67 protein-coding genes (2 of these 67 running past the window's edge) are annotated in these 52,661 nt (G+C 65.0%); 28 read left to right on the top strand and 39 right to left on the bottom strand.

The features are described from left to right. Window positions 1-98: the 5' portion of a Rid family detoxifying hydrolase gene (locus tag KUL97_RS09040; RefSeq protein WP_217796672.1), read on the bottom strand. It extends 307 nt beyond the left edge of the window; 98 of the gene's 405 nt are visible here — the first part of the coding sequence; the start codon lies at window positions 96-98; its stop codon lies beyond the left edge, outside the window. 167 nt (window positions 99-265) lie between these two features. On the opposite strand from KUL97_RS09040, the gene KUL97_RS09035 reads away from it, so the two are divergent. The 3 genes from KUL97_RS09035 to KUL97_RS09025 are packed head-to-tail and all read left to right on the top strand — an operon-like array spanning window position 266 to window position 3,085. Then, window positions 266-1,072 carry an SDR family NAD(P)-dependent oxidoreductase gene (locus KUL97_RS09035; RefSeq protein ID WP_217796671.1) on the top strand — a complete coding sequence of 269 codons (807 nt, stop codon included), beginning with the start codon at window positions 266-268 and terminating at the stop codon, window positions 1,070-1,072. Between the two features lie 7 nt (window positions 1,073-1,079). Beyond that, window positions 1,080-1,793, top strand: a complete 714-nt coding sequence (locus KUL97_RS09030) for a hypothetical protein (protein ID WP_217796670.1) — start codon at window positions 1,080-1,082, stop codon at window positions 1,791-1,793. Further along, on the top strand, window positions 1,790-3,085 hold the full coding sequence (locus KUL97_RS09025) for a chloride channel protein (protein ID WP_217796669.1): 1,296 nt from the start codon (window positions 1,790-1,792) through the stop codon (window positions 3,083-3,085). The genes KUL97_RS09030 and KUL97_RS09025 overlap by 4 nt, the downstream gene beginning before the upstream one ends. A gap of 10 nt (window positions 3,086-3,095) precedes the next feature. On the opposite strand, the gene KUL97_RS09020 is transcribed toward KUL97_RS09025, so the two are convergent. Together KUL97_RS09020 and KUL97_RS09015 are read right to left on the bottom strand one after the other, a co-directional pair. Continuing rightward, entirely contained in the window at window positions 3,096-4,418 is a 1,323-nt protein-coding gene (locus tag KUL97_RS09020) for an NAD(P)/FAD-dependent oxidoreductase (protein ID WP_217796668.1), read from the bottom strand. Window positions 4,419-4,463: 45 nt separating this feature from the next. After that, entirely contained in the window at window positions 4,464-4,841 is a 378-nt protein-coding gene (locus KUL97_RS09015; RefSeq protein WP_217796667.1) for a hypothetical protein, read from the bottom strand. A 352-nt stretch (window positions 4,842-5,193) separates the two neighbouring features. Here KUL97_RS09015 and KUL97_RS09010 point away from each other — a divergent pair, with 352 nt between their 5' ends. Beyond that, complete coding sequence (locus tag KUL97_RS09010; protein ID WP_217796666.1) at window positions 5,194-5,871, top strand: esterase; 678 nt, start codon at window positions 5,194-5,196, stop codon at window positions 5,869-5,871. Window positions 5,872-5,895: 24 nt separating this feature from the next. Here KUL97_RS09010 and KUL97_RS09005 read toward each other — a convergent pair whose 3' ends face one another. Continuing rightward, the gene (locus tag KUL97_RS09005) at window positions 5,896-7,455 is read right to left on the bottom strand and encodes an iron ABC transporter permease (protein ID WP_217796665.1); all 1,560 of its coding nucleotides are present in this window, start codon (window positions 7,453-7,455) and stop codon (window positions 5,896-5,898) included. Between the two features lie 125 nt (window positions 7,456-7,580). On the opposite strand from KUL97_RS09005, the gene KUL97_RS09000 reads away from it, so the two are divergent. Both KUL97_RS09000 and KUL97_RS08995 read left to right on the top strand, forming a co-directional pair. Continuing rightward, window positions 7,581-8,657 carry an extracellular solute-binding protein gene (locus KUL97_RS09000; protein WP_217796664.1) on the top strand — a complete coding sequence of 359 codons (1,077 nt, stop codon included), beginning with the start codon at window positions 7,581-7,583 and terminating at the stop codon, window positions 8,655-8,657. A 188-nt stretch (window positions 8,658-8,845) separates the two neighbouring features. Next, window positions 8,846-9,442, top strand: coding sequence for a Crp/Fnr family transcriptional regulator (locus tag KUL97_RS08995; RefSeq protein WP_217796662.1), 597 nt, complete (start codon window positions 8,846-8,848; stop codon window positions 9,440-9,442). Here KUL97_RS08995 and KUL97_RS08990 read toward each other — a convergent pair. The 6 genes from KUL97_RS08990 to KUL97_RS08965 all read right to left on the bottom strand — a co-directional run bounded on the left by KUL97_RS08990 (window position 9,439) and on the right by KUL97_RS08965 (window position 13,378). Further along, window positions 9,439-9,681, bottom strand: a complete 243-nt coding sequence (locus KUL97_RS08990) for a hypothetical protein (protein ID WP_217796661.1) — start codon at window positions 9,679-9,681, stop codon at window positions 9,439-9,441. The genes KUL97_RS08995 and KUL97_RS08990 overlap by 4 nt on opposite strands. A gap of 38 nt (window positions 9,682-9,719) precedes the next feature. Continuing rightward, window positions 9,720-10,166 carry a hypothetical protein gene (locus tag KUL97_RS08985; protein ID WP_217796659.1) on the bottom strand — a complete coding sequence of 149 codons (447 nt, stop codon included), beginning with the start codon at window positions 10,164-10,166 and terminating at the stop codon, window positions 9,720-9,722. Window positions 10,167-10,189: 23 nt separating this feature from the next. After that, the gene (locus tag KUL97_RS08980) at window positions 10,190-11,023 is read right to left on the bottom strand and encodes a sulfite exporter TauE/SafE family protein (protein ID WP_217796657.1); all 834 of its coding nucleotides are present in this window, start codon (window positions 11,021-11,023) and stop codon (window positions 10,190-10,192) included. Then, complete coding sequence (locus tag KUL97_RS08975; RefSeq protein WP_217796656.1) at window positions 11,023-11,538, bottom strand: rhodanese-like domain-containing protein; 516 nt, start codon at window positions 11,536-11,538, stop codon at window positions 11,023-11,025. The genes KUL97_RS08980 and KUL97_RS08975 overlap by 1 nt, the downstream gene beginning before the upstream one ends. A gap of 45 nt (window positions 11,539-11,583) precedes the next feature. Further along, window positions 11,584-12,711, bottom strand: coding sequence for a rhodanese-like domain-containing protein (locus KUL97_RS08970; RefSeq protein WP_217796654.1), 1,128 nt, complete (start codon window positions 12,709-12,711; stop codon window positions 11,584-11,586). Window positions 12,712-12,778: 67 nt separating this feature from the next. After that, window positions 12,779-13,378 (bottom strand): bifunctional 2-polyprenyl-6-hydroxyphenol methylase/3-demethylubiquinol 3-O-methyltransferase UbiG, encoded by a 600-nt coding sequence (locus KUL97_RS08965; protein WP_217796652.1) that lies wholly within the window; start codon window positions 13,376-13,378, stop codon window positions 12,779-12,781. Window positions 13,379-13,442: 64 nt separating this feature from the next. Here KUL97_RS08965 and KUL97_RS08960 point away from each other — a divergent pair, with 64 nt between their 5' ends. Then, the gene (locus tag KUL97_RS08960) at window positions 13,443-13,763 is read left to right on the top strand and encodes a helix-turn-helix transcriptional regulator (RefSeq protein WP_217796651.1); all 321 of its coding nucleotides are present in this window, start codon (window positions 13,443-13,445) and stop codon (window positions 13,761-13,763) included. Window positions 13,764-13,781: 18 nt separating this feature from the next. Here KUL97_RS08960 and KUL97_RS08955 read toward each other — a convergent pair whose 3' ends face one another. Both KUL97_RS08955 and pdxH read right to left on the bottom strand, forming a co-directional pair. Further along, complete coding sequence (locus KUL97_RS08955; RefSeq protein WP_217796649.1) at window positions 13,782-13,991, bottom strand: hypothetical protein; 210 nt, start codon at window positions 13,989-13,991, stop codon at window positions 13,782-13,784. 279 nt (window positions 13,992-14,270) lie between these two features. Beyond that, entirely contained in the window at window positions 14,271-14,954 is a 684-nt protein-coding gene (pdxH, locus tag KUL97_RS08950; protein WP_217796647.1) for a pyridoxamine 5'-phosphate oxidase, read from the bottom strand. 45 nt (window positions 14,955-14,999) lie between these two features. On the opposite strand from pdxH, the gene KUL97_RS08945 reads away from it, so the two are divergent. Continuing rightward, a complete protein-coding gene (locus tag KUL97_RS08945) occupies window positions 15,000-15,161 on the top strand; it encodes a hypothetical protein (protein WP_217796645.1) in 162 nt (53 codons plus the stop codon). Window positions 15,162-15,237: 76 nt separating this feature from the next. Then, complete coding sequence (locus KUL97_RS08940) at window positions 15,238-15,492, top strand: HigA family addiction module antitoxin (RefSeq protein ID WP_217796643.1); 255 nt, start codon at window positions 15,238-15,240, stop codon at window positions 15,490-15,492. Here the strand turns inward: KUL97_RS08940 and petC are convergent. Further along, window positions 15,489-16,046 (bottom strand): cytochrome b6-f complex iron-sulfur subunit, encoded by a 558-nt coding sequence (petC, locus tag KUL97_RS08935; protein WP_217796641.1) that lies wholly within the window; start codon window positions 16,044-16,046, stop codon window positions 15,489-15,491. The genes KUL97_RS08940 and petC overlap by 4 nt on opposite strands. Before the next feature lie 568 nt (window positions 16,047-16,614). Between petC and KUL97_RS08930 the strand changes: the two genes are divergently transcribed. After that, window positions 16,615-17,421, top strand: coding sequence for an alpha/beta fold hydrolase (locus KUL97_RS08930; protein WP_217796639.1), 807 nt, complete (start codon window positions 16,615-16,617; stop codon window positions 17,419-17,421). Window positions 17,422-17,520: 99 nt separating this feature from the next. Here the strand turns inward: KUL97_RS08930 and KUL97_RS08925 are convergent, their stop codons facing one another. The 3 genes from KUL97_RS08925 to psbA all read right to left on the bottom strand — a co-directional run bounded on the left by KUL97_RS08925 (window position 17,521) and on the right by psbA (window position 19,783). After that, window positions 17,521-18,171, bottom strand: coding sequence for a DUF3365 domain-containing protein (locus KUL97_RS08925; protein ID WP_217796638.1), 651 nt, complete (start codon window positions 18,169-18,171; stop codon window positions 17,521-17,523). A gap of 1 nt (window position 18,172) precedes the next feature. Beyond that, window positions 18,173-18,604, bottom strand: a complete 432-nt coding sequence (locus KUL97_RS08920; protein ID WP_254896374.1) for a DUF4079 domain-containing protein — start codon at window positions 18,602-18,604, stop codon at window positions 18,173-18,175. A gap of 99 nt (window positions 18,605-18,703) precedes the next feature. After that, complete coding sequence (psbA, locus tag KUL97_RS08915; RefSeq protein ID WP_217796635.1) at window positions 18,704-19,783, bottom strand: photosystem II q(b) protein; 1,080 nt, start codon at window positions 19,781-19,783, stop codon at window positions 18,704-18,706. 136 nt (window positions 19,784-19,919) lie between these two features. On the opposite strand from psbA, the gene KUL97_RS08910 reads away from it, so the two are divergent. Continuing rightward, window positions 19,920-20,360 (top strand): DUF3122 domain-containing protein, encoded by a 441-nt coding sequence (locus KUL97_RS08910; protein ID WP_254896373.1) that lies wholly within the window; start codon window positions 19,920-19,922, stop codon window positions 20,358-20,360. Here the strand turns inward: KUL97_RS08910 and hemN are convergent. Together hemN and KUL97_RS08900 are read right to left on the bottom strand one after the other, a co-directional pair. Beyond that, on the bottom strand, window positions 20,346-21,707 hold the full coding sequence (hemN, locus tag KUL97_RS08905; RefSeq protein ID WP_217796633.1) for an oxygen-independent coproporphyrinogen III oxidase: 1,362 nt from the start codon (window positions 21,705-21,707) through the stop codon (window positions 20,346-20,348). The two genes, KUL97_RS08910 and hemN, sit on opposite strands and share 15 nt — an antisense overlap. Window positions 21,708-21,749: 42 nt before the next feature. Further along, window positions 21,750-22,442 carry a biliverdin-producing heme oxygenase gene (locus KUL97_RS08900; protein ID WP_217796632.1) on the bottom strand — a complete coding sequence of 231 codons (693 nt, stop codon included), beginning with the start codon at window positions 22,440-22,442 and terminating at the stop codon, window positions 21,750-21,752. A 97-nt stretch (window positions 22,443-22,539) separates the two neighbouring features. Between KUL97_RS08900 and KUL97_RS08895 the strand changes: the two genes are divergently transcribed. Continuing rightward, a complete protein-coding gene (locus tag KUL97_RS08895; RefSeq protein ID WP_217796631.1) occupies window positions 22,540-22,908 on the top strand; it encodes a hypothetical protein in 369 nt (122 codons plus the stop codon). 7 nt (window positions 22,909-22,915) lie between these two features. On the opposite strand, the gene KUL97_RS08890 is transcribed toward KUL97_RS08895, so the two are convergent. Genes KUL97_RS08890 through KUL97_RS08870 form a run of 5 tightly spaced genes read right to left on the bottom strand, consistent with a single transcriptional unit; the run spans window position 22,916 to window position 26,667 of the window. After that, window positions 22,916-23,617 carry a long-chain fatty aldehyde decarbonylase gene (locus KUL97_RS08890; protein WP_254896372.1) on the bottom strand — a complete coding sequence of 234 codons (702 nt, stop codon included), beginning with the start codon at window positions 23,615-23,617 and terminating at the stop codon, window positions 22,916-22,918. A 3-nt stretch (window positions 23,618-23,620) separates the two neighbouring features. Continuing rightward, window positions 23,621-24,307: a glycosyltransferase gene (locus KUL97_RS08885; protein ID WP_217796629.1), complete on the bottom strand. Its 687-nt coding sequence runs from the start codon at window positions 24,305-24,307 to the stop codon at window positions 23,621-23,623. Further along, window positions 24,294-25,184, bottom strand: a complete 891-nt coding sequence (locus KUL97_RS08880) for a fatty acid desaturase (protein ID WP_217796628.1) — start codon at window positions 25,182-25,184, stop codon at window positions 24,294-24,296. Before KUL97_RS08880 ends, KUL97_RS08885 begins: the two co-directional genes overlap by 14 nt. Then, complete coding sequence (gene acsF, locus KUL97_RS08875; protein ID WP_217796627.1) at window positions 25,181-26,215, bottom strand: magnesium-protoporphyrin IX monomethyl ester (oxidative) cyclase; 1,035 nt, start codon at window positions 26,213-26,215, stop codon at window positions 25,181-25,183. Before acsF ends, KUL97_RS08880 begins: the two co-directional genes overlap by 4 nt. Continuing rightward, entirely contained in the window at window positions 26,215-26,667 is a 453-nt protein-coding gene (locus tag KUL97_RS08870; RefSeq protein ID WP_217796625.1) for a hypothetical protein, read from the bottom strand. The genes acsF and KUL97_RS08870 overlap by 1 nt, the downstream gene beginning before the upstream one ends. 125 nt (window positions 26,668-26,792) lie before the next feature. On the opposite strand from KUL97_RS08870, the gene KUL97_RS08865 reads away from it, so the two are divergent. The 5 genes from KUL97_RS08865 (at window position 26,793) to KUL97_RS08845 (ending at window position 30,870) form a co-directional block, all read left to right on the top strand. Then, a complete protein-coding gene (locus tag KUL97_RS08865) occupies window positions 26,793-27,098 on the top strand; it encodes a helix-turn-helix transcriptional regulator (protein ID WP_217796749.1) in 306 nt (101 codons plus the stop codon). Continuing rightward, on the top strand, window positions 27,098-27,724 hold the full coding sequence (locus tag KUL97_RS08860) for a pentapeptide repeat-containing protein (protein ID WP_217796623.1): 627 nt from the start codon (window positions 27,098-27,100) through the stop codon (window positions 27,722-27,724). The genes KUL97_RS08865 and KUL97_RS08860 overlap by 1 nt, the downstream gene beginning before the upstream one ends. Window positions 27,725-27,794: 70 nt before the next feature. Further along, window positions 27,795-28,637 carry an ion channel gene (locus tag KUL97_RS08855; protein WP_254896371.1) on the top strand — a complete coding sequence of 281 codons (843 nt, stop codon included), beginning with the start codon at window positions 27,795-27,797 and terminating at the stop codon, window positions 28,635-28,637. A gap of 9 nt (window positions 28,638-28,646) precedes the next feature. Continuing rightward, window positions 28,647-29,297, top strand: coding sequence for a methyltransferase domain-containing protein (locus KUL97_RS08850; protein WP_217796622.1), 651 nt, complete (start codon window positions 28,647-28,649; stop codon window positions 29,295-29,297). Between the two features lie 55 nt (window positions 29,298-29,352). Next, window positions 29,353-30,870: a phytoene desaturase family protein gene (locus KUL97_RS08845; protein ID WP_368656129.1), complete on the top strand. Its 1,518-nt coding sequence runs from the start codon at window positions 29,353-29,355 to the stop codon at window positions 30,868-30,870. Here the strand turns inward: KUL97_RS08845 and KUL97_RS08840 are convergent. Next, entirely contained in the window at window positions 30,867-32,069 is a 1,203-nt protein-coding gene (locus tag KUL97_RS08840; protein WP_217796621.1) for an NAD(P)-binding protein, read from the bottom strand. The two genes, KUL97_RS08845 and KUL97_RS08840, sit on opposite strands and share 4 nt — an antisense overlap. Continuing rightward, entirely contained in the window at window positions 32,059-32,478 is a 420-nt protein-coding gene (locus KUL97_RS08835) for a lysozyme inhibitor LprI family protein (protein ID WP_217796619.1), read from the bottom strand. Before KUL97_RS08835 ends, KUL97_RS08840 begins: the two co-directional genes overlap by 11 nt. Window positions 32,479-32,564: 86 nt before the next feature. Here KUL97_RS08835 and KUL97_RS08830 point away from each other — a divergent pair, with 86 nt between their 5' ends. From KUL97_RS08830 to KUL97_RS08815, 4 genes are all read left to right on the top strand, one after another. Further along, complete coding sequence (locus KUL97_RS08830; protein WP_217796746.1) at window positions 32,565-33,215, top strand: methyltransferase domain-containing protein; 651 nt, start codon at window positions 32,565-32,567, stop codon at window positions 33,213-33,215. After that, window positions 33,212-33,742 (top strand): hypothetical protein, encoded by a 531-nt coding sequence (locus KUL97_RS08825; protein ID WP_217796618.1) that lies wholly within the window; start codon window positions 33,212-33,214, stop codon window positions 33,740-33,742. Before KUL97_RS08830 ends, KUL97_RS08825 begins: the two co-directional genes overlap by 4 nt. 239 nt (window positions 33,743-33,981) lie before the next feature. Further along, entirely contained in the window at window positions 33,982-34,785 is an 804-nt protein-coding gene (gene thiD / locus KUL97_RS08820; RefSeq protein ID WP_217796616.1) for a bifunctional hydroxymethylpyrimidine kinase/phosphomethylpyrimidine kinase, read from the top strand. After that, entirely contained in the window at window positions 34,778-35,170 is a 393-nt protein-coding gene (locus tag KUL97_RS08815; protein ID WP_217796615.1) for a hypothetical protein, read from the top strand. The genes thiD and KUL97_RS08815 overlap by 8 nt, the downstream gene beginning before the upstream one ends. Here KUL97_RS08815 and KUL97_RS08810 read toward each other — a convergent pair. From KUL97_RS08810 to KUL97_RS08765, 10 genes are all read right to left on the bottom strand, one after another. Continuing rightward, window positions 35,151-35,825, bottom strand: coding sequence for a DUF1028 domain-containing protein (locus KUL97_RS08810; protein WP_217796614.1), 675 nt, complete (start codon window positions 35,823-35,825; stop codon window positions 35,151-35,153). The two genes, KUL97_RS08815 and KUL97_RS08810, sit on opposite strands and share 20 nt — an antisense overlap. After that, window positions 35,822-37,090: a Zn-dependent hydrolase gene (locus KUL97_RS08805; RefSeq protein WP_217796613.1), complete on the bottom strand. Its 1,269-nt coding sequence runs from the start codon at window positions 37,088-37,090 to the stop codon at window positions 35,822-35,824. The genes KUL97_RS08810 and KUL97_RS08805 overlap by 4 nt, the downstream gene beginning before the upstream one ends. A gap of 21 nt (window positions 37,091-37,111) precedes the next feature. After that, window positions 37,112-39,175, bottom strand: coding sequence for an asparagine synthase (glutamine-hydrolyzing) (gene asnB, locus KUL97_RS08800; RefSeq protein WP_217796612.1), 2,064 nt, complete (start codon window positions 39,173-39,175; stop codon window positions 37,112-37,114). Window positions 39,176-39,178: 3 nt separating this feature from the next. Beyond that, on the bottom strand, window positions 39,179-40,294 hold the full coding sequence (locus KUL97_RS08795; RefSeq protein ID WP_217796610.1) for an aspartate carbamoyltransferase: 1,116 nt from the start codon (window positions 40,292-40,294) through the stop codon (window positions 39,179-39,181). Window positions 40,295-40,499: 205 nt separating this feature from the next. Continuing rightward, complete coding sequence (locus tag KUL97_RS08790) at window positions 40,500-40,664, bottom strand: hypothetical protein (RefSeq protein ID WP_217796760.1); 165 nt, start codon at window positions 40,662-40,664, stop codon at window positions 40,500-40,502. Window positions 40,665-40,668: 4 nt separating this feature from the next. Then, complete coding sequence (locus KUL97_RS08785; RefSeq protein WP_217796609.1) at window positions 40,669-42,093, bottom strand: urea transporter; 1,425 nt, start codon at window positions 42,091-42,093, stop codon at window positions 40,669-40,671. A gap of 9 nt (window positions 42,094-42,102) precedes the next feature. Continuing rightward, window positions 42,103-42,252: a hypothetical protein gene (locus KUL97_RS08780; protein ID WP_217796759.1), complete on the bottom strand. Its 150-nt coding sequence runs from the start codon at window positions 42,250-42,252 to the stop codon at window positions 42,103-42,105. 49 nt (window positions 42,253-42,301) lie between these two features. After that, entirely contained in the window at window positions 42,302-42,517 is a 216-nt protein-coding gene (locus KUL97_RS08775) for a Nif11-like leader peptide family natural product precursor (protein ID WP_217796608.1), read from the bottom strand. Between the two features lie 25 nt (window positions 42,518-42,542). Next, window positions 42,543-43,061 carry an HPP family protein gene (locus KUL97_RS08770; RefSeq protein ID WP_217796607.1) on the bottom strand — a complete coding sequence of 173 codons (519 nt, stop codon included), beginning with the start codon at window positions 43,059-43,061 and terminating at the stop codon, window positions 42,543-42,545. A gap of 27 nt (window positions 43,062-43,088) precedes the next feature. Further along, a complete protein-coding gene (locus KUL97_RS08765) occupies window positions 43,089-43,778 on the bottom strand; it encodes a peroxiredoxin-like family protein (protein ID WP_217796605.1) in 690 nt (229 codons plus the stop codon). Between the two features lie 48 nt (window positions 43,779-43,826). On the opposite strand from KUL97_RS08765, the gene KUL97_RS08760 reads away from it, so the two are divergent. Next, window positions 43,827-43,973, top strand: coding sequence for a hypothetical protein (locus tag KUL97_RS08760; protein ID WP_217796603.1), 147 nt, complete (start codon window positions 43,827-43,829; stop codon window positions 43,971-43,973). Further along, complete coding sequence (locus KUL97_RS08755; RefSeq protein ID WP_217796602.1) at window positions 43,970-44,362, top strand: DUF1499 domain-containing protein; 393 nt, start codon at window positions 43,970-43,972, stop codon at window positions 44,360-44,362. The genes KUL97_RS08760 and KUL97_RS08755 overlap by 4 nt, the downstream gene beginning before the upstream one ends. Before the next feature lie 17 nt (window positions 44,363-44,379). Here the strand turns inward: KUL97_RS08755 and KUL97_RS08750 are convergent, their stop codons facing one another. Next, on the bottom strand, window positions 44,380-44,727 hold the full coding sequence (locus KUL97_RS08750) for a MerR family transcriptional regulator (RefSeq protein WP_217796601.1): 348 nt from the start codon (window positions 44,725-44,727) through the stop codon (window positions 44,380-44,382). A gap of 87 nt (window positions 44,728-44,814) precedes the next feature. On the opposite strand from KUL97_RS08750, the gene KUL97_RS08745 reads away from it, so the two are divergent. From KUL97_RS08745 to KUL97_RS08735, 3 genes are read left to right on the top strand one after another with little or no spacing between them, the layout of a single operon-like run. After that, window positions 44,815-45,522, top strand: coding sequence for a DUF305 domain-containing protein (locus KUL97_RS08745; RefSeq protein WP_217796600.1), 708 nt, complete (start codon window positions 44,815-44,817; stop codon window positions 45,520-45,522). A gap of 22 nt (window positions 45,523-45,544) precedes the next feature. Next, window positions 45,545-45,733 (top strand): DUF3721 domain-containing protein, encoded by a 189-nt coding sequence (locus KUL97_RS08740; protein ID WP_368656132.1) that lies wholly within the window; start codon window positions 45,545-45,547, stop codon window positions 45,731-45,733. A 5-nt stretch (window positions 45,734-45,738) separates the two neighbouring features. Further along, on the top strand, window positions 45,739-46,014 hold the full coding sequence (locus KUL97_RS08735; protein WP_217796598.1) for a hypothetical protein: 276 nt from the start codon (window positions 45,739-45,741) through the stop codon (window positions 46,012-46,014). Window positions 46,015-46,022: 8 nt separating this feature from the next. On the opposite strand, the gene KUL97_RS08730 is transcribed toward KUL97_RS08735, so the two are convergent. The 3 genes from KUL97_RS08730 to KUL97_RS08720 all read right to left on the bottom strand — a co-directional run bounded on the left by KUL97_RS08730 (window position 46,023) and on the right by KUL97_RS08720 (window position 49,076). Continuing rightward, window positions 46,023-46,709: a MauE/DoxX family redox-associated membrane protein gene (locus tag KUL97_RS08730; RefSeq protein ID WP_217796745.1), complete on the bottom strand. Its 687-nt coding sequence runs from the start codon at window positions 46,707-46,709 to the stop codon at window positions 46,023-46,025. A gap of 122 nt (window positions 46,710-46,831) precedes the next feature. Then, a complete protein-coding gene (locus KUL97_RS08725; RefSeq protein ID WP_217796597.1) occupies window positions 46,832-47,392 on the bottom strand; it encodes a pyridoxamine 5'-phosphate oxidase family protein in 561 nt (186 codons plus the stop codon). A gap of 7 nt (window positions 47,393-47,399) precedes the next feature. Next, a complete protein-coding gene (locus KUL97_RS08720; RefSeq protein ID WP_217796596.1) occupies window positions 47,400-49,076 on the bottom strand; it encodes an alpha-keto acid decarboxylase family protein in 1,677 nt (558 codons plus the stop codon). A gap of 235 nt (window positions 49,077-49,311) precedes the next feature. On the opposite strand from KUL97_RS08720, the gene KUL97_RS08715 reads away from it, so the two are divergent. Together KUL97_RS08715 and KUL97_RS08710 are read left to right on the top strand one after the other, a co-directional pair. Then, window positions 49,312-51,027: an amidohydrolase gene (locus KUL97_RS08715; RefSeq protein ID WP_254896368.1), complete on the top strand. Its 1,716-nt coding sequence runs from the start codon at window positions 49,312-49,314 to the stop codon at window positions 51,025-51,027. A gap of 70 nt (window positions 51,028-51,097) precedes the next feature. Next, window positions 51,098-52,661: the 5' portion of an amidohydrolase gene (locus tag KUL97_RS08710; protein ID WP_217796594.1), read on the top strand. Its footprint extends 131 nt past the window's final position; the window shows 1,564 of its 1,695 coding nt (coding positions 1-1,564); the start codon lies at window positions 51,098-51,100; its stop codon lies off the right edge, out of view.

The raw sequence follows: 52,661 nt of genomic DNA, 5'->3' as shown, positions 1-52,661 counted from the left end.
AACAGCATCTTGCCCATCTGGAAGCCCTGGCTGTAGGAGGCCACAGGCTTGGGAAAGCGGTCGCTGTGAATAGCTCTGCGGATCACACCGGCGGACATCGATACGTCGCTCAGACTGATCACTTCACCGTAGGGAACCTGCCGGGAATGTCACTGCTTTGTCATGTGAGCGCCTGATCATTCATCGGGTGTTGCAGATCGCAGGCAGGATGGCTCATTCCCCCTAGCGTCCACCCAGTTCCGCGCCGCAGGCGGCTGCCATCGTCATGACCACAACGAATCCCTACGCCCTCGAGACCCTCTCCAACCTGCTCAAAGGCAAGGTGATCATCGTCACGGGGGGCAACAGCGGGATTGGTAAATCGATCGTTGAGGTGGTGGCTCGCCTTGGCGCCCGCGTGGTGATCGACTATCGCTCGCACCCGGAAGCCACCGAGGCGATCGAACAGGAGATCGGTCAACTGGGTGGCAGCTGCTTTGGTGTGCAAGCCGATGTGTCGAAACTGGATGATCTGCAGCGGCTGGTGCAGGAGGCGGTGAATCGCTACGGCCGCCTCGATGTGATGGTGAACAACGCTGGCATCGAAACCCGCACCTCGATCCTCGACACCACCCCCGAAGATTTCGACAAGGTGCTGAATGTGAACCTGCGCGGTGTGTTCTTCGCCACGCAGTACGCCGCCAAGCAGATGATCGCCCAGGGCAGCGGCGGGCGCATCATCAACATCTCCTCGGTGCACGAAGACTGGCCGATGCCCAACAACACCCCCTATTGCGTTGCCAAAGGCGGTGTGCGCATGCTCACCCGCACCGCTGGTGTGGAGTTGGCCTCCAAGGGTGTGTCGATCGTGAACGTGGGCCCCGGCGCGGTGGCGACGCCGATCAACGACTCCACGATGAACAACCCAGAGCTGCTGGCCAAGCTCAATGCCGCCATCCCGATGGGCCGCATGGCTCAGCCGGATGAGATCGCCAAGGTGGTGGCGTTCCTGGCCAGCGACGCGGCCAGCTACATCACCGCCACCAGCATCTTTGCCGATGGCGGCATCATGCAGAGCAGCCCGGGCCTGTGAGGTTCTGTTGAAGATCACCCGCGAGCAGCTGCAGCGCATCCGCCGCCGCCATCTCGGTTATCGGATCACGCTCGTCTACGAGTTGGTGCTGTTGCTGATGTTGCCGCTGGCCCAGGTGTACTGGCCGCTGCTTTCGCTGTTGCTGATCGGTCAGGCGCTGGTGTTCATGGTGTTTGTGAGCCGTTTCAGCTCGCTTAAGGGCACCCGCCCGGTGATGTATGCCCTGGGTTCCACCGCGATTGCCCTGGAGATCATCTGGCACCTCTCGCTGCTCTGGATCCCAGATCTCGGGCGGGTGCTCACCCTTCCCCACGTGGTGGTGTGGGTGATGTTTCTGTTGGTGGCGGTGGTGCGCAAGGTGAAGTCGTTGATGCGGGAGCCCTTCGTCACCATGTCGGTGGTGTTGGGCGCCGCATCCGGCTACCTCACGGTTGGCATTGCTGGTGGCGTGTTGCTTACCGCCGCCTGGGTGATGCAACCGTCGGCCTTTGTGGCCTCTGCCCTGCCCGCGATTGGTGCTGGTGGTGACGTGAGCGTGGCGGTGGCCCCGGCCTTGATGGCGGCCTCCTTCGGTCTGCTCACCACCGTCGGCACCGACGTGCTCACCCCAAGCAATGTGACCGTTCAGGTGGTGTCGAACGTGATCACCATCGCGGGTCAGCTCTACGTTGCCATCTTGATTGCGCTGATCCTGGGACGCGTGCAAAAACGGCTCACATGATTTCGATACGCCACTTGCTCCAGCGGCTCGGGCAACTGGGGCTCCTGGGTTTGATGGTGGGCCTGGTGTGCTGGCCGTTCAACCTGCTCGATCGCTGGGGCGATCAGCTGCTGGGCCTGCTGCCGGCCTTCAGCGGCCAAGCCTGGCAACCGCTGAGCCTTGCCCTCGCCTGCGCCCCGCTGGTGGTGGTGCCCTTGCTGTTGCTGCTGCAGAGCTCTCTGTTTCAGCGGGGCCGTGGCTCCGGTATCCCCCAGGCGATGACGAGCATCGAGCATCCCGAGCAGGCAGCTGGGCTGTTGGGAATCGTGCCCAGCCTGCAACGGCTGTTGTTATGGGGCTTGGCCACCATCAGTTTGATGCCCCTGGGCCGTGAGGGCCCTGTGGTGCAGGTGGGCGCTTCTGCTGCGCTTTGGTTTCGGCGGTTGTTTCCCCGCTGGCTGGGCGACATTCGTCATGCCGATCTGCTGGCGGTGGCCGGTGGTGCCGGACTGGCCGGCGGCTTCAACACACCGCTGCTCGGTGTGGTGTTTGTGGCCGAGGAGTTCATGGGCACCTTCTCCACGGCGCTGATCTGGCCGGCTTTGGTGGTGGGTGCCCTGGCGGCAGCCTTCAGCAGCTTGGTGGGTCAACCTGAATTTGCTCTGGGGATGGTGGGGGTGGCGACGGGCGAGCTGCATCAGCTCTTGTGGGCCATCCCCCTGGGCGTGCTGGCCGGCGGTTTGGGCGCCCTGTTCGCCCGCCTGCTCCTGCGCACCACACGCCGGTGGCGGCAGCTTGCGATCCAACGGCCCCTGCCGCTGGGGCTCGCGGTGGGCGGGCTGACCACGGTGTTTCTGTTGGTGAGTGGTGGTGCCGCCGGCTGCGATGGCGAGCTGTTGATGACAGCCATGATCAATGGCTCCAGCCCGACAACCACCCTGCTGCCAGGGGTGTTCGGCGATCTCTTCACCCTGGTGCTGCGGGTGGTGGGCCCGGTGCTGGCGCTCGGCACCGGCATTCCCGGTGGCCTGATCGATCCCTCCTTTGCCTTTGGTGCGGTGCTAGGTCACAGCCTGGGTGATCTGGCTGCAGCCCCCCAGCTGGGACTCACCCTCGGCATGGTGGCCGGCCTGGCCGGGGCCACGCAGCTGCCGGTGATGGCGGTGTTGTTTGGCGTGCGGATGGCCGGTGATCAGCAGTTGCTGCCCGGGTTGCTGCTGTCCGCCGTGGTGGCGGCCTATGTGAGCCGTTGCCTGGTGGAGAAGCCCGTCTATCACGCCTTGAAAGACATCGCCGATGAGCCGATGTCCTGAGGCGTTTGCCTCAGGATGGCGCTTCGGTGATCACAAGAGCCGAGCGCTCGCGGGTGAAGATCAGCCAGAGCCACTTGGTGAGCAGGGTCACCCTGTTTTCACGATCCGGCATGAACGCCAGGTGAGCCAAACCCCACAGCAGCCATCCGAACACGCCGCTCACTTTCACGCCGCGTAGGTCGGCCACCGCAAACAGCGATCCCACAATCGCCATGGTGCCGAAATCGGTGAAGGCAAACGCTGAATGGCGTTGGTTCTGCTGCTGGGCCAGGATGTCTTTGGCCACCCACACGCCCATCTGAACAGCGGGCCCGGCCATGCCAGGCAGCGGTTTGCCGTCTTTGGTGTGGCTGTAGCTGCATAGATCGCCGACGACTCGAATCTCAGGGTGTCCAGGAATTGAGAAGTCGGGTTGAACAGGAATACGGCCGCCGCGATCGGTGCTGCAGCCGGTGCGATCGGCGAGCAACTTGCCCAGGGGAGATGCCGCCACCCCAGCGGTCCAGCAAATCGTGCTGGCCTCGAGCGTGACCTCCCCCTGGGCTGTGGTCACCACCAACTTGCTTTCTTCGATCGCCTTGACCCGTCCGCCCAGCAACAACTCCACGCCGCAGCGGCTGAGGTGATCGCCGGCTGCTTTGGAGAGCTGAGGGTCCATGGCCCGGAGCACCCGATCACCAGGGTCCACCAGGGTGACCTTGCAGTGGCCTGGCTCGATCTGTTTGAAATCGCGCTCCAGGGTGTGACGCATCAGATCATTGAGCGAGGCCGCCAGTTCGCAGCCGGTGGGGCCTCCACCCACCACCACCACCGATTGCAACAGGCGGCGCCTGTCGAGATCGGGGGTTTGCTCAGCCTCCTCGAGGGCGCCCAGCACGCGTTTGCGAATGCCGTAGGCGTCTTCCAGCGATTTCATCGGCGTGGCGAATTGCGCCCATTCGTCGTGACCGAAGAAGCTGCTGGTGGCGCCTGTGGCCACAATCAGATGGTCGTAACGAAGCCGCCGGTCGTTGAACACCACCTCCTTGGCCTCGGCATCGATGTCGACCACCTCCCCCATCAGGATCTGCACGTTGGGGGCCTTGCCGATCATGATCCGCAGGGGTGAGGCCACATCGGTCTGCGAGACCAAGCCTGAGGCCACCTGATACAGCATCGGCTGGAACAGGTTGAAGTTCCGCTTGTCGATCAGGGTGACCCGAATGGTCTTGCCCGCGAAGGTCTGAGCTGCCTTGAGGCCCGCGAATCCTGCGCCCACGATCACCACGTGGGGTGCATCCCGGAGCAGTTCAGACGGTGGGGTGAGCTCGAGGAAGAACCGCTCCGGAGCCATCAGTGCTTATAGCGCTGGCCGCACGCTAACGAGAGTTGGCCTGGATTACAGGCCGATCTTCACGTTCACCGGTGCCTTGGGCTTCACGTCAACTTCCATGGGTTGGTCTTCGCTCATTTTGATTTCAATCGGTTTTGGATTGCTCACGTTCACCTCGACAGGTGTTGTGTTTTTCACGCTGAGGTCAATCGGTGCCTGCTCAGTCACGCGCACCCGCACACTGCTCGCCGGTTCGATCTTCACGCCATCCGGCATGCTCAGCACGCCTTGCACCTGGCCGGCCAAGTTGAGTGGTTCGGCAAAGCTCAGCACCAGGCGCAATTGAATGGGGTGCTGGCTGGTCCGCATCAACAGCCCGATCAGCATGGTGCCCAGGGCGAGCACGGTGATTGGCCAGCGCAGTTTCAGCCAGTGAGGATCCATGAGACACATCAACCAGCTGCCATTCAAGCGATGGATGGCGGGATGTGCAGGACTGCAGCCTCAGCGCCGACCCAGCAGCTCCTCCCAGGTGGGTTGATGCGGGATGGGCTGCGGCTTCTGGGGCTTGGGTCGACGGTTTGTGGTGTTGTGTTGTTTGGGTGTAGGGATGTGTGTTGCCATTGTTGTTTGCAGGGATTTATCTGTCGCTTTGCCTCGATGACAACCGAAATGACGGTTGACGTTCAACTCCCTCTCAGGGAGAGCGGATCGGGCGTGAAGGGAGACGGGGCGTTGGTACTCGCCGCTCGATTCACTGCTTCACCATAGACCCTGACCAACGAGAGCGCCACACGTGCCCAATCAACCTGTGCTGATCCTGGGTGGATTTCTGATCACCGAGGAGGCTTACCAGCCGATGTGCAGCTGGTTGCAGCAGCACACGCAGCAGGAGGTTGAGCTGGTGAAGGCCACCCGTTTCGATTGGTTGCTCACGTCGTGGGCCTGGGGCTGGCGGCGGTTGTTGGATCGCGTGGCGGAGCGAGCCGAGGCCCTGGCGGCCCGCTCACCCACGGGCCGCGTCACCTTGATCGGCCATAGCTCCGGTGGGGTGATGCTGCGCTTGTTTCTCGCGAATGATCCCTTCGCGGGCCGTACCTACAACGGCACGCGCTGGGCCGATCGGCTCTACACCCTGGGCAGCCCGCACACCGCGGTTCGCGCCACACCGCTTCGGGCCATGGTGGATCGCCGCTATCCCGGCGCCCGCTTTGCCGATCGCGTGCACTACATCGCTGTGGCCGGAGCCCTGGCACCTGGAGAGGGCTCTGGCTTGAGCGCGCGGATGGGGCCGCGTTCGTATCAGGCGATCGCCGGTCGCATCGATCTCGAGGGCGATGGATTGGTGCCGGTGCAGTCGGCGTTGCTGGATAGCGCTGAGGCCATCACCCTGCAGGGGGTGGCCCATGGCGGCGCCTTTGGGCCGTGCTGGTATGGCACTCCGGCGGTGGTGGAGCAGTGGTGGCGGGGCTGAGCGGCGCGGCGTAGCGGGCGGTGTTTAGCGCCGCTCGAGGCGCTCCAGGCTGGGGATCAATGCCATGGCGGCCACGATGCCGAGGGCCAGAATCAGAAGTGCTGGCACCAAGGCTGCGCCCACCCGCTCATCGCTGGCGTACTGGTAGACCCGCACCGCCAGGGTGTCGAAGTCGAAGGGGCGCAGGGCGAAGGTGAGCGGCAGCTCTTTCACTGTGTCCACAAACACCAGCAGCCCCCCCACCAGCAGCGGGCCGCGCAGCAGGGGGAGATGCACCCGCCGCAACACCCCCAGCCAGCTGTTGCCAAGCGAGGTAGCCGCTTCGTCCACGCTGGGGGGAATGCGCTCGAGGGCGGCATCAAGCCCTCCCTTCGACACCGCCAGAAAGCGATCGCCATACCCCCACACCAACAGGAGTAAGGGCGCCAGCGCCAGTGGCCCACCCAGCAGCATCAAGGCCAGGGCCAGCACGGTGCCGGGGATGGCATAGCCGAGCCCAGAGACAAAGGTGAGCCGCTGAAGAACGGCATTGGGAATCCAGCGCTTGGCGATCGCCAGCAGCAATCCACCCGCCAGGGTGAGGGCGGCCGCCAACAGAGCCAGCCCAAAGCTGCGGCTCCCGAGGGCGAGCAGTTCACTGCTGTCTTCCCCTCGAATTTGATCCGCACTGAGCCCCGCCCAGATCAGGGGAAGGCCGAGCGTGATCAGCGGCGGTACCCCACACACCAGCTGGCTCAGCCAACGGCGTTGACCCTTCAGATGCCATTGGGGATCGGCATCGCCATCGTTGCCCAGGTTCCAGCAACGGCTGCGCTGGCGCAGGCTGCGTTCTGCGCCCACCAGCAGCGCCACGAGCACGAGGGCCATCAAGGCAAGGGCTACGGCCCCTTGGGGATCCCCGTCTTGTTGCCAGCGCATCAGGATGCCGGTGGAGAGGGTTGGCACCCCGAGGAGCTGCACGGCTCCCAGTTCATTCACCACCTCCATCCCCCCGAGGGCCACGCCGGCGCCGATGGCGGGCAGAGCCATCGGCAGGGCGACACGCCGGAAGCTGCCCCAGGGGCCGACGCCAAGGCTGCGGCAGGCCTCCAGCTGACGGCGGCCGCTCACGGAAAAACTCTCCGTGGATAGCAGAAAGACGTAGCTGTAGGTGCTCAGCACCATCACCACCAAGGTGGGCACAACGCCATGCACCCGCAGCCCGTAGCGACTGCCGAGATCAATCCAGGTGGCAGCCAGCAGATAGCTCGGCGTGGCGAGGGGGAGCAGTTGCGCAATGCGCAGCCAGCGCCGCCCGGGGAAGGCGCATCGGGCTGTGAGCCAGCCGGTGGCTGTGCCCAGCACGGCGGTGAGCAATCCCACCAAAACAACGAGCAGCAGCGTGTTGAGCATCTGCTCCGTGCCGCCGATGCCGAGGTCAAAGCGAGCGGCCTCACCCGATCCCCCGCCGAAGGCAAACCAGCCCAGCCCCACCACCGGCGCGAGGGCGAGAGTGGAGAGCAGCAGCACACTCGCCGCCAGCCAGCGGCGCTGCGGACCCTGCTGCGGAGCTGGGGACGATGCCTGGGCGGTAAGGGGAACCATGGGCAAAAAGCCTACGGGGCCAGCTCTTTGCACGAATCGATGTAACCAATGTCACACCCCCGCGTGGGCAATGATCGTTGCCCTGCTTCTGGGGGGCGGGGCTGGCCATAGTGCCGGTCAGGTTGATGCATTCCCCCTTGAACATCCCTTCGCTTCGATCGTTAACGCGGCCCGAGCGCCTGGGTGCCCTGGCGTTGCTCGGTGTGACCGCTGCCGGTGCCGTCATCACGGCCATCGGCGTGGAACTGGCCAAGGCCCAGAGCCAGGAGATCGGTGTGTATTCCGGCCGTCACTACAACACCGATAAGGCGCTTTATCAGCAATTCACCGCGCGCACGGGCATCAAAGTGAAGCTGCTGGAGGCCAAGGACGACGCCCTGATTGAGCGCGTGCGCGCTGAAGGTCAGAACAGCCCGGCCGATGTGTTGGTGCTGGTGGATGCGGCCCGTCTCGATAAGGCCACCGATCTGGGACTTTTCCGGCCGATCCGGTCCACCACGTTGCAGCGGGATGTGCCGGTGAACCTGCGCGATAGCAAAGGGCGCTGGTTTGGTCTCACGCGCCGCGTGCGTGTGGCCGCTGTGAATCCCAAGCTGGTGAATCCAGCCTCGATTCGCACCTACGCGGATCTGGCCAATCCCGCCCTCAAGGGCAAGCTTTGCCTGCGCGATAGCAAGAGCGTTTACAACCAGTCGTTGGTGGCGGATCAAATGATCCTGCGCGGCGACTCCGCAGCCGCCAAGTGGGTGAAGGGGATGACCAGCAATGTGACCAAGCCCTACTTCACCTCCGATACCCCGTTGATTCGCGCCATTGGCAACGGCCAGTGCGGCGTTGGCCTGGTGAACACCTACTACGTGGCGCGGATGCTCTCGGGCGAGGGCGGTGCCGCCGACAAAGCCCTCGCCAGCCGGCTCAAGGTGGTGTTCCCCGATCCCGCCCACGTGAACATCAGTGGGGCCGGGGTGGTGAAAACCTCCAAAAACCCAGCCGCAGCGCAGAAGCTGATTGAGTTTCTGGCCTCCCCCAGCGGCGGCCGTGGCTACGCCGAGGCCAACAACGAATATCCGTTGAAGGGCTACGGCAACAACGCGATCCTCAAGCGCTTTGGCACCTTCAAAGGGGATGGCGTTTCGGCCGAACAGATGGGTGCCAAAAACAAAGCTGCCGTGCAGCTGATGGCACGCAACGGCTGGCGCTAAGGCATCAGCGTCCAGCTCCAGTGCACCACCCTCGCCGCCCGGGCTTGCCCGAGGCGGCTTTTTTGTGCCTCCAAGGCACCGCCCCGCCGATTCGCAGCAGCTAGTTGTTATTGAGAATCGCTTGCAAAAAGCGCAGCGCTTCTCTACATTGCGACGCATTCGCAATTAGCCCTGCCGTCGCTGGGTCCATGAGTTTCCGTTTTCTCCCCGATACCCCTGTCAACGCCGTGCGGATGCCGGTGGGGCAGACCGTTTTGCTCGATCCCAGCCTGCGCCCTGAGGGCAGCTGTATCGAGGTGCTCGAGGGGATGGCTCGGGTGTATTGCCCTTGCGAGGAAACCGAGGGCATGACCCTTGCCTTCCTGCAGCCCGGCGATCAGCTGCGCACCGATCGCCTCTGCAGCGAAGGCGTGTGCGTGGAGGCCCTCACGCCTCTGCTTTTCAGCACCGAGGCCGAACCGGCCCTGAGCAGTGGCTTTGATCCCGTGAATGAATGGACGCTGCAGCTGCTGCGCATTCGCCATTTGGGTAATGCTGAGCAGCGTCTGCACGCGCTGTTGAGCCTGCTGGTGCGGCGCATGGGGCGCCGCTGCGGCGATTGGTGCGATCTGCCGTTCCGCCTCACCCACGATCGCATCGGCGAGTTGATCGGTGCCACCCGGGTCACCACCACCCGGATGATCTCCAAGATTCGTCAGGCTCAGTTGATTGAGGTTCCTGCCGGCGAGAGCTGCCTGCGCCTGGCTCCGGCCCTGGTGGAATCGGCTCCGCTGGCGGCGGCCTAGTCCAGTGGGTCGTCAGGGAATTCCCGGTGGTGCAAGGCCTTCAGTTGCTGGCCCTCAAAGCGCCGCCGCTCCTCCTCCTGTCGCCGCAGCGCCTTCGCCATCGGGCACCAGTCTTCGAAGGGGGGCTCACTGAGGGCGTAGCTGCCAAACTCCGCTCGCATGCGCTCCATGCACTCGAGTGAGCAGTGCTCAGGGAAGCGCGGGCAATGCTCGATGGGCTGCGTGGTGGTTTCAGGCATGGGCTGATCAGCAGCGGATCAACCCGATTCTCGATGCCCTAAGCCACGCTGGTGACGTTGATCGTTTTGCTCACCGATTCCGGCAGGTTTTTGGAGATCGGGCAGAGCTTCATCCGTTCTTCCATGAAGGCCATCACCTCAGCGCTGGCTAGGGGCTGTTCGGCCGGGTCTGCCCCTGGATCCAGCCGGATTCGGAACGCTCCTTCCACGCTGGCGATGATCCATTCGCTGCTGGTGGTGACGTTGAAATCAGCCTGCACCTCTTGCAGCGGGATGGCCTTCTCGCGGGCATTGGCCACCAGATAGAAGTGCTGGCAGAGCAGTAGCGAGATCAGATAGATCCGGAAGCCGGGCATCGAAAAGCTGAGCTGCTGCGGTTCCCAGAGGCCCGAATCGCTCAGGAACTCCACCACCAGATCTTGGGTGGCGCGTTCGGGCGCGCGATGGCTGCTGCGCAGCCGGAAGCGAAAAGTGCGGTTGGTCATGGTGCGTGGGTACGGGCGAGCGATCAGATCTGGTGTGAATGGGAGCTGCTCAGCAGCGCCGGGGCCTGCCTGCGCGCCTGTTCATCGCGCAGCGCTTCCGGCTGACGTTTCCAGGCCTCCACACCGCTCAGGAGCGCCGAGCCGATCAGCAGGATCGAAAAGCCCTGGCGCAGGTGGCGATCGCTGAGATGGGGCGCCAGCCGTTGCCCCACCACAGCACCCAGGGCGCCGCCGGCGAGCAGGGGCAGCATCAACGGCAGGCTCTGGGCTGGCCAGTGGCCGAGGGCACCGAGGGCCACCAGGGCATTCACGGCGATCAGCAGCAGGCTGGTGCCGCTGGCCAGTTGCATCGGCAGCCCCGCCAGCAGCACCAGGGCGGGCACGATTGCAAAGCCGCCGCCCACACCGGCAATGCCGGTGAGCAGCCCCACCAGAATCCCCTGAATGGCTAGCAGCGCTGGGCGAGGCCGTGCGCCGGTGCTGCCACTGGAGCCGCGGGTGAGCAGCCAGGAGGCCACCAGCGCCGCCGCGCTGAACACCCCCAGCTGCACCGGCTCAGGAATCAGCCCGGCCTTCACCCAGCTGCCCCCCAGCCAGCTGCCCGCCAGTGCCGGAACCCCCAGGATCAAGGCCGGCTTGAGGGCGAACTGGCCGCGGCGCACATAGGGCCCCAGGTTGGCCAGGGCCAGCAGCATCACCACCAGCAGCGAGAGGGGAACGGCTTCCCGGGTGGGCAGGGCGGCGCCGCTCACCAGGAGTGGCAACAGCAGGATCGAGCCGCCGGCCCCGAGCACGGAGAGCAGAAAGCCGATCAGGCCTCCGCCAAGGCCGAGCAGCAGCAGAGCGCTGAGGGCCATCAGATCGACACCTTGTTCCAGGGCATCACGGCGAGCAGCCGGGCCATGCCGCAGAAGCCACTCACCCCGGCGAAGGTGAGGCCCGCGCCCACAAACCAGGTGAGGGCGATCCAGCCGGGGGCCACGGTGTTGCTGAGAATCAGCCCCAGCAGGATCAGGGATCCAGCGGCGATCTGCACCTGACGCATCAGCGGCAACGGAGCGTTCTTGAGCTTGCGCACCGGGTAGCCGGCCTGCTGCCAGTTGGGGATACCACCAGCGAGATCCACAACGGAATGGGGATGGCCGCGGTCGAGCAGGCGGTTGAGGCCCTGGGCGCTGCGGTTGCCGCTCTGGCACACCAGCACCAGGGGGCCCTGGGGCAGGTCGGCCTGATGCAGGCGGCCGAGGGGCACGTTGAGGCTGCCGGCGATGTGGCCGCTGGCGTATTCCATCGGCTCGCGCACATCGATCACGGTGATCTGCTTGCTGGCCAGTTGATCGGCGAGGTTTTGGGCGGAAATGCTGGTGCTCATCGGATGGCTGGGATCAGGAGTGGTTAGGAGGGTTGGGGTGGGGGATCAGAGGGCGGCGGCACCAGCCAGCGGATAGCCCTCATCGCTCCAACGGCTCAGGCCGCCGCGCAGATTGGCGATGGTGGTGATGCCCTCCTTGAGCAGTTGCTGGGTGGCGAGGGCTGAGCGGCTGCCGGAATGGCACACCACCACCACCGGCTTGCCGGCAGGAATCTCCTGGCGGCGCTGCTCCAGCTCCGGCAGTGGGATGTTGAGGCTGCCGCTGATGTGGCCATCCGGGCCCTGCAGCTCTTCGGGTGAGCGCACATCCAGGATCGTGAGCTCCGGCAGGTGGGCCGCCACCCAGGCCGGTGCCAGTTCGGGCAGGCCGGCATAGCTGCGCTGCACCGGAGCCCAGGCGCTGCGGGCTTCGGCCTGCCGGGGTTTGCCGGAGCGCATGTTGCCCGGCAGGGCCTCAGCGATCTTGTGGGGGTGGGGGAGCTTCATGTGCTGCATGTGGCCCACGAAGTCGCGTTCGGTGGCGGCACCGCCGAGGCGGGCATTGAAGGCCTTTTCCTCCACCACCGACGACACGCCGCGGCCGGTGTAGTCGTGCCCGGGGTAGAGCAGGCAGGCATCGGGCAGCGAGAAGATCTGCTCGGTGATCGAGGTCCAGAGGGTGTGGGCATTGCCCTGCTGGAAGTCGCAGCGGCCGCAGCCCCGCACCAAGAGGGCATCGCCGGTGAAGGCCATCGACTGGTCGTCGAGCACGAAGCTGATGCAGCCATCGGTGTGGCCGGGGGTGCTGCGTACCTCCACGTAGCGGTTGCCGAAGCTCACCCGGTCACCGTGATGGAGGGGCTGCGTCACGTTTTCGGCGCGGGCGGCGGCGGCCAGGCCGATCGCACAGCCGGTGGCTTCATGCATTAACCAGCTGCCGGTCACATGGTCAGCGTGGGCGTGGGTGTCGATCGAGGCCACCAGCTCGATGCCCAGTTCATGGATCAGGGAGAGATCGCGGCTGTGCTGCTCGAACACTGAGTCGATCAGCACGCCTTGGCGGCTGGGCACGTCGGCCAGGAGATAGGTGAAGGTGCCGGTGGCGGCATCAAACAGCTGGCGGAACAGCAGGGTGCTGCCGCCAGCCGCCGCGGCGAGAGAGACGAGCGGGGCGGCAGCGGTGGTTGCAGACATGGGCGAACCGTCAAACACTGGTATGACGATACACGCATAGCCCCATTGCTGCAATCGGTGGTTGTGCTCAGCTGCGCCGTGGCTTGCGGCCAACCGCCTGCACCACGGCGCTTTGGCCGCGGTGATAGGGCCCCTCTTCGATCCAGCGTTCCTGTTCCCGCAGCACCAGCCAGTCGAGGCCCTGCCATTCAGTGCGCACTTGATCGGGTTCGATCAGCAGCTCCGCGGTTGGTGGGCCGCCGGTGCCGAGGGGTAACTGGCGTGGGGTGTAGGCCTCCAGGATTAGGTGTCCGCCGGGGCGTAGGGCGCGCAGCGCCTTGGCGTGCACGTCGGCAGGCAGGTGCATCCAGATCGCCACCACCAGGTCGGTGCTTTCGGCTTCGAGCTGGAGGTCGTTGAGGTCGCAGCAGAGGCATTCGATCGTGACGCCGCGCTGATGCGCCAGTTGTTCGGCCCGCTCCAGGCCCACTGGGCTGAGATCTTGCGCGGTGACGCGGTGCCCGAGGCTTGCCAGATACACGGCATTGCGGCCCTGGCCCTCCGCCAGGCAAAGGGCCTCGCCGGCCTGCAGCTGCTGTGCCTGCTCGCGGAGGAAGTCGTTGGGCTCGCAGCCATAGGCCCAGTCCGCTTCGGCGTAGCGGCTGTCCCAGAACCGGCGTGGATCCATCGGCGTTGATGTGGGCATAATGCTTCTATCGTCATAGGTGATCGTCATGGCTGCCGCGGGGTCCATGCCGTCTCCTCAGCTGCTTGAGGAGTACAGCCAGTTCTTCCGGATCCTGAGCGAGCCGGCCAGGTTGCAGCTGCTCTGCTATCTCAAGCAGGGGCCGATCGATGTGGCCTCCCTGATCGAGGCCACCGGCTTTTCTCAGTCGCACATCAGCCGGCAGCTGGGTCAGTTGCAACGGGCTGGCTTGGTGCGTTGCGAGCGCGATGGGGCCCGCACGATTTGGCAGGCGGAGGGCGATCTCGTGGATGAGCTGTGTGCGCTGGTGCAAGGGCGCCTGAAGCAGCGGCTGGAAGCGCAGCTGCAGCAGTTCAAGGCGGCCTGAAGCCATCAGGAGCTCCGCTCAGCAGGCTCCAAATAGGCGTGTGTCCGCCTCCAGAAACAGGGCATAGGTGTCGCCATCGTCGTGTCCGGTCACGGCGATCGACACGGTCTGGCGCGGCGGGCAGACCTCAACGGCAAGAGCGACGGGCTTGCTGTTGTGTTGAGCGTGATAGGTGGCGCTGCAGGCGTCGCTGGAGAAGAGGGTTTCAGCCTCGCGATCGAAGCCCATCGCCCGCGAAATTAGTGTGATCCCCGCTAGTGAGCGAGTCAGGCCGGCATCCGAGCGAATGGCGGTTACATAAACGAACGGAGCTGGCTCGGGTGGTGCATCGAGGCCTGCTTGGAGGCGTTGTCGCAGCCCTGATCGCACCGTCTGGAGGAGTTCACGCATGCTGATGCTTTTGCGTTTGAGGGTGTGCTGAATCCCTGAGTTGATCGCAAGATAAACCTGTTCCGCCAGATCTGCTGTGCTGCGATCTGGTGTGGCGCTATGGATGGTGGTTGGTCGTTAGGGTGCGAGTCGCTCGAGCCGCCAGTTGGGATGCGGGCTGGTGTGGTCGCAGCTGGGATCGCGTTGATAACAGAAGCGATCGTGCAGGCGGTTGGGCCGTCCCTGCCAGAACTCAAAGCGTGTGGGCTCCACCCGATAGCCGCCCCAGGTCGGCGGCAGGGGGATCTCTCCCTGGCGGAAGCGCTCCTGCATGGCCTGCCACTGCGCATCCAGCAGGGCGCGGGAGCTGATCACCCTGCTCTGTTGCGACACCCAGGCTCCGATCTGGGAGCCCCGCGGCCTTGAGCGGAAGTAGGCGAAGGCCTCGGTGGCGCTGATCGGTGTGGCTGTTCCTTCGATGCTCAGTTGGCGTTCGAGGGCATACCAGGGAAGCAGCAGGCTCACCCGGGCGTTGGCGGCGATCTCGAGCGCCTTGCGGCTGCGGGTGTTGGTGAAGAACACCAGTCCGCGGGCGTCAAACGCCTTGAGTAGCACCGTGCGGCTGCTGGGCTGATCGCCAGCGCAGCAGCTCAGAACCATGGCGTTGGGCTCCAGGATGTCTGCAGCCAGGGCTTCGTTGAACCAGCGCTGGAACAGCTCCGTAGGGTCGCTGGGGAGATCTCGGCGGTGCAGGCCCGCGAGCCCGTAGCTCCTGCGTAGGTGGGCCGGGTCGGTGGTCTTGTCGGCGGGCGAGGAAGACACGGCCGTCAGCGATTGCGCACAACACTATTGTGATAGCAACAGTCCGTGTCGACCTCGCTGGTGGTGGCGGCGTTCGGGCCCCAAGGTTCGGAGATCGCGCTGGTGATCGCCCTGGCTTGCATCGTGCAGGTGCAGGCCGCAGCCTGGTATGTGAAGTTCTCGGATCGCCTGTTCGGCCCGGTGCCGATCGAAGGGGCAGCCTCTTGATCCACTGGTGTTGTATGTCGGTGTCCGCTGATCATGGAAGTGTTATGAAAGGATCAGCGCTGCTGGCCCCAGGCCCTTGACCTCGGAACGTGTCCCCTCGCCCGGTGAGCTGCTCCGGGCTGAGCTCGAGCGCAGAGGCTGGAGTCAGGCGAAGCTCGCGCTGCTCTGCGGCGTGAGCATGACCACCATCAATCGGGTGATCAGCAACCGGCGTGGCATCACCCCCCGGCTCGATGCGGTGTTGCATCGCGTGCTGGGGAGTGAGCCGGGTTACTGGTTGGCGTGCAATCAGCGCTATCGCCGTTCACTGGGTGTGCGCAGCGCTGATTAGCGCGCCCACCAGGGCTGGGAACCGTCGCGGAAGTCGGTCTCGGTCCAGGGGGTGAGGGCTACCTGGTCGTCGACCACCTCCACATGGGCCAGCTCCAGTGAGAGCGGTGCCGGTCCGCGCACCACCTTGCCGGCATCGTCGTATTGACTGCCATGGCAGGGGCAGATGAACTTGCCCGCCGCTGCATACCAGGGCACGACGCAGCCCAGGTGGGTGCAGATGGCATTGATGCCATAGCTGCCGATTGCCTCATCGCCGGTGACGATCAGGTAGGTGGGGTCGCCCTTGAGACCCTGCACCAGGCTGCGATCACCCTGTGGATGCGCACTCAGCCAGCCGCTGGCATTGATTGGGTTGCCCAGTTCATCGCGCGCCAGAACGCCACCTAGGCCCGCCTGGGGTTTGGGAGGAGTGAAAAAGCGGGCCACGGGATAGAGCGCGCCGACGGCCACGCCGCTCACGGCTCCGAAGGTGAGCAGGTTGAGCAACTGACGGCGCGAGAGATCCGGAGCATCACCCGTCCCGGCGTGACCGAAGGAACCGACATCGGACATGGAAGGTCCTCGTATAATGATTTCGTGATCCAAGCATAGGAGGGTTGATCGTGGTGGTGCGTGTGAGCGCTCTTTCGCCTCGGGAGGTCGAGGCTCTCCAGGCAGCTCTTGACCTGGCTCATCAGAGCTGGGCCAGTTGTGACCAGCTGATTCGCGAGCACGGCGAGGTGCGTCCCTTCACCCGGATCCGCGCTGGAGAGCGGAGGCGGGTTCATGGCTTTTGGCGTTTGTTTGTCCGGTGCGGTCTGCCCGTGCCTCCCGTCCCCAGGGGCGAGCCGATCCAGGCGTCGGACTCATTAGCGGAGGCCTGTAACCAGGCCAGTGAGCAGGAGCGTTCGCGTTTGCGGCGCGTTCGCCAGCTGGTGTCGCTTGTGCAGGACGAGGAGCTGCAGGCTGCCTTGCGTGACCAGATCGAGGCCAGCGAAGCGCGCTACCTGCCGGCCTACGAGCGCTGCGGACAGTGCCTTAACACGCAGGGCGGAGGTTGCCCGGATGGGCCATCCCGACCAGCCTCCGCACCCCCTCGTCGTTGCGTAGCCCGGTCTCATCAAGATTGGCTGTGGACGCCATGAGGGCAGCGCTGCCCGCCGTCTTCTTGCATGGCTGGTGCGGTCATGGCGACGAGGCGGAGCACCTGAAGCCCGCTTTGTCAGGCCCGCTGTTGGCACCCAGCTGGATGCCGGCCCCGGGCTCGATGGAGCTTGAGGCCTGGCCTCAGGAGCACGGCCCGGCGATGGACGTGGCCATGGCGCAGGTGGCCAACCAGATTCATCAGCACGTGCGCCACGCCATCCTGCAGGCCGGCTTTGCGGGCTCGCTTCTGATCGGTCACTCCATGGGCGGCGCCCTCGCCTGCCTGTTGGCGGCTGATCCCGCTATCGCAGCCCAAGGCCTGGTGTTGCTGGATTCCAGTGTGCCGATGCCACCACAGCGCCGGGTGGAGGCCCTGCAGCGGATGGGCAACTGGGTCGCCCGTGCCGTCCGTGAGGGACGCCTGCCTGCGCAGGCTGCCTGGATCCTGGATCAGCCCAACCGCACCGATCACTTCTTTCATCCCAGAGAACAGGGAGCCGCCCGAGCGCTGATCGAGCGGCGCATGGCGCACTCCCCGGTGGTGGAGGCCGCCGCGACCCTCGGCGGCTACGTGCAATGGCCAACCGCTGCAGCGCTGGAGCAGCTCCGCTGCCCGCTGTTGGCGCTGGCCGGCGATCCGGGACGACTACCGGTTGCGGCATTGCGCCAGGCCAGACCGGATGCCGTGATTCAGATCATCCCGAACAGCGGCCACTTCCTGCATGTTTTCGCTGCCCGGGAGGTTCAGGATCTGATCAAGGTGTTCAGCTTGGATCTCGCGGGATCGGATGGTTATCGGTGAGCTTGCGCCCTGGCCGGCCCATCCGCGCTGAGGATCGTTCGCACCACCACAAGCAAACCCACCAGGGTGAGCGCAGGCGATGCGCTCATCGGCACACGCTCAGCCGGCGGGACTCTGTGCCGCCAGGGCGGCCTGCACCTCGGGGATGTGAACGGCGTACATGCCGCGCAGATCACCGGGCTTGAAGTTGAAGGCGCGATCGCTGTCGCCGTACTTGTCTTTGATGAAGGCTGGACGGCTGTCCTTGCTGCCATGACAGGCCAGGCAGCTGGCCTGCACATCGATGCGGCGGTAGTAGTTCACGCCGGCTCCCTGCTCAGCGGTGGCCGGCTCCCAGAGTCCGTTGATCTCGGGGTGCTTGGCCAACAGATCAATCACCTCGGTTTCCTGCGCACCGGCGGGGGCGTGGTCAGGGTTGCGGTATTTGCTGGCCACCTGCCGCACGGTCCAGCCGTTCTCCTGGCCGATGGCCATGGCGCGCTTGCCCACGGGCATGCAGACCTCGCGCATGGTGTCCATGGTGGGCTCCTCCGTGCTGCTCTCCAGCGTTGAGGCCAGTGAGATGCGCATCCGATCGAGCTGCTCCATCTGATCCACCGCCCTGGCCAGCACCGCCGGATCCACAGGGGCTTCGCCGCCGGCGGCCATGGCCGAGAGGGGATGCGAGGCCAGAAGCAGCAGCGCGATCAGCGAGCCCAGAACCTTGAGGAACAGGCGATGCGCGCGCGACGTGAGTTGAAGGGCTTTCATCTCAGGCACTCAGCAACTTGTTCACGATGGCAACGCCCGTAATGGCCTGCCAACCAAACAGCAACACAATCAAGCCATTGAGGCTCAGATGTGCACCACGAGCCCAGTCCTGGCCTTTCTGCAGCGCTGGTCCCAGGGCAGCGGTGGCGATGACCAGTGCCAGCACGGCCAGGCCCAACAGCAGATGGGGGCCGATAATCAGCTTGCCGTTGTTGGCGTAGGTGACAGCCATGCCGCCGGCGCTGCCCAACAGCGTGAGGATCACGATCCAGCGGCCCAGAGCGGCATGGCGGCGGCCGAACTGTTTCGGGATCAGTTGCTTGCGCGTTTCGGCGTCGGCGCCGCGAATTCGGCTGGCCTGAAAACCCATGTAGCCCGAATAAAGCATCAAACCCAGGAGAACCCACATCAACAGGGGGTGCACGAAGCTCATCGCTTGTGGCATGGCGGAAGAAGCAGTGGAACGAAAAAGGGCCTGGCCGCAGCCAGGCCCCTGGTGCCCTCAATCAGCTGGGCGGGGTTCAAAGCCCCACTAACCGATCGCGGGTGCGCTGAGAGCCACGGGCTCAACGCTGGCTGCGGCCAGATCGAGCGGGAAGTTATGCACATTGCGCTCGTGCATGGCCTCGATGCCGAGCCCGGCTTTGTTGAGGATGTCGGCCCAGGTTTCAATCACCCGCCCTTGGTTGTCGAGCACGGAGTGGTTGAAGTTGAGGCCGTTGAGGTTGAACGAGAAGCTCACCACAGCCAACGCCGCAAACCAGATCCCCACCACCGGCCAAGCCGCCAGGAAGAAGTGCAGGCTGCGGCTGTTGTTGAAGCTGGCGTATTGGAAGATCAGGCGACCGAAATAGCCGTGGGCGGCCACGATGTTGTAGGTCTCCTCCTCCTGGCCGAACTTGTAGCCCCTGTTCTGTGATTCCTGCTCCGTGGTTTCGCGCACCAGGGAGCTGGTGACCAGTGAACCGTGCATGGCGGAGAAGAGCGAGCCGCCGAACACGCCAGCCACACCAAGCATGTGGAAGGGATGCATCAGCACGTTGTGCTCAGCCTGGAGCACAAGCATGAAGTTGAAGGTGCCGGAGATCCCGAGTGGCAGGGCATCCGAGAAGGAACCCTGGCCGATGGCATACACCAGCAGCACAGCGGTGGCGGCGGCCACCGGGGCGCTGTAAGCCACAGCAATCCAGGGACGCATCCCCAGGCGATAGCTGAGTTCCCACTCGCGGCCCATCCAGCAGAAGATGCCGATCAGGAAGTGAAAGATGATGAGCTGGTAGGGCCCGCCGTTGTAGAGCCATTCATCCAGGCTGGTGGCTTCCCAGATCGGATAGAAGTGCAGGCCGATGGCGTTGGAGCTGGGCACCACCGCGGCCGTGATGATGTTGTTGCCGTAGAGCAGGCCGCCCGACACGGGCTCGCGCACGCCGTCGATGTCGACGGGGGGTGCGGCGATGAAGGCGATCACGAAACAGATCGCCGCGGTGAGCAGGGTGGGGATCATCAGCGTGCCGAACCAGCCCACGTAGAGCCTGTTTTCGGTGCTGGTGACCCAGTCCCTGAAGGCCAGCCAGCGCGACTGCCGCGCCGGGGCTAAGGAGGTTGTGGCCATGGTTGCAGAGAGTGCAGGACCGGAAGCCGGGGCGGACACCCCTTCTTCCTATAACTACACTACCGTTATGAGCCCCTAGGCGCGAGGTGCGGTCATGCGTAGTTCTGCTCAAATTTTTTGGGGCCTCCTGCTGGCCTTGGTTTTCGTACTCCTTCCGGCCGGCGCCGGGGCGGCGGAGATCCAGCGCTGGGATCTGCGCGATGGCGATGGTGAGCCTTGGGGGCTGGTGGTGTTCCCGCAGCCTGATCCCGCTTACGCCCCGGGCTGGCGGCTGCGGCTCACGGCCCGCACACCTGCAGCGGCCCTGGATCACCATGAGCCCTTGCGGCTCGATGACGGCCTTGGCCACCTCTGGCAGCTCGACAACCGCAGTGCCGAGCTCGTGGCGCCGGGTGAGTCGGCATGGCCGCTCCAGTCGGCTCAGTTCGATCTGGAGGGCCTGCAGCCTCGCCCGAGTGCGGTGTTGCCCCTGCATCTCAAGCTGGTTTTGGCGGATGGGGAGGCAGAGCTTCTGCTCGGCCCCGACCAGGTGGCTGCCCTCAGCAGCCTGCCCCCAGTGCCATCACACCAGCCTTGAGCCCGAGGCCCGGTGCCGCTGCGCGGGATCCAACACCGCCGCAATCGTGCGGATCAGCCAGCGGCCCTCGGTGGTCACCATGGCCTGGCCGCGGCTGCCGTGTTCACTCAGGTGCACCAGCCCATCGCTGGCTAACTCCTGCAGCTGTTGCCACTCCAGGGCATAGCGCTCAAGGTCGAGCTCAACGTTGAATTCACACATCACCTGGCGAATCAGCTCACGGCGCTCCAGCACCTCTGGATCGCGCACCACCAGGCCTCGCTCCACCGGAAGTTGTCCTTGCTCCAGGGCAGTGCTGTAGGCCTTGAGATCGCGCTCGTTCTGCGCGAACAGGTTGGGAAATTGACTGATCGCCGTTGGGCCGACCCCCAGCAGGTCGAGTTCGCCACCGGTGGTGTAGCCCTGGAAATTGCGATGCAAGCGGCCGTTCCTGGCTGCGACCGCCAAGCTGTCACCAGCCAGGGCGTAGTGATCCATGCCGATGGCCTCGTAGCCGCCGGAGCAGAGCAGGCGTTGCGCGTCTTCGAGCATCACGATCCGCTCTCGCTGGCTCGGTAGAGCATCAGCCGCGATCTTGCGCTGCAGCGGTAGTTGCTCCGGCAGGTAAGCAAACGAGAAGAGCGAGATGCGATCGGGGCGTAGCTCCTGCACCAGGTCAAGGGTTGTGCGGAAGCGTTCGGGCGTCTGCAGGGGGAGGCCGCAGATCAGATCCACGTTCACGCTCGCGAACTCTGCCTCCCGTAGCCAACCCATCACCCGCTGCAGCTGCTCGGCCGGCACCACCCGATTCACCGCCTTCTGCACCTCGGGGTCGGCATCCTGAATGCCGAAGCTGATGCGGTTGAAGCCCAGGGCCCGGAGCTGTAGGGCCGCATCACGGCTGAGGAATTCGGGGTTCACCTCAATCGAGGCCTCAAGATCCGGCTCCAGATCGAAATGGCGCTCGATCAGTTGCCAGAGCTGCCGCGTTTCGTTGGCATTGAGATAGTTGGGAGTCCCCCCGCCCCAGTGCAGCTGCGCCAGGCGTCGCCGCTGTGGCATCGCGGCGCTGATCAGCTCCAATTCCTTCGCCAAGGCCGCCAGATACGGCTCCACCACCTTTGAGCCCAGCTGCGTGGTGATTCGGTTGCAGCCGCAATACCAGCAGGCATGGCGGCAAAAGGGCACATGCACATACAGCGACAGGGGCGCCGTGGCGGGCTGAGCCAACTGTGCCCGCAGCTCTGCCTCCCCCACCGCCGGGGTGAAGGCGGCTGCGGTGGGGTAGCTGGTGTAGCGCGGCACCGGCTTGTCGTATTTGAGCAGGAGCTCGATCGGGCTGAGGGTGGTGGCGGCGGCAGCAGGCATGGCAGACGTGAGGGGAGTGGGGAAACAAATGGCGCAGTCGGCTCAGGCCAGGGCAGCCAGCTCAGCCAGCAAGCGCTGGGTGGTGTGGAAGGCCAGAACGGCTTCTTCCAGGAGCTCCTCCTCGTCTTCTGGGGACAGCTCCATCGCCTCGAAGCCGTCGTGAAGCTGATGCTTGAGGCTGGAGCGATCCTCGCCAAAGGCCCAGAAGTTCAGGGCCGGCAGCTCGTGGCTGCGCAGGATGGCGTTGGCCTGCTCCCCCAGCTGCTGGCCGCCGGAGAGGTCCCCGCCGTAGCGCACATACACATGGGCCATGAAGCGATGGGGAGCCTGGCGGGCCAGCAGCCGCAGCTGCTCTAACCAGATCGCAGCGGCCGCTGATGGGGGCGTGGCCTCCACGCTGGAGAGCGCGGCTAGATCCTGTTGCAGAGCGGTGGTGCGCTCCAGCGCTGTCCAGGGAATCGAGCGGGCACCCAGGGCAGAAGCCAGCTCCGGTCCCGCCTGCTCAAGTAGGGCATAGGCCGGTGCCAGGGCCCGCATCAAGGCGGCCAACTGGCGGGGCGAGGCTTGCCCGTTGAGGAGAGCCCGGGAGAACGCCATGCCTTCCGCCTGGTGATGGGCCTTGCCGATGCGGGCATGGAGCTTGCGCACGCGCGGGCCGAAGCCCTTGCGCAGCTGGGCATCGACGGGGCCGGCGTGGTCGGAGATCGAAGGCAGCTGAGCTGTGGAATTGAGCATGGATGCAACCGCGGCACCGCGGCGCGAACTAAGGCAACGCTATAACGCTACTGTTGTCTCGCAGTTCTCTGGTTGCGATTTCGTTGCAACCGTGCCGATGGCCCACCCCTTCGCCTCTCAGCCGTTCCAGTCGCAGCTTGATGTGCAGTTGTTGCTGGCCCCCAGCCGCCAGCTCAGCGGTGATGGTCAGCTGCGCGAATTGATGCAGGAACGCCGCCGCCATCTCGGGGATGGCAGCGGCGGCCTCTGGTATCTGTCGCCGGAGCGCCTGGCCGAGCTCCGGCACTGCGGTCTGCAGCTCAGCGCGGATGGCACCGAGGCTTTGGCGATCCGTGAACCGCATGCAGCGCAGTGGCTGCAGTTGCGCTTCGGGGGGCAGTTGCAGCCCATCAGCCTGAGCAGCGCCTGGCTGATGGATGAGGCGCTGGAGCTTCCCGCTCCGGCGCCGTTGGCCCCGGTGGGCTGAGCGTCGCTCAGACCATGGCCGCCGCGGCCCCGGCCAGAATCCGGCGGGCCGCAGGCGGCTCGAAACCAATCGTTTCCAGTGCCTGCTGGAAGAGCTCGCTGAAGCTGGCCAGCAGCTCGATCGGATCCATGCCGATCGCCTGAAGGTCTGCGGCGAGGCTCTGCAGGATGCTGAGCGTGATCGGTAGAGCCCGCTTCGCGATCGCGGCAGCCGACGTTTCCACGGAGGCAAAACGCTCCCGCAGCCAGCGCTCGGCATAGCCGAGGTGCTCGCCCTCGTCCGCGATCACAGCCGCGGTGATCGGGGCGGCATAGGCATCGGCCACGGGGAGATAGTGGCGGTAGGCCGCCACGGCGAAGCACTCCACCACCAGCCCCTGGATCACCAGGCAGCCGGCGAGATCCCCTGCGCGGTCGCGTTCGAGAAACAGGGCGTGCAGGGGCGCAAAGAGCTGCCGGGCCAGCCTCACATCCGGTTGCACCCCCAGATGGCGGCCGCAGCCCACGAAATCGCTGGCGTGGCGACCCTCCATGGCCGCCAGCCTCTCCAGCTCCTGCTGATCTTCGGGGATCGCGCGTGAGAGCAACCGGAAGTGGCGATCGGCCAGACCCTCTCCCACCACCACCATGCCGTTGATGCGGCTGTAGGCATGGCGGTAGGCGGCCGAGGTGATGTCGAGCTGCGGCGTGGATGGTTTATTGAAGACCATGATTCAAATCTCTAAAGGGTGATTGAGCTCTTGCCGAGCTTTTTCCCAAAGGTCTGACTTGGGCATTGATCGGCAGTCTTCGAACCAGGGCCCGCCGAGTGTGTAGTGGAGCAGTCGCGCATCATCTGGGACCTCCTGAACGCCGACTAGGACATTCCATTGCGGTGGCAGAGCACCAATTTCTTCGGTTTTGGTCCACCCAAACTGATGAAGTTCTAGCCCGCTAGCCGTGTTTACGTAGTGAGGAGAAAGCGCTTTGCATCTTGCGCAGTTGAACAGCATGACTGATGACCAATTCTTGCGTTGGTAGGGGCTCTGGGGCATGCCTTGGAACTTCAGTCCAGATGCGCAGTTATGGTTGTGCTGAACAACCTGTACTGCATAGCGCTCATCGCGTAGCTCCCATAGCTCAGTGATATCCCCCTGGCAGAGTATGTCTGCGTCCATAAAAATGGCCCAACCCTGATAGCTGCACATCCATGGCACAAGGAACCTGCTGAAGGAGAATTCTGTGCTCTGGAGTGGATGTGTAGATCGGTCGTAGACACTCTCAAGCTGTGTCAGCCTGACCTGCCCAATCTGTACTGGCTTACTGGAGCGAGCCTGGATTGAATCTGTCAGAACATTGACTGCGACGTCCTCTCTCGAGTCGAAACCGATGAAGACTTTGATCGGATCAGATGGTTGCATCGGTTTTCAGTAAAAGTGGGGCCAGGCGGATGCGGCGCGCCAGGCCGAGACGATGCAGTAGGCGGATGTGCTGCCAGGTGAGGTCGAGCTCCCACCAGCGGAACCCCATGCGAGCGCTGCTGGGGTAGGCGTGGTGGTTGTTATGCCAGCCCTCGCCGAAGGTGAGCAGCGCCACCCACCAGTTGTTGCGGGAGCCATCACCGCTGGCATGGCTCACATAGCCCCAGCGATGGGTGGCTGAATTCACCAGCCAGGTGACGTGGTACACGAGCACGAGCCGCAGTGGAATCCCCCAGAGCACCAGGGCCCAGCCGCCCACTCCCGTGCCCTGGCCAATGGCATAGAGCAGCGCCGCCAGGGGCAGCTGCAGCAGCAGGAAGTTGCGATTCAACCAGCGGTAGTAGGGCACCTCCTGCATGTCGGGGGTGAGCTGGTGCACGTACCGCTGGGCCGGCACATCCCGCAGCATCCAGCCGAAATGGCTCCACCAGAAGCCCAGATGGCTGTTGTGGTGATCAGCCGGATCGTCGGAGTGGAGATGGTGGTGGCGGTGTAGACCCACCCAGTCGATCGGGCCGTGTTGGCAGCTGAGGGTGCCGCAGGTGGTGATCAGCGCCTCCAGCCAGCGGGGCACCGTGAAGGCGCCATGGGCCAACAGGCGGTGGTAGCCGAGCGTGACCCCCACACAGGCGGTGAGCCAGTAGAGCAGCAGCAGCGTGCCGATGGCCTCCCAGCTCCAGAAGCGGGGTAACAACGCCACCAGGGCGAGGGCGTGAATCACCACCATGAACACGGTGGTGCCCCAGCGGCGCCGCTGACGGCGGGGGCTCACGCGGATGCCCTCCTTCAATGGCGGGATGGTCCGAAGGGTGCTCATGCAGCCACCTCAGAGCGCTGCATCGGCTGGAGGAACTGGCGCAGCAGCAGCGAGCCAAACCGCGCCTTGAGGCCAAGCTGGCGCAGGGGTTGCCCCTGGGCCGCCTTGATCCGGCGGAAGGTGTCCACCAACTGATCGCGCAGCTCGAAATAGGCGGGTGTGAGCGCAAACACCACCGGGAAGGCGCGGCGCGCGGTGCGGTTGGTCTGGCGCATCACCTCCTCATCGAAGCGATCGGGATCCATGCCGAGCAGGCGGTAGAAGTTGCCCCGCTCACACACCGTGAGGCTGTGGGTGAGAAACACGCTCCAGAGGAAGAAGCGGCTGAGCAGCCGGCCGCGCAGCCCGCTGTTGAGGCCAGGCCAGCAGCGGATCAGCATGTTGAAGATGTCGCCGTGGCGGTTTTCGTCCTGACACCAGGGCTCGAAGAAGTCGAACAGGGGTGCGAACGCATTCTCAGGATTGGCTTTGAGATGGCGATCGATCAGGATGTAGCGCCAGTAGCCGATCTTCTCGGAGAGATACACCGAATAGAGCACCCAATTCAGCGGGAACCAGGTGACGGGCCGTTTGCCACTGAGGGACGGCAAATCAATCACAATCCCCTCGGCCACCAAGGCTCGATTCAGAAAGCCCGCGTGGCGAGCTTCATCGCGCGCCATCAAGTTGAACAGGCGGCTGAGCTCGGGCCGTTTGGCCAGCTTCAGCTGGCGTGAGAGTTCTTTGAAGAGCAGGAATCCCGAAAATTCCGATACGCAGGAGCGCACCAGATAGCTTTCATACGCCTCTTTTTGCTCGGGGGCGAGGTCGCGCAGGCGATCCAGGGGAGCCTTGCGATCGAAGTGGTCGCGGTTGTAGTCGGCCTCCATTTCGCCCAGCATCGCCTCGAAGGCGGGGCGCTCCGCCTCGAGGTCTGTGCGCGCCGCCTTGGCGATTTCGGTGGTGTAGAACCGCGGCGTGAGCAGGTCTTCGCTCAGGTGGGGGGCCGCCGAGGGCTGGGGAGCGCTAAGCGGGCGAGAGGTGGTTGTCATCAGCGGGCAGAAGCGTTGGAGCGGGCGATGCCATAGGCCGTGGCATCGGGGCCGTGGCGGTGGTTGGTGAACCAGCTCTGCAGTGCGAGCAGCCAGGCCAGGCGTGCCTGGCGATCGCCGGAGGTCTTGAGCAGAGCGTCTTTGGCGTCGTCGATGGCTTGCCGATGCACGCCGCGGTGCCCGGGGCAGAGGCAGCCCTGTGCTGAGAGCCAGCGTTCCTCCAGGCGCAGGTGGAGGCGCAAGTCCCAGAGCAGCCGCCGGCAACCACGTTCCATGGCCAACGCTTCTGCCGCCGTCCATGCCGGTTGCATGGGGCCATGGAGCCAGAGCAGTTCAGCCAGGTAGGCCTCGAGCCCGTCGTGCTGGCGCTCGAGTAACGGCTCTTGGTCGACCCAGTGCCGCGGCCACGGCCTGGGCTTGGCGCGGACGGGTTCAGCGAGGAGCACAGCCATGGAGCAGGCCTCCGAAGCAAAGCGGCTTCAGCATATAACGGCATCGTGATCCTGCAGATGCCGCAACAGTGAGATCGCTGGAGCGCTGGAGCGCGCTATCTTGCTCCTGCGTGACCCGTGGGGCTATGGAGCACCTAGCCGAATACTTCAAGGTGTTTTCGGAGCCCAACCGCCTGGCGGTGCTCGAGGCTCTGCGAGGTGGCCCGCTCAATGTCACGGCTGTGGTGGAGAAGACTGGGCTCAGTCAGGCTTTGGTGTCGAAGCACCTCAAGCTGCTCACCATTGCCGGTGTGGTGCAGCGCCGGCCGGAGGGGTCGCTCGTGTTCTACGAGGTGAACGACAAGGCCGTGTTCAAGTTGCTGGCCCAGGCCGAGAAGCTGTTGCTCGCCTCCCGCCGTCAGCAATTGGATGCATTGGCTGCGATCCTCTGATGGGATCTCAGCCCAGTGATCTGGCACGGCTGCGTGCGGCGTTGGCCGCTGGAGAGAAAGACCTGCGCTCTCTGAGGCTTGGCGAGATCGATGGCCTCGACCTCGACCTGTCCGGCTGCAATCTCGATGGCAGCTGCTTCAAGGAAGCGCGCTTCGGCCACGCCACCTTGCGAGGAGCGCAGGCCCATCGCTGTTGCTTTCAGCAGGCCTTGATCTGGGGCGCTGATCTCTCGGAGCTGGATGCGCCGTCGTCGTGTTGGCATGAAGCGGATCTGTCGGGATCACGGCTGCAGGGGGCCAATTTCAGCCATGCGCTGATGCATCGCTGTTGTCTGCGCGGCGTGGTGGCGGCGAAGAGCCGCTGGTGCAATGCCCGGCTCGTGGAAGCCGACTTCCGTTCTGGCTTGGATCAACTCACCGATCTCGGCTATGCCGATTTTTCCGGAGCTGATCTCAGTTTTGCGTTTCTTCAGGGGGCCAACCTGCACGCGGCCGTCTTGAAGGGCAGTTGCCTCTATGGGGCCAATCTGCGCGGTTGTGATCTGCGCGGAGCCGATCTGCGTGATTGCGATCTGCGCGATACCCAATTGCAGGATGCCCAGCTGGAGGGGGCATTGATCGACTGAGCGCCTAGCTGTGAAGAAACCACCCCCACCTGATCGAACGGTTCAGCGGCTGCGTCGACGATCCGGTCTCTTGGTCTCTGAGGATCGTCGCGGTGGCTGGCTGCGGCACTGGCGTGAGCCTTATCTCCTGGCGCTGGCCATGTCATGGCCGGCCTTTTTGGCCTTAGTGGCCCTGGTTTACCTCGCGATCAACCTGCTGTTTGCGGGGTTGTATGTGCTGGATCCAGCCGGGATCGGTGGCGTCACCGGTGAGACCGTCAGCTTCGCTGAGGCCTTTTTCTTCAGTGTGCAAACCCTCGGCTCCATCGGCTACGGCGTGCTCCACCCGGTGAGCCTTTACGCCCATCTCGTGGTCACGGCGGAATCCCTGAGTGGGTTGTTGTTCATTGCCCTCACCACCGGTTTGGCCTTCGCGCGCTTTTCACGTAGCACAGCGCGGATTCGCTTCTCCCATCTGGCGGTGGTTCACACCTACAACGGCTCGCCCACGTTGGCGTTTCGTTTGGCCAATGAACGCCGCAATGGGTTGCTGGAGGCACGGTTGCGGCTGTTTCTCTCGGTGGATGAGGTGAGCGCTGAGGGCCATCGCATGCGCCGTCTCAAGCCATTGGCCCTCGAGCGCGATCAGGGCATTGCCTTTTTGTTGATCTGGACGGCCATGCACCGCATCGATGCCAGCAGTCCGCTGCATGGGATGGGTCCGGATCAGTTGCGGGAGCTCAATGCAGAGCTGGTGGTGTCGTTCTCGGGGATCGATGAAACCTTGGAGCGGCCGGTGCATGCCCGCACCAGCTGGCCAGCGGAGCGCATCGCCTTCGGCTGCTGCTTTGTCGACATGCTGCACAACATCAACGGCGAACCTGGCATCGATTGGTCGCTGTTTGATCGCACCCGCCTCTGCCCTGCTGATTGAGTTGTTGCCATGACCCACTCCCCTGCTCCCGATACCGGTTCCTGGTGGGATCAGCGCTACCGCGAGGGCAGCGATCGCTGGGAGCTGGGTGCTCCGGCGCCCCCACTGCAGACCTTTCTCGCGGAACACGCCCAGGCGCCGAAGCCGCCCGCTCAGGTGCTGGTGCCGGGCTGCGGCCGCGGCCATGAAGCTGCGTTTCTGGCTGCCCTGGGCTTTGTCGTGGTGGGGTTGGATTTCAGCGCCGAGGCGATCGCGGAGGCGCGCCGTTTGCATGGTGAAGTGCCCGCTCGCCTGCGATGGCTTCAGGCCGATCTGATGGATGAGGCCGCGTTGGCGGCGGCGGGATTAGGCCCAGGCAGCTGCGATGGGGTGCTGGAGCACACCTGTTATTGCGCCATTGATCCAGGCTTGCGGCCTGCCTATCGCAAGAGCGTGGCGCGGCTGATCAGGCCCCAGGGCTGGCTGCTCGGGCTGTTCTGGTGCCATGGCCGCCCGGGCGGGCCGCCGTATGGCAGCGATGCCGATCAGCTGGTGGCCGACTTCACAGCGGCTGGTTTCAGTCAGGAGCTCTGGCAGCCCGCCACCAATTCCGCCCCAGGCCCCGACAATCAACCGCGTGACAACGAATGGCTCGGCCTCTGGCGCCGGGCTGCACACTGAAGGGCAGCGCGAACGAGCGGCCCTGAACCCTCAGCAGACTCCGGATCTGATCGTTGTGGGCAGCGGCCTTGGGGGCCTCTGCTGCGGCGCCTTGGCCGCGCGCCATGGCCTCGAGGTGCTGGTGCTCGAGGCCCACGATCGCCCCGGTGGGGCAGCCCATGGCTTTGAGCGGCGTGGCTTTCAGTTCGAATCGGGCCCCTCGCTGTGGAGCGGCCTGGGCCGCTGGCCCTCCGCCAACCCCTTGGCCCAGGTGCTGCGGGCCGTGGGGGAATCGGTGCCGGTGGTGCGCTACGAGGAGTGGGGCCTGTTGCTGCCGGAGGGGCAGCTGCGCATCGGCGTGGGAGCCGAGCCGTTCCTGGAGGCGGTGCGCCAGCTGAGGGGGGCGGCTGCGGTTGCTGAGTGGCGGGCGTTCATGGCCTGGCTGGAGCCCTACTGCCGCGCCGCTGGATCGCTGCCGCTGCTGGCGATGCGGCCTGGCTTGGGTATGGCAGGGGTGCTGGGTGCGCGTGGTTCGGCCACGCTGCTGCGCCAGGCGCCGCGGCTGGCCGCTCTGGGTGGGGCTTTTGGGCCGATGGCGCGGCGGCATCTGCGCGATCCCTTCCTGCTCCATTGGGTGGAGATGCTCTGTTTTCTGATCTCCGGCTTGCCGATGGATCAGACCAGCGCCGCCGCCATGGCCACCCTGTTTGGCGAATGGTTTGAGCCGAACGCCAGCCTCGACTACCCCCTCGGCGGCAGCGCCGCGGTGGCCGAAGCACTGGTGCGCGGTCTGCGGCGTCACGGCGGTGAGCTGCGCTGCAAGGCCCCAGTGCGCCAGATCCGCCTGGATGGCAACCGCGCGATTGGCGTGGAGCTGGAGAACGGCGAGCATCTGGATGCACGGCTCGGGGTGGTGAGCAATGCCAGCCCCTGGGACACGTTGGCCCTGCTGCCCGAAGACGGTGTGCCGCGGCGCTGGCGCCGGCAAACCGCCGCGACGCCGGCCTGCGCCAGCTTCCTGCACTGGCATGTGGGGTTGCGCGGTGGCGAGGCGGTTGACGAGCTACCGATCCACCACGTGTGGGTGGGCGACTGGGAGCGCGGCATCGGTGCGGAGCGCAACATGCTCGTGTTCTCGATGCCCTCACGGCTTGATCCGCAGCTGGCGCCCGAGGGCCATCAGCTCCTGCATGCCTACAGCCCGGCCAATGAACCCTGGGAGCTCTGGCGGGATCTCGAGCCCGGCAGCGCGGCCTATGAGGCCCTTAAGGCGGAGCGCTGCGGCGTCTTCCGCGAGGTGTTCAGCCAGCTGGTGCCGGATCTGGCGGAACGCATCGTGCTCGAACTGCAGGGCACGCCCCACACGCACCGCCGCTATCTACGCGTGCATCAGGGGAGCTATGGCCCGGCCATCGGCGCGGATCAGTCGCCCTTCCCTGGTGGCAGCACGCCGATCGAGGGGCTACAGCTCTGCGGTGCCGGCGTGTTCCCGGGGATCGGCGTGCCACCGGTGGCTGTGAGCGGCGCCATGGCCGCCCACAGTTTTGTGCCAGCGGCCCAGCAGAAGGCGTTGATTCGGGAGCTGAGGCTTTAGGCGCTGGCCTGCAGTAGGGGCAGCAGCTGCTCAGCCAGTGCTTCGGCGCTGCGCAGGGCACCCTCCACCCGGCCAAAGCCGAGGCCGCCGATGGCATCGCCGCAGAAACCAATGCGGCTGTCTGGGCAGAGGCTGAGCTCTGGGGGCAGGCCGGGCGCCTTGGGGAAGGCGGCCCCCCAGCGCATCAGTTGGCGTTCAGCGCCGGCGGTGCTCAGGCCGAGAGCCTCCTGCACGGCCTGATCCAGCGCTTCGATCACTCGAACCTCGGCCTCCGGCGCTGGTGCGGCCCCCAGCAGCTGGGCGGCGGAGGAGCGCGAGCCATACACCTGAAGGTGCCGCTCCGCGAAGGCGGCGCTGGATTCCACCACCACGCCCCAGCGCCCGCCTGCCATTGCCTGCAGCGACACCCGCCGGATGCCCCAGCGCTGCTGCGCTGCGGCCGTGAACTGCAGTAGGCGCCAGGGTTGTTGCCGCCAGGCCGCGGCACCGGTTTCGCTGAGGCTGAGCAGCAGGTTGCTGCTGGCCTGGGCGTCGATCGCAGCCAGGGCGGATGCCGCTTCCAGCAGCTGCGGTTCTCCCAGCTGGGCTGCGGCCTGCTGCAACGGCACCTCAGGCCAGCCGAATACCGCCTGGCAACGGGGGTGCGCCAGCAGGGTGCCGCTGAGCACAAGCCAGCGGCACTCCAATAGCGGTTGCCCCTCGCGCCCCAGCAGCCGCCAGCCCTGGCCATCGCTCAGGGGCTCTAGGGCGCGCACCAGCGTGCTGCTGTGCAGTCGCACGGGCGCGGGTTGCTGCGCCTGTGCGAGCAGGCCGCGGCAGAGGTCATCCATCTGCGGTTGTCCCTGCCAGAGGGTGCCGCTGCTGAGCGGATCCGGCAGCGCCGCCCCCAGCTGCCCTGTGCCATCGAGGCTGTGCATCGCGCCGCTGAAGGGGGCGATCCAGCCGCCACGGCGCAGGGGGGCCAGCAGCTGTGGTTCGGGTTGGGCGGTGATGTTGAACAGCGGCGCGCCGTGGTTGAGCGCCAAGCCCGGATCCCGTCGCGAGTGGCGGGTGGCCGTGCGGCCGCCGGGGCCGCGGCCGATCTCCAGCAGCGTCAGCGATCCCGCCCAGCCCCGTTGGCGCAGCGCTGCCGCGAGGGAGCAGCCGGCAACGCCGGCACCGATCACGGCGAGATCCACCGCAGGAGCGCTAGTTGCCAAGTTTCTCCAGCAGCACGTTGGTGAGCTTGATCTCGCAATTGGTCACGAAGATGCCGAAGCCGGTGCCTTGGAAGGTGAGCGAATTCATGTAAACGCAGGCCTGGGATCGGGCTTTGCGGAAGTCCTCGAACTGCGTCTGTGGATTGGTTGTGCTCTTGAAAAAGCCCGTCAACGTGTCTTCCCAGAGGGGCAGGAACCGGTCGCTGGGAACGGCGGCGGCCTCGCTGGCGATCGCCTGCATCGCCTGCTTGAGGGCGCGGTCTTTCTTCTCCAGCTCGGCCCGCACGCAGATCGACATCTCCACGGTGCTCCCCGCTTCACTGCAGACCTGCTGCTGCTCCGCCTGGCTTGGTGCCTGCCCCAGTAGCGCGGCAGTCGCCCCTGCAAGAGCCAGGATCCGTCGCTTCATGGTGGGTGGCCGAGGGTCTGAGCGCAGTGTGCCCGCTCGATGCACGCGTGGCAGCCGTTAGCGTCGCACCTCAACGATGGATGGCCGTGGCGGTTCCGGTGCTCAACGAGTCCCAGCGCCGCAAGTGGGACAGCAGCGACGACCAGCTCTTCTACGCCGAGCCGCGCTTTGTGCAGCATCTCGATGAGGCCTTCCGCGCCCGCCTCACCGCGCTGTATCGCGAGCGCATCCCCGCGCGGGCCGTGGTGCTGGATCTGATGTCGAGCTGGGTTTCGCACCTGCCGGACGACGTGATCTACGAGCGGGTGATCGGCCATGGGCTCAATGAGAAGGAGCTCGCGGCCAACAAGCGGCTTGATAGCCATTGGCTGCAGAACCTCAACCTCAATCAGGAGATCCCGCTCAAAAGCGAGAGCGTGGATGCGGTGTTGATCGTGGCGGGTTGGCAATACCTGCAATATCCAGAGGCGATCGCGGCCGAGCTGTTGCGGATCACACGGCCCGGCGGTCAGGTGATCGTGTCGTTTTCGAATCGGATGTTTTTCACCAAAGCCCCCCAGATCTGGGCTGATGGGAGCGATCGAGATCACCTCACCTATGTGGCGGAGGTGTTGATGGCCCAGGGCTGGCCCAAGCCCGAGATCGTGGCCGAAGAAACCCGCGCCATGGGCTGGAAGGGGTTGGTGGGTGGCAAAGGCGACCCGTTCTTTTCTGTGATTGCCACCAAGCCGCAATGAGCCCATCCCCATCCGCCTCACGCGAGGTGAACGCCACGGAGCTACTTCAGCTCGAGCAACAGGCGCGCCGTTCTGGCAGTGGCGTGGAGGCTGAGGCGCTTCTGGGTGTGTGGCAGTTGCAGCTGGTGTGGCCCAAGGGGCAACAGCGCCCCTCCGCTTTCAGTGGTTGGCTGTTGCGCGGGCTCTCCGCGCGCCTCGAGATCAGTGCCGACCGGGAGGGCCTGCTGCTGAGCAATGCCGTGAATCTGGGGGCGGTGGAGCTGCGCTTCCGCGGTCGCGGCCGATTGGAGGGCAAACGGCCCCTGCTGCTGTTCAGCTTTGAGCGGCTGCAGCTCAGCCTCGGGGGCTGGCGCCTTCTGGAGCGCAATCTGCCGGCTCCCGCACCGCAGCGCATGCCCTTTTTTGCCTTGATCCATCGCGATCCATCCGGTTGGTTGGCGGCCCGCGGTCGCGGCGGCGGACTGGCTCTGTGGCAACGCGCCGATCACCCAGCTGCCGTTGCCAACATGACCACAACAGCACCCTGAACTCGCCATGGCTTGTCCGCGTTGCGGCAGCTGGTCCGTCCGGGCCGATCGCAGCCTTGGCGGGCGCATGGTGTGCGGCCGCTGCGGCACGCCTTTCCAGGGCGTGAAGCAGGGCGGTAAGGGCCTCCTGCCGCTCAGGCCTGGGAGGCGCTCCTGGCGTTGGTGGCTGCTGGGCTTGCTGGTGGCTGCGGCAGCACTGGCGGCTCTGGATCCAGGATCACGTTCTCCCTTCAGACCCCATGGTTCCAGCGATCGCCCTCTCGATCGGTGGCAGTGATTCCGGTGGCGGTGCCGGCATCCAGGCCGATCTGAAAACGTTTTTGGCCCTGCAGGTGCATGGCTGCTCGGCCATCACCTGTGTGACGGCGCAGAACACCTGTGGTGTGAACCGCGTGGATGGCCTACCCCCCGAGGCCCTGACCGCCCAGATCGAAGCTGTGTTGAGCGATCTGCCGGTGGCGGCTCTGAAAACCGGGATGCTGCTCAATCGAGCGCTGATCCAGGCCACGGCCGCCGCGCTGCGCCCACTGGCCATTCCGCGGCTGATTGACCCGGTGATGGTGTCGCGGGCGGGATCAGTGCTGCTGGAAGCCGATGCGATTGAGGCCTATCAGCGGGAGCTCCTGCCCCTGGCGGAGTTGATCACCCCCAACATCCATGAGGCGCGGCTGCTGAGCGGGTTGCCGGTGCAGAGCGCAGTTGATGTGGAACGGGCAGCCGCTGCCTTGTTGGAGCTCGGTTCTGGGGCGGTGCTGATCAAGGGGGGCGGCCTCGCCGACCTGCGTGGCTGCGACTACCTGCTTCAGCGCCAGGGTTCCGGCCAGTGGTTGCGGCACGCGCCGGTGGATACACCCCATAGCCATGGCAGTGGCTGCACTCTCGGTGCAGCGATCACGGCGTTTCAAGCCAGAGGTGTACCGCTGCCGGACGCCGTGCAGCAGGCCAAGCGCTTTGTGGAGCAGGGTCTGCGCTTTGGGCTAGCCATCGGGTCGGGTCAGGGTCCACTGTGTCACTGGCATCCGTGGCTTGATTCCGATGGCTGACGCTCCCTATCTGATTGCGCTGGCGCTGCTGGAGCAGAACGGCGAGCGGGCGATGCCCCTACAGGGCAAATCGCTGCGGGAACCGCTGGAGCGGGATGCCGATCCCGGAGAGGTGGGCCGGATGCAGGCCCTCGAATTGCTGACGCGGGTGTGGCAGCGCAGCGATCAAGGGGCGCTGCAGCGTGCCGGCGGTGATCACAGCTTGCTGGTGGTGGCGGTGCCGATCGAAGCGTTGCAGGAGGCGCTTCCGGCCCTGAAGGCCCGTTGGCTCAACAGCGGTGACACGCCGGCGCTGCTCCAGGAGCTGCGGAGCCTGGGTAGTGGTCTTTGGAGCTTGCAGCAGGAGCCGCGCCAGCCCCTGGTGTTCAAGCCACTTCTCGGTTGAGCATCGGTCGCTCGGCCAGCTCGTCGCGCCAGGCCTGAGCCCAGAGCAGTTGGCTGCGCTCGTAGAGCTGGGCCAGCTCGAGCACGGCGCAGTCGTGGTAGTCGATGCGGAGATCCAGTAAGGGGAAGGCCGCTTCACCGCTCACCTGCAGCGCGGCTGAGGTGGCCTGGCTGGAGCGACGGTCGCCACCGGCCGCTTCACCAGCCTGCAGCGCATGCATCAGGCGCCGGCCGAGTTTCCAGCTGGGGTTACTGGTGAGAAACGCCTCTTCCATGGCGATCAGCACGGCTTCCCCCTCCAGCAGATTGCCGGCAACAGCCACCCCATCGCGGCTGCGATGGCCAGCCCAAGGGCCGCAGTCGGCGCCGGTCCAGGCGGCGGTGTGACCGCGGGCGTCGATCAGATGAAACTGCCGGCGCTCGCGCTGGGGGTCGTCGCGCAGAAGGCTGGCTTTCACGGCGTCGGCGCTCAGGTTTTGCTCCAGCCGCTCGAGCCCGCAGATGCCCAGGTAGGGATTGGTGTGGGCCTGGGTAGCCACGGCTCCAACCCCGGAGCGGATGTGGGGCACCGTGGAGCCCACCGCGAGATGGCAGGTGGCCACGGCCACGCCGAAGCGCCCGTTGCTGGGATCCCGCGCCAGGATCGAAAAGGTCATGGCGTTGGGCCTGGATTGAGCTCCTGATCCAGCTCGAGCAGGCTTGCGAGCAGCACGTTTGTGCCAGCCACGCATTGCTCCAGGCTGGTGAATTCCGCGGCGGAGTGGCTGAGACCCCGGTGACTGGGAACGAAAATCATGCCCATCGGCCAGCGCCGCCCCATCTCCTGGGCATCGTGGCTGGCCCGGCTGGGTAAGGGGCTGGCGCTGTAGCCCAGATCGGCCGCGCAGCGCGCAATGGTGGCCATCACGGTGGGGTCGGCCGGGGTGGGCTTCACCTCAAATTGGGGCTCGATCAACACGCTGCAGCCGCTGCGGGCCTCGATGTGCGTGAGCTGTTCACGCAGCTCCAGTTCGAGCTGGCTGAGAACCTCGCCGCTGAGGTCGCGCAGGTCGACGCTCATCACCACCTCACCGGGCACAACATTGGCGGCGTTGGGCCAAACATCCAGGCGCCCCACGGTGGCCACGGGATCACCCGGGTGCGCTGCAGCCAGCTGCTGCACCACCAGCACCACCTGGGCAGCAGCCACCAAGGCATCCTGGCGCTCGCCCATGGGCGTGGTGCCGGCGTGGTTCGCCTGTCCGTGCACGCGGATGGTGAAGCGCCGTTGCCCCACCACCCCTTCCACCACGCCGATGCTGTGTTGGCGCTGCTCAAGCACGCCCCCCTGCTCCACATGCAGCTCCACAAACGCGGCGATGGCCTGGTCGCTGCGGCGGGCCTGGCTGAGATGGGCCCAGTCGCCGCCCAGGTGCGCCAGGTTGCGTTCGATCGATTCGCCGTTGCTGGTGGTGTAGTCGGCCGGATCGGCACTGGCCACACCGCACATGCCTTTGCAGCCCACCATCGTGGATTCCTCGTCGGCAAACACCACCAGCTCCAAGGGGTGGCGCAGCTGGTGATTGGCGTCGTTCAGGCAGCGCACCACCTCCAGGCCGGCGATCACCCCCAGCGCTCCGTCGTAGCGGCCGCCGGTGGGCACCGTGTCGAGGTGTGAGCCCGTCACCAGAGCCGGCAGCGTGGGCTCGAGCCCTTCGCGGCGGGCGATCAGATTGCCGGCTGCATCCACCCGCACGCTGAGCCCAGCCTCCTGGAGCCAGCTGCCCAACCGTTCACGGCCGCGGCGATCATCGGGGCTGAACCCGCGCCGGCACACGCTGCCGTCTGGCTGGGCGCCCACCTCCGCCATCGATTCGATGGCGGCCAGCAGCCTCAAGCCATTGGCTTGCAGACGCGGAGCAACCGGGGTGGCGACAGACAAGCGTTGCTGGTGATCACAACCTCAGCAGAGGATCTCCTGTTGCTGCCGATGGCCGTGTAGTGAAGGCGACACTTCGGGATGCCAGCCCAGCTCATCGGCCATGGCGCGCGCTTTGGCGGGGATGTCGTCGGCGATGAACATCCGATGCAGCATCTGCACCCCCAGCAGGTGGTTGATCACGGCATCCATTTGCACCCGTTCGGCATCGCTGGTGGCCGGGTCGTCGTGGCGGGCGAAGAGGGCCTTCACGCCTTCCGCGCTCAGCAGGCCGGCCTCAGCAATCGCTGCATCGCTGAGATAGGCGTTAGCCAGCTCCTTCATCTGCTGCCACTTCTTGGGCTCGGTATGGGCCGGCGGTGCCATGAAGGCGAATTTCTCACGCTTGTAGAGCACCTCCGGCAGCAAACCGGCCATCGCTTCACGCAGCACATATTTCTCGGTTTTGCCCTTGATGCGCAGCTCCGGTGGCACCTGCACCGCCACCTCCGCGAGGTGGTGATCGAGGAACGCCGGCCGCGCTTCCATCGAATGGGCCATGTCGACCCGATCGCCACCCCAGGTGAGGATCTGCCCCTCCAGCATGGTTTTGATCCACACGTACTGGGCGCGATCCAGGGCGTGACGCCCTTCCAGCTGCTCGGGATTGAGTTGCTCAGCGATCGCTTTGCCCGGGGCATAGCCCTCCAGGGCGGTGCGATGGGCTTCCGCTAGCAGGGCCGGCACCAGGGGTGCGCAGGCCAGCCAGGGTTGAAGGCAGCTGGGGGTGAAGCCCACCACCGCATCGAGATCGGGATCGTCGATCTGGTTGGCAGCCAGCATCGCCCCCTGCACCAACGCGTTCGACTGCTCCAGCAGCTCTTGGCAGGCGCGTCGCTCCTGCTCCGGCAGATCGTCGAGGCCGTGCAGATACATGTCGCGCCGGAAGGCGGGATAGCCGCCGAACAGCTCATCGGAGCCTTCCCCGGTCATCACCACCTTGTAATGAACGTCGTTCACGTGGCGGCTCATCAGAAACTTCGCCACCGCCAGGGTGTTGTAGATGGTGCGCTCCGTGTGCCAGATGGTCCGTTCCATCCAGCCGTACAGCTGCTCGCCAGAGAGGCGCAGCACATCCTGTTCAGCCCCTGTGGCCTCCGCCATCTCACGGGCGATCGGCGTTTCGTCGTAGCGGGCATCGTCGAAGCCGATGGTGAAGGCCTTCACCGGGCTCTGGCTCACCGCCGCCGCTAGGCCGAGGATGGAGCAGCTGTCGATGCCGCCGGAGAGGTAGCAACCCACGGGCACATCGGCCACCATCCGCAGTTCCACCGCTTCCAGCAGGGCGGCGCGGATCGCTTCGATGTGGTGCTGTTCCCCCAGGCTGCGGTCGCGTTCGCCCTCGCGCGGGAAGTTGAGATCCCAGTAACACCATTCCGACACCTGCAGGGCTCCATCGCGCCGCTGCACCTTCAGCACATGGCCGGGCTTCACCTGGTGGATGCCGGCGAAGGCGGTACTGCCGGGCACCATTGTTTGCATCAGCTGGTGGAAGAGGCCTTCGGAGGTGAAGCGCCGCTCCACCGCTGGATGGGCAAACAGCACCTTCAGCTCGGACCCGAACACCAGGCCTTCGGGGGTGAGGCACCAGTACTGCGGTTTGATGCCGAAGCGGTCGCGCACCAGATAGAGGCTGTCCTCGCTGCGGTCGTAGAGGGAGAAGGCGAATTCACCGCGCAGTTGCGGCAGGGTGCGCTCCAGCCCCTGTTGTTGATACAGGCGCAGCAGGATTTCGGAATCGCTCTTGCTGCTGAAGCGCACACCGCGGGCAGTGAGATCGGCGCGGATGCGCTGAAAGTCGTAAAACTCGCCGTTGTGGGCCATCAGCAGCTGCTCATCGCTGCTGCTGAAGGGCTGGCGCGCCCGGTTTTCATTTAGGTCGATGATCGAGAGGCGGGCATGGCAGAAGCCCACGCCAGCGTCGTCGAACTGCCGGATGCCGAAACCATCCGGGCCGCGATGCACTTGGATCGCCGCCATGTTCACCAGCAGCTGCGGGTCGATCGCCTGCCGGGAGTTGTTGTGAAAGATTCCGCCGATGCCGCACATGGTTCAGATCACATCCATCACGCGGTCGGTGCGGTCCACCAGGCAGGTGAGCAGGGCCATGCGCAGGAACACAGCGCCGCGGGCCTGGCTGAAATACCAGTTGTGCGGTGTGTCGTCCATGCAGGTGCTCAATTCCGGGCCGCGTGCCAAGGGGTGCAGCACGATCGCGTCGGGCTTGTAGGGGAGATCGCGGGTGAGGCGGAAGCTGCTGCCATGCACCTCATAGCTATCGCCAACCCAGGCAATGGCATTGATATAGATCACATCGAGCTCAGGGATCTCGCGGTGCAGGTTGGTGCTGAGTTGAATGTTGAGCCCTGCTTCCCGGAGCTCCTCGAGCTGGCCTGGATCAAAGAGTTGATCGGAGGCGTGGGTGTGGGGGTCGTAAATGATGGTGATGGTTTCCACGATCTGCGGAAACTTCGCGAGGATGTGCAGCAGCGATCGCACCGTGCGCATCCGATTCGGGATGCCCACAATGCCGATCCGCACGCGCTCGGAGCGGGGAACCGTGGTGCTGGCGAGCTGCGGTCTCCACTTGAACAGGGTGAAGAGATCGGCCATCGCCTGGGTGGGATGTTGATCGATCCCGTTGCCGGCGTTGATGATGGGGATTCGGAGTGATTCGGTCATCTGGTAGACCGCTTCGGCGTGGTTATCGCGCAGCACAACGCAGTCGCCGTAGTTGTTGAACATATGGGCGACGTCGGACAGGGATTCCCCCTTGGCGATCCCTGTGCTGCTGCGGTCGGTGATGTTGATCGAGTCGCCACCGAGGCGGTGCCATGCGCTATCGAACGACAGGCGTGTGCGGGTGCTCGGCTCATAGAAGGCGTTGATCAGGATTTTTCCTTTGAGCGGCAAATTATGGGTGATGTATCGATTCGGATTGCTCTCAAACTTGGCCGCCAGGCGGAACAGCTGCAGCAGGGTTTCGGCCCGGAAGGGGCGGATCGACACCACGTGCTGATCGCTCAGGTCGAATAAGGCTTCGCCGTCTTCCTGGATGCTGCTCAGCAGGGCCTGGGGTTGTGTGGCGCCGTAGATGTCGGGGCCCAGCGGTTGAAACCGCAGTGATGCAGCGGTGTCAGAACGCTTTTCGGGCGAAAGAAGGGCCATGAATACCTCAGACGACAACAAGGCCGCTGAAACCTTGCGTGTCGTGAAAGTGCACTAGTCACACCCTGCACGACGGAGAGTCCGCTTGCTGCGGATCGCCAGTGAATCTTCAAACTACAGCCTATTTGGTAGCCGTTGCTGCACAAAGAGCGTGAATTGATTTACGAGCAGCTCGGGTGGAGATGTGAATGTTTTTACGGACGGTTCACCACACGTTGTTGGAGCGCCACTCGCGCCACCAGATCACCAGCAGCGCCACCACCGCAAAGGCCAGTCCGGCCAGGCTGCCGAACACCACCAGCCGCAGCAGGTTCAGGCTGGCGATCCAGGTGCTGTTGGCCAGGAGGGCCAAGGCCAGGGTTGGGGTCATGGGATCACTCTCCCCGCAGGGTGCGCCATTGGAAGTGTTCGGGCTGAAGGCCTGTGCCAACGGCCATCACCACGGCAGACACCGCGGCGGAGATCAGGGCCGCGCAGTAGGGCGCGATCTGCACGTAAGCGATCAGGCCCGCAGCGCTTCCAGTGAGCATCGCGGCGATCGCGGCCTGCCGATTGGCTTGGGGCCAGTAGAGGCCGTAGGCCACGGGCCAGATTGTGGAGGCCACCAGGGCGCCGGTGAAGAACAACACCGATGCCAGGGAATCCAGCCGCGGCCATGAGAGGGCCAGGGTGATCAGGCCCAGCGCCACCACCACGAGCTTGGTGGCCTGGCGCAGCTGGGCATCGCTCAACTGGGGATTGAGCAGCTTGAAGATCACATCTTCAGCCACCAGGTCGGCTGTGGACGCGAGCAGGGAGTCGAGCGTGGAGGTGAGCGAGGCGAACACCACCACAAACACCAGTGCCGCGCCGCCGGCCCCCAGCAGCTGGGAGGCCATCACCGGGAACACCATGTTCACCTGGGGCAGTGCGAGGTTGTCAGCCAGGGCCACCAGGCCGATGGAGCCGGTCACCACGGGCACGGTCATCCAGGCCAGGCCGCCCAGGATGAACGAGTTGAACACCACCGAGCTGCGGCTGGAGAACACCCGCGACCACCAGATGTTGTTGTGAAACACCTCTCCCATCGAGAAGAGAGCTGAGTTCCAGGCGATCAACAAACCGGCGGGCAACAGCAGGTTGAGCCGATCCGGGTGGCTGGCCGCCAGGCTGCTGTGCACCTGCTCCAGTGGGAAGCGTTGGAAGGCCAGCACGGCCACCACCACCAGCAGCGCCATGATCAGCAGCGACTGAATGAAATCGGTTCCCACAACCGCACGCATGCCGCCGTAAAGCGTGTAAACGGTTGAGACCCCGATCACCACCACCATGCCGAGCCTGTAATCAAAGCCCGATAGCGCTTCCAGCAGGATGCCGGCGCCCATGGCTTGGGTGATCAGGAATCCCAGGGTGTAAACCGCTGTGATCAGCATGAACACCCACCAGGCCGCACGGCCGTAACGCAGGCGGATGAAGTCACCGCTGGTGCGGCCATGGGGCATCAGCCGTTTGATGCGGATCGCCAATGGCGCAAACAGGATCAGGCCCAGTCCGGCCAGGGCATAACTGAACATGCCCCAGAGGCCATTGCGGTAGCCGAATTCCGGGGCGAGCAAGGTGGTGTTGCCCGTCACCCAGGAGGCCATCAAGGTGGCTGTACTCAGGGCTAAGCCGATGTTGCGGCCCGCCAGCATGTAATCGTCGGCATCGCCCTTGCCGCCCCGTCCCCACGACACGCCGAGGGCGATCCAGAGCACCGCGAAGATCACCACCAGCGCCCAGGCGATGCCGGGGGAGAGCAGGGGCGTCGTAGCCAGCATTGGCATCGCTTAGTCCTCCCCCCAGGGATCCCGGCCCTGCCAGCTGAGATGTCCCTTGAGGATCATCCCGGCCGTGGCGGCCGTGACCACAGCGCCGATGACAAAGATCAGCAGCGCTTGTTGAAAGTCATCCACAGGCTTGGCTGCACTGGTTGGCAACCTAACCCTGCCGTTGTGATGAAAATTGGCTTACATCCTGCGCCCTTGTTCAGTTGTATTCGCCCGGAATGTCGTTCTTGTGAACGGTCACGCGATCGAACTTTTTCCCAGACGCGCGCAGCAGTTCATCGCCGGAGAACTCAAAGCCCAGCTTCAGGGCGATCTGCGCAACATCGTCGGCCGTGGCGGCCGCCAGCACCTCGCTTTTCAAGGCTGCATCCTTTTGCAGGCGGGCCAGGAAGGCCTTCAGTTGATCGAGTGACATCAGGGCCGAGCCGGGTGAGCCAGTTTCACAGCCAGTGGTGCGGGTAGGGAGTGCTGCGGCCCGGCAGGCGATGGAACAGCACCGCCAGCGCCATCAGCAGCAATGATCCGCTCAGCACCGGCACCAGGATGAAGCCAGGCCTGGCCTGCAGCAGAACGCCCAGCAGGGCCACGGCTCCGGCCGGCGGATGCAGGCAGCGCAGCAGCTGCCCCAGGGCGATCGTGATCCCCACGGCCATCCCCATCACCCAGGCTCCGTTCCCGAGCAGGGCCACGCAGATCACGCTCACCACAGCGGCCAGCGTGTTGCCCAGCACGATGTTGCGCGGCTGGGCCAATGGGCTTTCGGGGTGGCCGAACAGGAGCACGGTGGAGGCGCCGAACGGGGCCACCACCAGCCCGTAGTGGCTCCAGGTGCTGATCAACCCCAGTGCCGTGATCGCCAGCAGGGCACCCATCCACGCTGTGATCACCTGATGGCGCTCAAAGCCGGGCTGATAGGCGCGCCCGCGCTCCCGCTCGGCCTGCACCCGCCGCCAGACCATCACTGTTTCGGTATCAACGCTGACAAGTCAAGCGCTTTCCGGCAGGAACGGGTCGAGAAAGCTGAGCGGTCGGTTCATGGTGGCCGAGAAGCCCAGGATTCCTCGGTCGCGATGGCTGTAGAGGAGGGTGTCGTCGGTGTCGATCAGGAAGGTGCCGCCCCGTTGGGTGATGAAGCTGTCGCTCGGCACGTAGGTGCGCCAGTTACCGAGCACCTCGTTCATGTTGCGCAGCCGCACCGTGGCCAGCTCGAACGGCCGCTGGAACCCTTCGCCGCCGGCCAGGCGGAACAGGGGGCTGTGGATCCGCTGCGGTGCCGTGCGGTCGCCCCGGTAGCCGCGGAACACCTCCGCCAGCGTGCCGGGCGAGCCGATGCCCGCACACATCAGCAAGAGCCCAGGCCAGGGGCCGCCCGGTGTCTGCAGACCCTCGTAGAGGCCTAGTTCCCGGTGCAGCGCGGGCTCGGCATCCACCTGGAGCATCTGCCGCGGGAAACCGGTGTAGCGGCAGAAGCGATCGGCGCCGGGCCCATCGCCGATGGCGATCGCCAGCGTGCGGATCCCCGCGGCCTCCAGCTGCGGCAGTGCTGGCACCAGGGCCTGGGCGTACTCCATCGAATCGAAATCGCCCAGCTGCGTGAGCAGCAGCACCAGGCGGCGACCGCTCTCCAGGCCTGGGGTCTGCCGTAGGCGCTGCAGCAGGGGGGCGGGCGCTTGCATGCCTGCGGTGGTGCGGGTGGCACAAACTACCCAGGGATGCTCAACCGCATGGATCGCCGCCACTGGCTGCTGTTGCTGGCCGCCGTCGCCTGCATTGCCGGCCTATTGCTCTGGATCGGCGAGATCGATCTGGGCATGGAGGACACGCTCAGCCCACCACCACCGTCTGCTCCCGCCGCCCCCGCTCAGCCATGACCCACCTGCTGCTCACGCTCACCCTGGCGCTGTTTCATTTCGTTGGACCGGTGCCGGCGGATCTGGGCGTGCACAACGGTGCTCTTTCTGCCTGCCCCAGCCCCGCCCATTGCGCCCGAGCCGATTGGTCGGTGGCGGATCCCGCGGCAGCCCTGGCGGCGCTGGTGCCGGTGATTGAGGCCACGCCGCGCACGGAGGTGCTGGAGCAGGGCGATGGCTACCTGCATGCCACCGCCACAAGTGCTCTGTTCGGCTTTGTGGATGATCTAGAGCTCTATGCCGATTCCGCTCGTGGTGTGCTGCAGGCGCGCTCGGTGTCGCGCCTCGGGGATTCCGATCTGGGCGTGAATGCGCAGCGGCTAACAGCACTGCGTCAGCAGCTTCCTTAACGGCAGGGGCTTGGCGCTCAGGGTTTCCTGCCGCCGCAGTCTTGCCAGTCGTTGAGTAAGTCCATCAGCTCAATGTGCATGGCCCGCAGTGCGCTGATTTTCTGTTCGATTTCACCGGCCTTGCTGCGGATCGTGCTCTGCAACGACGTGCAGGTGCAGATCCCCGAGCGGCGCGACTCGAGAATTTTCAGGACGTCCGGTAGGGGGATCTCCAAGGCCCGCAGCGTTCGGATGAACGTGAGCTCGTCGAATACATCAGGGCTAAACAAGCGAAAACCGCCATCGCTGCGGCTGGCCGGATGGATCAGCCCCTCATCGCAGTAGAAGCGGATGGTTTTCACCGTGAGGCCTGATCGGGCCGCCACATCCCCGATTTTGAGGAGCCCTGTCGCTACCACTTGACTCTCCTGTAAGGGGAGAGGTCATCGTAGGAAGACGTCGTTCCTGTGTTCATGCGCCGCGCCCTGGCCTGCCTAGCGGTGATCAGCCTGCTCGCCCCGGCAGCCCGCGCTCAGCAGGCTGATCATCAGCACCACCACAACCACCATCACCCGATGCTGGAGGCGCCCACCACCAGCTCACCCAAGGCCGATCACAGCGCCCACAGCCACGACGTTGGCCCTGCTGGCAGCACCTACGACCTGCGTTGGCTCGATGGAATGGTGCAGCACCACACGGGTGCCCTGCGCATGAGCGAATTTGTGTTCGATATCGGTGTGCCTGGGGTGGGATCCCTCGGCAAGGAGATCTGGCGCGATCAGGCTCAGGAGATCAAGGCGATGGGGCAGTGGCGCAAAGCCTGGTATCCCGATGCCCCGGTGTATCCGGTCGTTCTCGTGCCGGGTGGTAATCCCGATGCGATGGCTGATCTCACGCGCATGAGCACCGCTCAGATCCAGGCCATGCAGATGATGGGCTCCACCCCCACCCGCAACAACCGGGTGACGTGGTTTTTGGAGGGAATGATTGCTCACCACGGCGGTGCCTTGGTGATGGCCCACGATGCTCTGAGCAAGAGCAGCAATCCCACGATCCGGCGCCTGGCCCGCCAGATCATCGTGGCGCAGCGCCGAGAAATCCTTGAGCTGCGCCGCATGCTCCAGCACGACGGACTCAACAAACCGGAGTACTACCAGTTCGATGCTTTGTTCACGCTCTGATCAACGCCTGGCGTTGGCCGTTGTGGCGCTGTTCTGCGCGCTGCAGCTGTCCAGTCAGGCTCTGGCCCACGCCAAGGGCCTCTACAAAACGCAAGCCGAAGCGGAGAAGCGGGCTAGAGAGCTCGGTTGCAAGGGAACGCATCAAAACAAGGGGCTATGGATGCCCTGCGCCCACGAAGCGGCGTTGCACCAGGAACTGCGCCAGGAGTAACTGCGATGCCTCGCCCCCTCAGCACCCGATTACGGACGCTGCACCGTGTGCTGGTGCCCGTGGCCGCCGCACCACTGTTGCTCACCGCAGCCAGCGGTTCTCTGTACAGCTTGCTCCTGGAGCGCGGCATTGATGCCTTCTGGCTGATCAAGATCCACACCGGGCGATTCGGGCCGATCAATCTGCAGCCCTATTACTCAGTGCTCCTGGGTCTGCTCACCCTGGTGGTGATCGTCTCTGGGGCCACGCTGCTCCTGCCCAGAGGCCGGGCGCCCGGCTAAGTGCGCCCTCAGCGGCCGGCGAGCATCACCACGCCCATCCCAGTCATCAGCAGGTTTTCGGCGAAGCTCACCACGCCCAAAGGCGTTTTGGAGTTGCCGCCCACACAGGCGCAGTTCAGCGCCAGGTGATCCACAAACACCGCTTTCCCCACGGACACCATCCCCATCGCGCCGAGCACCAGAGCCACCGCTCCCACCAGTGGGGCGGCACCGCTGGCTTCGGGTTGTTGCAGCACGCCAAGCCCCACCAGGAGTTCGATGCCGGGATAGAGACGCGCCCAGCCTGGCCAGTGCTGGCTGAGCAGGTCGTATTTGCGAAAGCTGGTGGCGAACGCGGCCACATCCATCAGCTTGAGCATGGCCAAAAGGCTGATGGCGATCCCCATGAAGCCGCTGAGCCCCGCATCCAGCACGGCGGCCATCAAACCTGCGGTGACGAACACAGCCACCACCGGCGCATACGACACCTCGGCGGATTCCGCGCGCACCCCCAGCCGCGCGGCCAGATCGCTGTAGCCACCGATCCGCTCATCGCCGGCGAACACCTGCGGCATGGTGGCCACACCATGGGTTGCTTTGAAGGCCTCCACCGCCTCCGTGCTGGTGAGGCGATGGTCTTCAAAGGGAATCTGCTGCTGCTCGAGCAACCGTACGGCGCGCGAGCCCCATGGGCAGGGGTGCTCCGGAAGATCCATCCGGTAGAGCCGAACAGCACGAAGGGCGGGGGTGGCTTTCACAGCCCAGGCAGGCAGGGGATCTTTTCAGTGTGGCTACTCCAGTTACTGGAGAGTCAAGACCAGATCCCTGGTGCTGCAGTTCAGGGGTTCAGCCGCTCCTCGGCCCAGTTCTGCTCAGCGCGCCAGCGGCGGCGCTGGTGGGGGTGTCCGGTGAGCTCCAGCAGCTCTACCTGGGCCACGGCGATGCGCAGCAGGGTGAAGCACGCCGGTAAGGGTGTGCCCTCCGGCAGCTCGGACGGGAAGGCGGCGCTGGCATCGAATGGCGCACCAGGCTCCGGCCAGCCCCAGAGGGCGCGGGCGCCGGGGTTGAGCTGCTGCCAGTGCTGCTCGCGGGCGTTCTGCTCCTCCTCTGGCGGCAGCTCGAATCGGCGGCCCCGCAGCCGGAACTGCGAGCGCGCCTTCGGCAGCAACCAGCAGAGCTCAAGGCGGGGTTCGGCGATCAGCTCGCTGGCTTTGCCGCTGCGGCTGTCGGTGAGCAGATCCAGCTCGGCGGGTCCGGCCCAGCCGCGGAACACGAGCGTGCGCACCCGCGGCGCGCCATCGCCCCCCAGCGTGGCCAGCTGCAGCCAGCGGGCTTGCGGGGATCTCCCCTCCCGCTGGCGGGCGCCGCGCAGCAACGGCCGCCAGGGAGGGAGAGACATGGGGGCTTCAGCCGATGGGAGGTGTGCTGAGTTTGTAGCCGCTGTCGATCGTGCTCTGCGGCAGGGGCTGGCTCTCTTCGTTGGGGATCATCACCTCGATGTAGGCGGCGCCGTCGTGGGTGTCGATCTGATCGAGCACCGCATCGAGTTCCGCCACGGTGCTCACCCGGGCGCTGAGCCAGTTGCGGCAGCCGAAGGCTTCCGGCAGCAGGTGGTAGTTCACCGGCGCAAGATCGTCGTAGCCGTGGCCGCGCTCGCTGATCACATCCTCAATGCCGAAGAGGCCGTTGTTGAGCACGAAAATGCGCGGCTTCACCCCATAGCGACCCATCACCGCGATCTCGTTGAGGGTGAGCTGATGGGAGCCATCGCCGGTCACCATCCAGGTGTGGCCCGAGCTCTTCGCCATCACCACCCCCAAGCAGGCTGGTGTGGCCCAACCGATCGATCCCCAGAGGCCCTGGCCTTCCGCGCTCACGCCCTCCGGCAGCAGCACCCGGTTGAGATGGGTCATGCAGGTGCCGGTTTCGATCACCAGCGTGTCGCCGGAGCGCAGGCGGCGCTGCAGGCGCGGATAGAAGTTGGCTGAACTGGTGGCATCGGTGGGGGCTCCCACCAGCGGCATCGCCTCCTGCTTCAGCCCGTGGTCGCCGCAGCGGGTAGTCACCCGCTCGCACAGGGCGTTCAGCACATCGTTGATGGCCACATTCACGAACACCTTGTTGCCGGCGCGCACAAAGTTGTCCTGGATCGACACCACCTTGGCGGGGTCGTAGTTGCCCGTCCACAAGCCGGTGTTGAGCTCAGTCGTCACGATGCCGCCGATGTCGAGCACCAGATCGGCATCGCCCACCAGATCGCGCACCGCGTCCGACGATGACCAGTCGCCGGCGTAGAGCCCGGCGTACTGCGGCATGGATTCGTCGATGGTGCCCTTGTCGTTGGGGGTGAGGGCGGTGGGCAGATTGGTTTTGCGGATCAGCTCCAGGGCCTGGTCGCGCACGCCGTAGCGGCTCACCAGGTGGGTGAGCACGGCCACAGGGCACTGCGCTGCCTCCAGGCGGGCCAGGATCGTGCCCACGGCGGCTTCGAGTTCTTCAGGCACGCTGCGCTGCCGCTTCACGGCGTTAAGCGGTTGGCCTTGCACCGGCGTGCCGAGCACGGGCTGGCCCCCGTTCACCTCCGAGATCACCAGGTAGGCCGGCCTGCTCTGGCGCAGCGCCTCGCGAATCACGCGCTCGAGCTCATCAATGCAGTTGTCGGGTGTCAGCACGGCGCTCACACAGGCTGCTTCGGCAGACAGCGCCTGGAAGCGGTCGTAGACCGCATCGCCCAGGTTGTGGTGGGTGATCAGCCCCTGCTTCTGGATGCGTTCACTGGGCATACCCACCAGGTGAAACACCGGTAGGCGATGCGCCTTGCTGCCCATCACGCCGTTGATGGCGGAGAGTTCACCCACGCCGTAGGTGGTGGAGAGCAGCGCCGCCCCGCGGATGCGGGCGTAGCCATCAGCGGCGTAGGCGGCATTGAGTTCATTGGCGCAGGCCACCCAGCTCAGGCCGGGCACCTCCTCGGCTGCATCGTCGATCGAGAAGGCGTAATCACCGGGAACGCCGAAGATCTGGTCGATGCCCAGCTGGGAGAGGCGGCTGAGGGTGTAGTGGGCGACGGTGGGATTCGACATGGACAAAGCTGGCGGCGTGAACCTTTTAAAGGCTTAGCGAGCTCCTAAAGGTCTGTTGATAAATGCAAATGACACTTCATTATTGCAGCCTTTGTGACAAATATTGTTGGTGCATTCGCTTCAGGCTGACAAGATGAGCCGGCTTCGCTAGTGAAGAGGGGGTCTTCGTTTATCCGGGAGTTCTTCATTGCCCATCGATCGCCCTCGCATTTTTGTTGCTGCGCGCATCCTCACGATGAATCCAGCGCAGCCTGTGGTCAGCGCGGTGGGCGTTGGGGCCGACGGACGGATCCAGGCCGTGGGTGATCAGGCCCACTGTGAGCGGCAGTTGCCCGATGCCGAACTGATCGATCTGGGTTCGGATGTGCTGCTTCCAGGTTTTGTCGAGTCCCATTCCCATCCCGTGTTGTCCGGCGTGGCGACCCAGCCTCCTGCCTACTGGATTGCTCCTTATGTGGGCTATCCCACCTGGGCTGCGGTCACAGCCCTGTTTGAGAAGGTTCAGGCTGAGGCGCCACCGGGTCAGGCCCTGCTGTTCAACGGTTTTGATCGGCTGCTGCACGGCACCGCTGCTCCCGACAGGACTGTGCTGGATGTCTATTTCCCGGATCGTGAGGTGCTGGTGCTCGATAACTCCGGGCATGCGGCGTACTTCAATTCCGCGGTGATTGAACGGATGGGCTGGAGTGTGGCGCCGCCGCCCGATCCCGTGGGGGGCTCCTTCGGGCGCAATGCTGATGGAACGTCCAACGGTCAATCGTTTGAAGCGCCGACGCTGATGCTGCTGATCGAGGCGCTGATGGGTGAGCTGGTGCCCCACCCCCTGGCCTCGGCAGCGCAGTGGTATGCGCTGATGGCGGGCAATGGCATTACTTCGGCGGCCGAGCTCACCTACAACAGTTCGCAGAAGGGAGCGTTCGAGACACTCGCGCAGCTACCGCACTGCCCCTTGCGCATTTCGCTCTATCACGTGTCCACAGCGAGCGACTGTGCCGGGCCCTGGGAATCCACGGTGCCGCCGGAGATGTTGGCGAAGAAGGGCATCAAGCTCTGGGCCGATGGCTCCCCTTGGGTGGGCAACATCGCCCTCACTTTTCCTTATCTTGATACACCCGTTGTGCGGGCAGCCGGCATCAAGCCCGGGATCCCCACCGCGATGAATTACACCCGTGAACAGCTCGATACGATCCTCGATCAGCTGAGTGGTGATCGCCTCCAGTTTGATTTACAGCATCAGTCGTCCATCTGCAGTCAGAACTGGCAGATGGCGATTCATGTCAATGGTGATGCCGCTCTCGATGTGGTGCTTGATGCCTTTGAGGCTGCCCTCACTCGTCATAACCTGCTTGGCACGGATCACCGCTGGCGCCTGGAGCATCTCGGTGCCGCCCGGCCCGATCAACTCCAGCGAGCCGCCAGTCTGGGTGTGTACGCCTCGATGGGGGTGTTTCAGTTCCAGTACTGGGGCGATCTGCTGGATGGTCAGATGTTCGATCACGAGCAGGGTTCCTACTGGTGTCGCATCAAGGACGCCACCGATGCCGGTCTGCGGCCCTCGTATCACAACGATGGCTCGGTGAGTCCGCCCTCGCCTCTGGGTAACATCAAAACGGCTGTTACCCGCACCACCACTTCGGGACAGGCCCATGGCCTCGATCAGCGGGTGAGCCTCGATCAGGCCCTGCGGGCGCAGACCATCGATGCGGCCTTCATCCTCGGCCGCGAGCACGAGGTTGGTTCGATTGAGGTGGGAAAACTGGCGGATTTCGTTCAGCTTGATCGCGATCCCTACGACGTGGATCCGATCCATCTCGACGATGGCATCAGTGTTCGGAACACCTGGCTGAGCGGTGCATGCATTGATGTCATGGCCTTTCAAGAGGCTGCCGGTGTGAGTGATCCCACCCCGCACCGGCATCTGGCCACGGCGTACATGCGTCGCTGTTGTTGATTAACAGTTCTCTCGCTTGGATGACGGAAGCTTCCGATCCCGCTAACCCTCAGAAACACACGTTGACCGAATGGCCAGTGTTGCCGAGCTGATTCTCTTTGGAGGCCCCATTCTCACGATGGAGTTTTCGCATCCCCGCGCTGAGGCGATCGCCATCGCCGGCGGATGCATCGTTGCCGTTGGCTCGAAGGATGAGGTGATGGTCCACGCCGGCCCGCAGACCCGCCGGGTGGATCTCCAGGGACGCACCCTGCTGCCGGGTTTCATCGATGCCCATGGGCATTTCACCAATGCTCTGCAGGTGGTGAAGTGGGCCAACATCCAGCGGCCGCCGGCTGGACCTGTCACCTCGATCGCCTCGCTGCAGCAGGTGCTTCAGGAGCACGTGCAGGCCAATCCGCTGCAGCCGGGGCAGTGGTTGGTGGCCTACGGCTACGACCCCGACGGTCTCTCCGATGGCCGCCCGCTGGACAAGCGTGATCTCGATCCGCTGTTTCCAGACAACCCGCTGATGTTGATCCACAACTCCAATCACGGAGCGGTGCTCAACAGCTGTGCCCTGAAGCTGGTGGGTTACGACGCCAGCACCCCCGATCCCGCCGGCGGGGTGATCGTGCGGCTGCCCGGCAGCACCGAGCCGGCGGGCCTGGTGATGGAAACAGCCTTCATCCCGCTGTTCGTGCACATGCCCAAGCCCTCGGAGGAGGAGCTGTTGGAGCGCTTTGGCGACGCGCAGCAGCTCTATCTGAGCCAGGGCATCACCACCGCCCAGGATGGCGCCACCAGTGCCGCTGATCTCGGCCTGTTCCAGAAGGCTGCCCAGCAGGGCCGCTTGCTGCTCGATCTGGTGTTGCTGCCGCTGGTGCTGGAGGTGCCGGCGATGCTGCGCGAGCGCTTTCCCGATTTTCACGGTGGCTCCCTGGAGCTGCCACAGCCGGCTCGCGACGCCTTCGGCACCTACCACCAGCACCTGAAGCTGCAGGGCATCAAGCTGCTGGTGGACGGCTCACCCCAGGGCAAGACCGCCTTCTGGAGTGAACCGCTGCTCACCCCCGGACCGAACGGTGAAGCCAACTGGCGCGGCCAGCCTCTGTTCCCGCCAGAGGTGCTCAACGACACCGTGGCCCAGTTGGCTGGCCAAGGGCTTCAGATGTTCGCCCACTGCAATGGCGATGCGGCCATTTCGATGATGATCGAGGCCTGCCGCAAGGCTGGTCTCAGCCCGGAGCAGGACCACCGCACGGTGATCATCCACTCCCAGTTCATGGTGCCGGGCCAGCTGGAGCAGTATGTGGAGCTGGGCCTGCACCCGAGCTTCTTCACGGTGCATGCCTTCTTCTACGGCGATGTGCACATCGCCAATCTCGGCCTTGAGCGCGCCAGCTGGATGAGTCCGATGGCCAGCGCCATCGCTCTGGGCCTGCACTGCTCCAACCACAACGACTTCTCGGTGACGCCGATCGAGCCGATGCGGATGATGGAGACGGCGATGACCCGCCGCAGTCGCAGCGGCGTGGTGCTCGGTGAGCACGAACGGGTGGATGTGAACGCCGCCCTGCGCGCCCTCACGATCGAGGCGGCCTGGCAGATCCGCGAGGAGGACAGCAAGGGCAGCCTGGCGGTGGGCAAGCGCG

Origin of the sequence: Synechococcus sp. HK05, from assembly GCF_019104765.1 — a bacterium.
In the GTDB taxonomy this organism is placed as follows: Bacteria; Cyanobacteriota; Cyanobacteriia; order PCC-6307; family Cyanobiaceae; genus Vulcanococcus.
This window is presented reverse-complemented; position numbering and strand designations above follow the sequence as displayed.

Coding starts and splice junctions, on each gene's coding strand:
- KUL97_RS09035 (WP_217796671.1), top strand. CDS start 266: ATGACCACAACGAATCCCTACGCCCTCGAGACCCTCTCCAACCTGCTC.
- KUL97_RS09025 (WP_217796669.1), top strand. CDS start 1,790: ATGATTTCGATACGCCACTTGCTCCAGCGGCTCGGGCAACTGGGGCTC.
- KUL97_RS09020 (WP_217796668.1), bottom strand. CDS start 4,418: ATGGCTCCGGAGCGGTTCTTCCTCGAGCTCACCCCACCGTCTGAACTG.
- KUL97_RS09015 (WP_217796667.1), bottom strand. CDS start 4,841: ATGGATCCTCACTGGCTGAAACTGCGCTGGCCAATCACCGTGCTCGCC.
- KUL97_RS09005 (WP_217796665.1), bottom strand. CDS start 7,455: ATGGTTCCCCTTACCGCCCAGGCATCGTCCCCAGCTCCGCAGCAGGGT.
- KUL97_RS09000 (WP_217796664.1), top strand. CDS start 7,581: ATGCATTCCCCCTTGAACATCCCTTCGCTTCGATCGTTAACGCGGCCC.
- KUL97_RS08995 (WP_217796662.1), top strand. CDS start 8,846: ATGAGTTTCCGTTTTCTCCCCGATACCCCTGTCAACGCCGTGCGGATG.
- KUL97_RS08990 (WP_217796661.1), bottom strand. CDS start 9,681: ATGCCTGAAACCACCACGCAGCCCATCGAGCATTGCCCGCGCTTCCCT.
- KUL97_RS08985 (WP_217796659.1), bottom strand. CDS start 10,166: ATGACCAACCGCACTTTTCGCTTCCGGCTGCGCAGCAGCCATCGCGCG.
- KUL97_RS08980 (WP_217796657.1), bottom strand. CDS start 11,023: ATGGCCCTCAGCGCTCTGCTGCTGCTCGGCCTTGGCGGAGGCCTGATC.
- KUL97_RS08975 (WP_217796656.1), bottom strand. CDS start 11,538: ATGAGCACCAGCATTTCCGCCCAAAACCTCGCCGATCAACTGGCCAGC.
- KUL97_RS08970 (WP_217796654.1), bottom strand. CDS start 12,711: ATGTCTGCAACCACCGCTGCCGCCCCGCTCGTCTCTCTCGCCGCGGCG.
- KUL97_RS08965 (WP_217796652.1), bottom strand. CDS start 13,378: ATGGATCCACGCCGGTTCTGGGACAGCCGCTACGCCGAAGCGGACTGG.
- KUL97_RS08960 (WP_217796651.1), top strand. CDS start 13,443: ATGCCGTCTCCTCAGCTGCTTGAGGAGTACAGCCAGTTCTTCCGGATC.
- KUL97_RS08955 (WP_217796649.1), bottom strand. CDS start 13,991: ATGGGCTTCGATCGCGAGGCTGAAACCCTCTTCTCCAGCGACGCCTGC.
- petC (WP_217796641.1), bottom strand. CDS start 16,046: ATGTCCGATGTCGGTTCCTTCGGTCACGCCGGGACGGGTGATGCTCCG.
- KUL97_RS08930 (WP_217796639.1), top strand. CDS start 16,615: ATGAGGGCAGCGCTGCCCGCCGTCTTCTTGCATGGCTGGTGCGGTCAT.
- KUL97_RS08925 (WP_217796638.1), bottom strand. CDS start 18,171: ATGAAAGCCCTTCAACTCACGTCGCGCGCGCATCGCCTGTTCCTCAAG.
- KUL97_RS08920 (WP_254896374.1), bottom strand. CDS start 18,604: ATGAGCTTCGTGCACCCCCTGTTGATGTGGGTTCTCCTGGGTTTGATG.
- psbA (WP_217796635.1), bottom strand. CDS start 19,783: ATGGCCACAACCTCCTTAGCCCCGGCGCGGCAGTCGCGCTGGCTGGCC.
- hemN (WP_217796633.1), bottom strand. CDS start 21,707: ATGCCTGCTGCCGCCGCCACCACCCTCAGCCCGATCGAGCTCCTGCTC.
- KUL97_RS08900 (WP_217796632.1), bottom strand. CDS start 22,442: ATGCTCAATTCCACAGCTCAGCTGCCTTCGATCTCCGACCACGCCGGC.
- KUL97_RS08895 (WP_217796631.1), top strand. CDS start 22,540: ATGGCCCACCCCTTCGCCTCTCAGCCGTTCCAGTCGCAGCTTGATGTG.
- KUL97_RS08890 (WP_254896372.1), bottom strand. CDS start 23,617: ATGGTCTTCAATAAACCATCCACGCCGCAGCTCGACATCACCTCGGCC.
- KUL97_RS08885 (WP_217796629.1), bottom strand. CDS start 24,307: ATGCAACCATCTGATCCGATCAAAGTCTTCATCGGTTTCGACTCGAGA.
- KUL97_RS08880 (WP_217796628.1), bottom strand. CDS start 25,184: ATGAGCACCCTTCGGACCATCCCGCCATTGAAGGAGGGCATCCGCGTG.
- acsF (WP_217796627.1), bottom strand. CDS start 26,215: ATGACAACCACCTCTCGCCCGCTTAGCGCTCCCCAGCCCTCGGCGGCC.
- KUL97_RS08870 (WP_217796625.1), bottom strand. CDS start 26,667: ATGGCTGTGCTCCTCGCTGAACCCGTCCGCGCCAAGCCCAGGCCGTGG.
- KUL97_RS08865 (WP_217796749.1), top strand. CDS start 26,793: ATGGAGCACCTAGCCGAATACTTCAAGGTGTTTTCGGAGCCCAACCGC.
- KUL97_RS08860 (WP_217796623.1), top strand. CDS start 27,098: ATGGGATCTCAGCCCAGTGATCTGGCACGGCTGCGTGCGGCGTTGGCC.
- KUL97_RS08850 (WP_217796622.1), top strand. CDS start 28,647: ATGACCCACTCCCCTGCTCCCGATACCGGTTCCTGGTGGGATCAGCGC.
- KUL97_RS08835 (WP_217796619.1), bottom strand. CDS start 32,478: ATGAAGCGACGGATCCTGGCTCTTGCAGGGGCGACTGCCGCGCTACTG.
- KUL97_RS08825 (WP_217796618.1), top strand. CDS start 33,212: ATGAGCCCATCCCCATCCGCCTCACGCGAGGTGAACGCCACGGAGCTA.
- thiD (WP_217796616.1), top strand. CDS start 33,982: ATGGTTCCAGCGATCGCCCTCTCGATCGGTGGCAGTGATTCCGGTGGC.
- KUL97_RS08815 (WP_217796615.1), top strand. CDS start 34,778: ATGGCTGACGCTCCCTATCTGATTGCGCTGGCGCTGCTGGAGCAGAAC.
- KUL97_RS08810 (WP_217796614.1), bottom strand. CDS start 35,825: ATGACCTTTTCGATCCTGGCGCGGGATCCCAGCAACGGGCGCTTCGGC.
- asnB (WP_217796612.1), bottom strand. CDS start 39,175: ATGTGCGGCATCGGCGGAATCTTTCACAACAACTCCCGGCAGGCGATC.
- KUL97_RS08795 (WP_217796610.1), bottom strand. CDS start 40,294: ATGGCCCTTCTTTCGCCCGAAAAGCGTTCTGACACCGCTGCATCACTG.
- KUL97_RS08790 (WP_217796760.1), bottom strand. CDS start 40,664: ATGACCCCAACCCTGGCCTTGGCCCTCCTGGCCAACAGCACCTGGATC.
- KUL97_RS08785 (WP_217796609.1), bottom strand. CDS start 42,093: ATGCTGGCTACGACGCCCCTGCTCTCCCCCGGCATCGCCTGGGCGCTG.
- KUL97_RS08775 (WP_217796608.1), bottom strand. CDS start 42,517: ATGTCACTCGATCAACTGAAGGCCTTCCTGGCCCGCCTGCAAAAGGAT.
- KUL97_RS08770 (WP_217796607.1), bottom strand. CDS start 43,061: ATGGTCTGGCGGCGGGTGCAGGCCGAGCGGGAGCGCGGGCGCGCCTAT.
- KUL97_RS08765 (WP_217796605.1), bottom strand. CDS start 43,778: ATGCAAGCGCCCGCCCCCCTGCTGCAGCGCCTACGGCAGACCCCAGGC.
- KUL97_RS08760 (WP_217796603.1), top strand. CDS start 43,827: ATGGATCGCCGCCACTGGCTGCTGTTGCTGGCCGCCGTCGCCTGCATT.
- KUL97_RS08755 (WP_217796602.1), top strand. CDS start 43,970: ATGACCCACCTGCTGCTCACGCTCACCCTGGCGCTGTTTCATTTCGTT.
- KUL97_RS08745 (WP_217796600.1), top strand. CDS start 44,815: ATGCGCCGCGCCCTGGCCTGCCTAGCGGTGATCAGCCTGCTCGCCCCG.
- KUL97_RS08735 (WP_217796598.1), top strand. CDS start 45,739: ATGCCTCGCCCCCTCAGCACCCGATTACGGACGCTGCACCGTGTGCTG.
- KUL97_RS08730 (WP_217796745.1), bottom strand. CDS start 46,709: ATGGATCTTCCGGAGCACCCCTGCCCATGGGGCTCGCGCGCCGTACGG.
- KUL97_RS08725 (WP_217796597.1), bottom strand. CDS start 47,392: ATGTCTCTCCCTCCCTGGCGGCCGTTGCTGCGCGGCGCCCGCCAGCGG.
- KUL97_RS08720 (WP_217796596.1), bottom strand. CDS start 49,076: ATGTCGAATCCCACCGTCGCCCACTACACCCTCAGCCGCCTCTCCCAG.
- KUL97_RS08715 (WP_254896368.1), top strand. CDS start 49,312: ATGAATCCAGCGCAGCCTGTGGTCAGCGCGGTGGGCGTTGGGGCCGAC.